Annotated in this window: 67 protein-coding genes and 1 tRNA gene (2 of these 68 running past the window's edge); 31 read left to right on the top strand and 37 right to left on the bottom strand. The window is 64.9% G+C overall.

The window, feature by feature from the left end; genetic code table 11:
• Both ASC89_RS17875 and ASC89_RS17870 read left to right on the top strand, forming a co-directional pair.
• On the top strand, nt 1-239 hold the 3' portion of the coding sequence (locus tag ASC89_RS17875; protein ID WP_055882138.1) for a DUF1476 domain-containing protein. It extends 85 nt beyond the left edge of the window; the window shows 239 of its 324 coding nt (coding positions 86-324); the start codon falls outside the window, past its left edge; the stop codon is at nt 237-239.
• A gap of 98 nt (nt 240-337) precedes the next feature.
• Nucleotides 338-1,099 carry an META domain-containing protein gene (locus ASC89_RS17870; RefSeq protein ID WP_055882136.1) on the top strand — a complete coding sequence of 254 codons (762 nt, stop codon included), beginning with the start codon at nt 338-340 and terminating at the stop codon, nt 1,097-1,099.
• 3 nt (nt 1,100-1,102) lie between these two features.
• Here ASC89_RS17870 and ASC89_RS17865 read toward each other — a convergent pair whose 3' ends face one another.
• The 6 genes from ASC89_RS17865 to ASC89_RS17840 all read right to left on the bottom strand — a co-directional run bounded on the left by ASC89_RS17865 (nt 1,103) and on the right by ASC89_RS17840 (nt 5,711).
• On the bottom strand, nt 1,103-1,510 hold the full coding sequence (locus tag ASC89_RS17865; protein ID WP_055882134.1) for a hypothetical protein: 408 nt from the start codon (nt 1,508-1,510) through the stop codon (nt 1,103-1,105).
• Between the two features lie 45 nt (nt 1,511-1,555).
• Nucleotides 1,556-2,104: an alpha/beta hydrolase gene (locus tag ASC89_RS17860; RefSeq protein WP_055882132.1), complete on the bottom strand. Its 549-nt coding sequence runs from the start codon at nt 2,102-2,104 to the stop codon at nt 1,556-1,558.
• Nucleotides 2,101-2,523: a GNAT family N-acetyltransferase gene (locus ASC89_RS17855; RefSeq protein ID WP_082533442.1), complete on the bottom strand. Its 423-nt coding sequence runs from the start codon at nt 2,521-2,523 to the stop codon at nt 2,101-2,103. Before ASC89_RS17855 ends, ASC89_RS17860 begins: the two co-directional genes overlap by 4 nt.
• Nucleotides 2,523-3,845, bottom strand: a complete 1,323-nt coding sequence (gene purB / locus ASC89_RS17850; RefSeq protein ID WP_055882131.1) for an adenylosuccinate lyase — start codon at nt 3,843-3,845, stop codon at nt 2,523-2,525. Before purB ends, ASC89_RS17855 begins: the two co-directional genes overlap by 1 nt.
• 34 nt (nt 3,846-3,879) lie before the next feature.
• Complete coding sequence (gene rpe, locus ASC89_RS17845) at nt 3,880-4,557, bottom strand: ribulose-phosphate 3-epimerase (protein ID WP_055882128.1); 678 nt, start codon at nt 4,555-4,557, stop codon at nt 3,880-3,882.
• 173 nt (nt 4,558-4,730) lie between these two features.
• Nucleotides 4,731-5,711 carry an ABC transporter substrate-binding protein gene (locus ASC89_RS17840; RefSeq protein ID WP_055882125.1) on the bottom strand — a complete coding sequence of 327 codons (981 nt, stop codon included), beginning with the start codon at nt 5,709-5,711 and terminating at the stop codon, nt 4,731-4,733.
• Nucleotides 5,712-5,869: 158 nt separating this feature from the next.
• Between ASC89_RS17840 and ASC89_RS17835 the strand changes: the two genes are divergently transcribed.
• Both ASC89_RS17835 and ASC89_RS17830 read left to right on the top strand, forming a co-directional pair.
• The gene (locus tag ASC89_RS17835) at nt 5,870-6,607 is read left to right on the top strand and encodes a cytochrome c biogenesis protein CcdA (protein ID WP_082528247.1); all 738 of its coding nucleotides are present in this window, start codon (nt 5,870-5,872) and stop codon (nt 6,605-6,607) included.
• Nucleotides 6,608-6,724: 117 nt separating this feature from the next.
• A complete protein-coding gene (locus ASC89_RS17830; protein WP_055882119.1) occupies nt 6,725-7,948 on the top strand; it encodes a GNAT family N-acetyltransferase in 1,224 nt (407 codons plus the stop codon).
• Here ASC89_RS17830 and ASC89_RS17825 read toward each other — a convergent pair.
• Nucleotides 7,945-8,853, bottom strand: coding sequence for a LysR family transcriptional regulator (locus ASC89_RS17825; RefSeq protein WP_056000251.1), 909 nt, complete (start codon nt 8,851-8,853; stop codon nt 7,945-7,947). The two genes, ASC89_RS17830 and ASC89_RS17825, sit on opposite strands and share 4 nt — an antisense overlap.
• A 108-nt stretch (nt 8,854-8,961) precedes the next feature.
• Here ASC89_RS17825 and ASC89_RS17820 point away from each other — a divergent pair, with 108 nt between their 5' ends.
• Nucleotides 8,962-10,359, top strand: a complete 1,398-nt coding sequence (locus ASC89_RS17820) for an MFS transporter (protein ID WP_056000248.1) — start codon at nt 8,962-8,964, stop codon at nt 10,357-10,359.
• On the opposite strand, the gene radC is transcribed toward ASC89_RS17820, so the two are convergent.
• Both radC and map read right to left on the bottom strand, forming a co-directional pair.
• Nucleotides 10,352-11,074 carry a DNA repair protein RadC gene (gene radC, locus ASC89_RS17815; RefSeq protein WP_056000246.1) on the bottom strand — a complete coding sequence of 241 codons (723 nt, stop codon included), beginning with the start codon at nt 11,072-11,074 and terminating at the stop codon, nt 10,352-10,354. The two genes, ASC89_RS17820 and radC, sit on opposite strands and share 8 nt — an antisense overlap.
• 3 nt (nt 11,075-11,077) lie before the next feature.
• A complete protein-coding gene (gene map / locus ASC89_RS17810) occupies nt 11,078-11,908 on the bottom strand; it encodes a type I methionyl aminopeptidase (RefSeq protein WP_156384676.1) in 831 nt (276 codons plus the stop codon).
• A 170-nt stretch (nt 11,909-12,078) separates the two neighbouring features.
• Here map and ASC89_RS17805 point away from each other — a divergent pair, with 170 nt between their 5' ends.
• Together ASC89_RS17805 and gpt are read left to right on the top strand one after the other, a co-directional pair.
• Nucleotides 12,079-12,852, top strand: a complete 774-nt coding sequence (locus ASC89_RS17805) for a molybdopterin-binding protein (RefSeq protein WP_056000241.1) — start codon at nt 12,079-12,081, stop codon at nt 12,850-12,852.
• A 62-nt stretch (nt 12,853-12,914) separates the two neighbouring features.
• Nucleotides 12,915-13,412: a xanthine phosphoribosyltransferase gene (gpt, locus tag ASC89_RS17800; RefSeq protein WP_055882106.1), complete on the top strand. Its 498-nt coding sequence runs from the start codon at nt 12,915-12,917 to the stop codon at nt 13,410-13,412.
• Between the two features lie 385 nt (nt 13,413-13,797).
• Here the strand turns inward: gpt and ASC89_RS17790 are convergent, their stop codons facing one another.
• Together ASC89_RS17790 and ASC89_RS17785 are read right to left on the bottom strand one after the other, a co-directional pair.
• Complete coding sequence (locus ASC89_RS17790) at nt 13,798-14,163, bottom strand: VOC family protein (protein WP_055882101.1); 366 nt, start codon at nt 14,161-14,163, stop codon at nt 13,798-13,800.
• Between the two features lie 101 nt (nt 14,164-14,264).
• Nucleotides 14,265-15,146: an alpha-1,2-fucosyltransferase gene (locus ASC89_RS17785; RefSeq protein ID WP_055882098.1), complete on the bottom strand. Its 882-nt coding sequence runs from the start codon at nt 15,144-15,146 to the stop codon at nt 14,265-14,267.
• An 87-nt stretch (nt 15,147-15,233) separates the two neighbouring features.
• On the opposite strand from ASC89_RS17785, the gene ASC89_RS17780 reads away from it, so the two are divergent.
• Nucleotides 15,234-15,319: transfer RNA gene (locus ASC89_RS17780), tRNA-Leu, on the top strand.
• Between the two features lie 94 nt (nt 15,320-15,413).
• Here ASC89_RS17780 and ASC89_RS17775 read toward each other — a convergent pair.
• From ASC89_RS17775 to ASC89_RS17765, 3 genes are all read right to left on the bottom strand, one after another.
• A complete protein-coding gene (locus ASC89_RS17775) occupies nt 15,414-16,109 on the bottom strand; it encodes a TfuA-like protein (protein ID WP_056000238.1) in 696 nt (231 codons plus the stop codon).
• Nucleotides 16,106-17,302, bottom strand: a complete 1,197-nt coding sequence (locus ASC89_RS17770) for a YcaO-like family protein (protein WP_056000235.1) — start codon at nt 17,300-17,302, stop codon at nt 16,106-16,108. Before ASC89_RS17770 ends, ASC89_RS17775 begins: the two co-directional genes overlap by 4 nt.
• Before the next feature lie 153 nt (nt 17,303-17,455).
• The gene (locus ASC89_RS17765; RefSeq protein ID WP_056000232.1) at nt 17,456-18,478 is read right to left on the bottom strand and encodes a hypothetical protein; all 1,023 of its coding nucleotides are present in this window, start codon (nt 18,476-18,478) and stop codon (nt 17,456-17,458) included.
• A 610-nt stretch (nt 18,479-19,088) separates the two neighbouring features.
• On the opposite strand from ASC89_RS17765, the gene ASC89_RS17760 reads away from it, so the two are divergent.
• Together ASC89_RS17760 and ASC89_RS17755 are read left to right on the top strand one after the other, a co-directional pair.
• The gene (locus tag ASC89_RS17760; RefSeq protein WP_056000229.1) at nt 19,089-19,376 is read left to right on the top strand and encodes a hypothetical protein; all 288 of its coding nucleotides are present in this window, start codon (nt 19,089-19,091) and stop codon (nt 19,374-19,376) included.
• Nucleotides 19,376-19,849 (top strand): hypothetical protein, encoded by a 474-nt coding sequence (locus ASC89_RS17755; RefSeq protein ID WP_156384675.1) that lies wholly within the window; start codon nt 19,376-19,378, stop codon nt 19,847-19,849. Before ASC89_RS17760 ends, ASC89_RS17755 begins: the two co-directional genes overlap by 1 nt.
• Here the strand turns inward: ASC89_RS17755 and ASC89_RS17750 are convergent.
• A complete protein-coding gene (locus ASC89_RS17750; protein WP_056000224.1) occupies nt 19,846-20,208 on the bottom strand; it encodes a hypothetical protein in 363 nt (120 codons plus the stop codon). The two genes, ASC89_RS17755 and ASC89_RS17750, sit on opposite strands and share 4 nt — an antisense overlap.
• Nucleotides 20,209-20,431: 223 nt before the next feature.
• Here ASC89_RS17750 and ASC89_RS17745 point away from each other — a divergent pair, with 223 nt between their 5' ends.
• The 4 genes from ASC89_RS17745 (at nt 20,432) to ASC89_RS17730 (ending at nt 22,496) form a co-directional block, all read left to right on the top strand.
• On the top strand, nt 20,432-21,202 hold the full coding sequence (locus ASC89_RS17745; protein ID WP_056000221.1) for a MerR family transcriptional regulator: 771 nt from the start codon (nt 20,432-20,434) through the stop codon (nt 21,200-21,202).
• Between the two features lie 96 nt (nt 21,203-21,298).
• Nucleotides 21,299-21,481 (top strand): CsbD family protein, encoded by a 183-nt coding sequence (locus ASC89_RS17740; RefSeq protein WP_056000219.1) that lies wholly within the window; start codon nt 21,299-21,301, stop codon nt 21,479-21,481.
• Between the two features lie 84 nt (nt 21,482-21,565).
• Entirely contained in the window at nt 21,566-21,916 is a 351-nt protein-coding gene (locus ASC89_RS17735) for a DUF1304 domain-containing protein (protein WP_056000216.1), read from the top strand.
• A 274-nt stretch (nt 21,917-22,190) separates the two neighbouring features.
• Complete coding sequence (locus tag ASC89_RS17730; protein ID WP_055882073.1) at nt 22,191-22,496, top strand: hypothetical protein; 306 nt, start codon at nt 22,191-22,193, stop codon at nt 22,494-22,496.
• 9 nt (nt 22,497-22,505) lie between these two features.
• On the opposite strand, the gene ASC89_RS17725 is transcribed toward ASC89_RS17730, so the two are convergent.
• Nucleotides 22,506-23,033: a dihydrofolate reductase family protein gene (locus ASC89_RS17725; RefSeq protein WP_056000213.1), complete on the bottom strand. Its 528-nt coding sequence runs from the start codon at nt 23,031-23,033 to the stop codon at nt 22,506-22,508.
• Nucleotides 23,034-23,099: 66 nt separating this feature from the next.
• On the opposite strand from ASC89_RS17725, the gene ASC89_RS17720 reads away from it, so the two are divergent.
• Nucleotides 23,100-23,663 (top strand): TetR/AcrR family transcriptional regulator, encoded by a 564-nt coding sequence (locus ASC89_RS17720; protein WP_056000210.1) that lies wholly within the window; start codon nt 23,100-23,102, stop codon nt 23,661-23,663.
• Between the two features lie 56 nt (nt 23,664-23,719).
• Complete coding sequence (locus ASC89_RS17715; RefSeq protein WP_200940459.1) at nt 23,720-24,232, top strand: methylated-DNA--[protein]-cysteine S-methyltransferase; 513 nt, start codon at nt 23,720-23,722, stop codon at nt 24,230-24,232.
• 7 nt (nt 24,233-24,239) lie between these two features.
• On the opposite strand, the gene ASC89_RS17710 is transcribed toward ASC89_RS17715, so the two are convergent.
• Nucleotides 24,240-24,800 carry a gluconokinase gene (locus ASC89_RS17710; protein WP_056000203.1) on the bottom strand — a complete coding sequence of 187 codons (561 nt, stop codon included), beginning with the start codon at nt 24,798-24,800 and terminating at the stop codon, nt 24,240-24,242.
• A complete protein-coding gene (locus ASC89_RS17705) occupies nt 24,769-25,548 on the bottom strand; it encodes a glucose 1-dehydrogenase (RefSeq protein ID WP_407065079.1) in 780 nt (259 codons plus the stop codon). The genes ASC89_RS17710 and ASC89_RS17705 overlap by 32 nt, the downstream gene beginning before the upstream one ends.
• 187 nt (nt 25,549-25,735) lie before the next feature.
• Here ASC89_RS17705 and gndA point away from each other — a divergent pair, with 187 nt between their 5' ends.
• The gene (gene gndA, locus ASC89_RS17700) at nt 25,736-27,154 is read left to right on the top strand and encodes an NADP-dependent phosphogluconate dehydrogenase (protein WP_056000200.1); all 1,419 of its coding nucleotides are present in this window, start codon (nt 25,736-25,738) and stop codon (nt 27,152-27,154) included.
• Between the two features lie 55 nt (nt 27,155-27,209).
• Here gndA and ASC89_RS17695 read toward each other — a convergent pair whose 3' ends face one another.
• The 3 genes from ASC89_RS17695 to ASC89_RS17685 all read right to left on the bottom strand — a co-directional run bounded on the left by ASC89_RS17695 (nt 27,210) and on the right by ASC89_RS17685 (nt 30,118).
• Nucleotides 27,210-28,553, bottom strand: coding sequence for a TCR/Tet family MFS transporter (locus ASC89_RS17695; RefSeq protein ID WP_056000197.1), 1,344 nt, complete (start codon nt 28,551-28,553; stop codon nt 27,210-27,212).
• A 70-nt stretch (nt 28,554-28,623) separates the two neighbouring features.
• Nucleotides 28,624-29,865 carry an FAD-dependent monooxygenase gene (locus ASC89_RS17690; protein WP_056000195.1) on the bottom strand — a complete coding sequence of 414 codons (1,242 nt, stop codon included), beginning with the start codon at nt 29,863-29,865 and terminating at the stop codon, nt 28,624-28,626.
• 7 nt (nt 29,866-29,872) lie between these two features.
• Nucleotides 29,873-30,118, bottom strand: a complete 246-nt coding sequence (locus ASC89_RS17685; RefSeq protein ID WP_056000191.1) for a zinc-finger domain-containing protein — start codon at nt 30,116-30,118, stop codon at nt 29,873-29,875.
• Between the two features lie 174 nt (nt 30,119-30,292).
• Here ASC89_RS17685 and ASC89_RS17680 point away from each other — a divergent pair, with 174 nt between their 5' ends.
• The 4 genes from ASC89_RS17680 (at nt 30,293) to ASC89_RS17665 (ending at nt 32,718) form a co-directional block, all read left to right on the top strand.
• A complete protein-coding gene (locus tag ASC89_RS17680; RefSeq protein ID WP_056000187.1) occupies nt 30,293-30,586 on the top strand; it encodes a hypothetical protein in 294 nt (97 codons plus the stop codon).
• Nucleotides 30,587-30,670: 84 nt separating this feature from the next.
• Entirely contained in the window at nt 30,671-31,429 is a 759-nt protein-coding gene (locus ASC89_RS17675; protein WP_056000184.1) for an alpha/beta fold hydrolase, read from the top strand.
• A 101-nt stretch (nt 31,430-31,530) separates the two neighbouring features.
• The gene (gene cysE / locus ASC89_RS17670) at nt 31,531-32,355 is read left to right on the top strand and encodes a serine O-acetyltransferase (protein ID WP_056000181.1); all 825 of its coding nucleotides are present in this window, start codon (nt 31,531-31,533) and stop codon (nt 32,353-32,355) included.
• 144 nt (nt 32,356-32,499) lie between these two features.
• On the top strand, nt 32,500-32,718 hold the full coding sequence (locus ASC89_RS17665) for a DUF3126 family protein (protein ID WP_055049303.1): 219 nt from the start codon (nt 32,500-32,502) through the stop codon (nt 32,716-32,718).
• A 23-nt stretch (nt 32,719-32,741) separates the two neighbouring features.
• On the opposite strand, the gene ASC89_RS17660 is transcribed toward ASC89_RS17665, so the two are convergent.
• On the bottom strand, nt 32,742-33,413 hold the full coding sequence (locus ASC89_RS17660) for a hypothetical protein (RefSeq protein ID WP_055882038.1): 672 nt from the start codon (nt 33,411-33,413) through the stop codon (nt 32,742-32,744).
• A 100-nt stretch (nt 33,414-33,513) separates the two neighbouring features.
• On the opposite strand from ASC89_RS17660, the gene ASC89_RS17655 reads away from it, so the two are divergent.
• Together ASC89_RS17655 and ASC89_RS17650 are read left to right on the top strand one after the other, a co-directional pair.
• Entirely contained in the window at nt 33,514-33,834 is a 321-nt protein-coding gene (locus ASC89_RS17655; protein ID WP_056000179.1) for a DUF6949 family protein, read from the top strand.
• 19 nt (nt 33,835-33,853) lie between these two features.
• The gene (locus tag ASC89_RS17650) at nt 33,854-34,381 is read left to right on the top strand and encodes a GrpB family protein (RefSeq protein WP_056000177.1); all 528 of its coding nucleotides are present in this window, start codon (nt 33,854-33,856) and stop codon (nt 34,379-34,381) included.
• A gap of 3 nt (nt 34,382-34,384) precedes the next feature.
• Here ASC89_RS17650 and ASC89_RS17645 read toward each other — a convergent pair whose 3' ends face one another.
• From ASC89_RS17645 to ASC89_RS17635, 3 genes are all read right to left on the bottom strand, one after another.
• Nucleotides 34,385-35,011, bottom strand: coding sequence for a transglutaminase-like cysteine peptidase (locus ASC89_RS17645; RefSeq protein ID WP_056000173.1), 627 nt, complete (start codon nt 35,009-35,011; stop codon nt 34,385-34,387).
• Nucleotides 35,012-35,185: 174 nt separating this feature from the next.
• Complete coding sequence (locus tag ASC89_RS17640) at nt 35,186-35,809, bottom strand: PilZ domain-containing protein (RefSeq protein ID WP_055882026.1); 624 nt, start codon at nt 35,807-35,809, stop codon at nt 35,186-35,188.
• Between the two features lie 228 nt (nt 35,810-36,037).
• Entirely contained in the window at nt 36,038-36,700 is a 663-nt protein-coding gene (locus tag ASC89_RS17635; RefSeq protein ID WP_055882023.1) for a PAS domain-containing protein, read from the bottom strand.
• A gap of 186 nt (nt 36,701-36,886) precedes the next feature.
• On the opposite strand from ASC89_RS17635, the gene ASC89_RS28200 reads away from it, so the two are divergent.
• Nucleotides 36,887-37,645: a rhomboid family intramembrane serine protease gene (locus ASC89_RS28200; RefSeq protein ID WP_082533439.1), complete on the top strand. Its 759-nt coding sequence runs from the start codon at nt 36,887-36,889 to the stop codon at nt 37,643-37,645.
• Nucleotides 37,642-37,863 carry a SlyX family protein gene (locus ASC89_RS17625; protein ID WP_056000167.1) on the top strand — a complete coding sequence of 74 codons (222 nt, stop codon included), beginning with the start codon at nt 37,642-37,644 and terminating at the stop codon, nt 37,861-37,863. Before ASC89_RS28200 ends, ASC89_RS17625 begins: the two co-directional genes overlap by 4 nt.
• Here ASC89_RS17625 and hisI read toward each other — a convergent pair.
• The 3 genes from hisI to folE all read right to left on the bottom strand — a co-directional run bounded on the left by hisI (nt 37,857) and on the right by folE (nt 39,865).
• On the bottom strand, nt 37,857-38,303 hold the full coding sequence (gene hisI, locus ASC89_RS17620; protein ID WP_056000164.1) for a phosphoribosyl-AMP cyclohydrolase: 447 nt from the start codon (nt 38,301-38,303) through the stop codon (nt 37,857-37,859). The two genes, ASC89_RS17625 and hisI, sit on opposite strands and share 7 nt — an antisense overlap.
• A 31-nt stretch (nt 38,304-38,334) precedes the next feature.
• Nucleotides 38,335-39,177: an AraC family transcriptional regulator gene (locus ASC89_RS17615; protein WP_055882010.1), complete on the bottom strand. Its 843-nt coding sequence runs from the start codon at nt 39,175-39,177 to the stop codon at nt 38,335-38,337.
• Nucleotides 39,178-39,247: 70 nt separating this feature from the next.
• Nucleotides 39,248-39,865 (bottom strand): GTP cyclohydrolase I FolE, encoded by a 618-nt coding sequence (gene folE, locus ASC89_RS17610; RefSeq protein WP_055882007.1) that lies wholly within the window; start codon nt 39,863-39,865, stop codon nt 39,248-39,250.
• Between the two features lie 156 nt (nt 39,866-40,021).
• Between folE and ASC89_RS17605 the strand changes: the two genes are divergently transcribed.
• The 4 genes from ASC89_RS17605 (at nt 40,022) to thrS (ending at nt 43,264) form a co-directional block, all read left to right on the top strand.
• Nucleotides 40,022-40,474, top strand: coding sequence for an iron-sulfur cluster assembly scaffold protein (locus tag ASC89_RS17605; RefSeq protein ID WP_055882004.1), 453 nt, complete (start codon nt 40,022-40,024; stop codon nt 40,472-40,474).
• Nucleotides 40,475-40,491: 17 nt separating this feature from the next.
• The gene (yidD, locus tag ASC89_RS17600; RefSeq protein ID WP_320410477.1) at nt 40,492-40,785 is read left to right on the top strand and encodes a membrane protein insertion efficiency factor YidD; all 294 of its coding nucleotides are present in this window, start codon (nt 40,492-40,494) and stop codon (nt 40,783-40,785) included.
• Between the two features lie 93 nt (nt 40,786-40,878).
• Complete coding sequence (locus tag ASC89_RS17595) at nt 40,879-41,139, top strand: GlsB/YeaQ/YmgE family stress response membrane protein (protein ID WP_055881997.1); 261 nt, start codon at nt 40,879-40,881, stop codon at nt 41,137-41,139.
• 154 nt (nt 41,140-41,293) lie between these two features.
• The gene (thrS, locus tag ASC89_RS17590; protein ID WP_056000158.1) at nt 41,294-43,264 is read left to right on the top strand and encodes a threonine--tRNA ligase; all 1,971 of its coding nucleotides are present in this window, start codon (nt 41,294-41,296) and stop codon (nt 43,262-43,264) included.
• 48 nt (nt 43,265-43,312) lie between these two features.
• On the opposite strand, the gene ASC89_RS17585 is transcribed toward thrS, so the two are convergent.
• The 9 genes from ASC89_RS17585 to ASC89_RS17545 form a co-directional block, all read right to left on the bottom strand.
• Nucleotides 43,313-43,597, bottom strand: a complete 285-nt coding sequence (locus ASC89_RS17585; protein ID WP_055881992.1) for a hypothetical protein — start codon at nt 43,595-43,597, stop codon at nt 43,313-43,315.
• Nucleotides 43,598-43,825: 228 nt separating this feature from the next.
• Complete coding sequence (locus ASC89_RS17580) at nt 43,826-44,182, bottom strand: cupin domain-containing protein (RefSeq protein WP_055881989.1); 357 nt, start codon at nt 44,180-44,182, stop codon at nt 43,826-43,828.
• Nucleotides 44,183-44,302: 120 nt separating this feature from the next.
• Entirely contained in the window at nt 44,303-44,602 is a 300-nt protein-coding gene (locus ASC89_RS17575; protein ID WP_056000155.1) for a hypothetical protein, read from the bottom strand.
• A 130-nt stretch (nt 44,603-44,732) separates the two neighbouring features.
• Nucleotides 44,733-44,999 (bottom strand): PilZ domain-containing protein, encoded by a 267-nt coding sequence (locus ASC89_RS17570; RefSeq protein WP_056000152.1) that lies wholly within the window; start codon nt 44,997-44,999, stop codon nt 44,733-44,735.
• 86 nt (nt 45,000-45,085) lie between these two features.
• A complete protein-coding gene (locus ASC89_RS17565) occupies nt 45,086-46,852 on the bottom strand; it encodes an adenylate/guanylate cyclase domain-containing protein (protein ID WP_082533438.1) in 1,767 nt (588 codons plus the stop codon).
• A gap of 119 nt (nt 46,853-46,971) precedes the next feature.
• Nucleotides 46,972-48,234: an RNA polymerase sigma factor gene (locus ASC89_RS17560; protein ID WP_056000146.1), complete on the bottom strand. Its 1,263-nt coding sequence runs from the start codon at nt 48,232-48,234 to the stop codon at nt 46,972-46,974.
• Between the two features lie 91 nt (nt 48,235-48,325).
• A complete protein-coding gene (locus ASC89_RS17555; RefSeq protein WP_055881979.1) occupies nt 48,326-48,751 on the bottom strand; it encodes a YciI family protein in 426 nt (141 codons plus the stop codon).
• A gap of 21 nt (nt 48,752-48,772) precedes the next feature.
• On the bottom strand, nt 48,773-49,198 hold the full coding sequence (locus tag ASC89_RS17550; RefSeq protein WP_056000143.1) for a YciI family protein: 426 nt from the start codon (nt 49,196-49,198) through the stop codon (nt 48,773-48,775).
• A 121-nt stretch (nt 49,199-49,319) separates the two neighbouring features.
• Nucleotides 49,320-50,324 carry a hypothetical protein gene (locus tag ASC89_RS17545; protein WP_056000141.1) on the bottom strand — a complete coding sequence of 335 codons (1,005 nt, stop codon included), beginning with the start codon at nt 50,322-50,324 and terminating at the stop codon, nt 49,320-49,322.
• Nucleotides 50,325-50,440: 116 nt separating this feature from the next.
• Between ASC89_RS17545 and ASC89_RS17540 the strand changes: the two genes are divergently transcribed.
• Nucleotides 50,441-51,019, top strand: a complete 579-nt coding sequence (locus tag ASC89_RS17540; protein ID WP_082528240.1) for a nitroreductase — start codon at nt 50,441-50,443, stop codon at nt 51,017-51,019.
• Between the two features lie 69 nt (nt 51,020-51,088).
• A protein-coding gene (locus ASC89_RS17535; protein ID WP_156384674.1) for a lytic transglycosylase domain-containing protein crosses the window boundary here: on the top strand, nt 51,089-51,274 show its 5' end (the start). The gene runs 666 nt beyond the window's last position; 186 of the gene's 852 nt are visible here — the first part of the coding sequence; its start codon is at nt 51,089-51,091; the stop codon falls past the right edge of the window.

Raw genomic sequence — 51,274 nt, 5'->3', positions numbered from 1 at the left:
GCAACAAGCTGCTGGGGCTGTGGGCCGCCGAGCATATGGGCCTGAGCGAAGAGCACGCCAAGCAGTACGCTGCCGAAGTTGTGGCTTCCGACTTCGAGGAAGCCGGCGACGAGGACGTGTTCCGCAAGATCTCGGGCGACCTGAAGGCCAAGGGCGCTTCGGTGTCCGACGACATGATTCGCCAGAAGATGGCGGAGCTCGTCCCCGTGGCGCGCGACCAGGTGCTCAACGAGGGTTGATACCCTCCCGGTAAGCCACCCGAAACCATCGTCCGGATTTGTGCCTTGCGCCCCATAGGCGCGAGGCGTTTTGTCTTGACCTCCGCAGGAGGATCGAGATGGAAAGCACACTGCTCATGGGCCGGCGCCCTGCCATGGCGCTGATTGCCGGCGTGATGCTGGCCTCGATCGCCGGCGTTGCACTGGCCGACGGCGCGACGATCACCGGCAACGTCGTCTATCGCGAGCGGATGCTGTTGCCCGAGGGCGCCGTGGCGACGGTGCGGCTCGAGGATGTGTCGCTTGCCGACGCGCCGGCCAGAGTGATTGCAGAAACCAGCGTGCCAGCGAGCACCAGCCCCACCGCCTTCAGCATCGACTATGATCCGGCGCAGATCGAGGCCGGGCGCACCTATGCCTGGCGGGCCAGCATCACCGCGGGCGACGAGTTGATGTTCACCACCACAGAGCGCCACACGTTCGATCCGCAGGCCGCCGGCGTCGAGCTGCTGGTGCAGCGCGTCGCGAGCAGCGAAGCTGCGACGCTGCCGCTGGCCGGCGCGTGGCTGGCCGAGGACATCAATGGCGGCGGGGTGATCGACAACCTGCAGACCACACTGGAGATCGCCGCGGACGGCAAGGTCTCCGGCAATGGCGGCTGCAACCGCTTCAGCGGCAGCGCTACGATCGACGGTGACAAGATCAGCTTCGGCGATCTGGCCTCGACCATGATGGCCTGCACCGAAGCCGCGATGGACCAGGAAATGAAGCTCCACGCCGCGCTTGCCGACACCCGCACCTACCGGATCGATGCCGAGCAGAAGAAGCTGTTCCTCAGCGACGCCGCAGGCAAGGTGGTAGCGCAGTTCTCGGCGATGTAGCGGTCAGGTCGGCCAGAACAGTGCGGCGCCCGCTGCGGCGCCGATTGCCAGCATCAGCACGCCGGCCGGTATGAAGCTTCTGGGAGCCCGCTCGGGGATGCCCATCGACGCCATGCCGAGGTTGGGCAGGGTCAACCCGATGGTCACCTTCAACAGCAGCAACCAGCCATATATGGTGACGACGATCGCCGGACCCGCCCATACTTGGTGCAGGCTGACGATCAGCAACGCCGACCACAGCTCGACCTGCATGATCTTGCTCACCAGCCCGGCGCGGCCACGGGCGCGGAGGTCGGCGAAGTACTCGCCCCAAAGTGCCGGCTGCAAGATGTGAGACAGGCCGACGATCAGGCTGCTGATCAGCACGACCAGTTGGACGAACGAGGGCGGATCAGTCAGGAACGGCCACATCCAGCGAAGTTATCGCAGATGCGAATCATTCGCAACTACGCGCAGCTAGATCCGCTGCATCAGGCGGGTGAACATCAACAAGCCCTCGGGCCAGGGGCCATGGCCGGAGGCGAGGTTGATGTGGCCGGCTTCGCCGGCAAAGTGCAGTTCGGAGCCCCAGGCGGTGGCCATATCGGCGGCGCGGTTGGGGGAGACGTAGCTGTCGTTGGTCGAGACCACCAACAGCGAGGGGAAGGGCAGCGGGTCGGTCGGCACGTTGTCGAAGCTGCGGCCTTCGCGCGGGAAGCCGGGCCCTTCGTGATCGGGCGGCGAGACGAGGAGGGCGCCCTTGACCTTGCCGGCTGGAAAGCGCGGCGCGGCATGCACCAGCGCCGAGACGGCCAGCGAATGGGCAATCAGCACCACGGGTCGCTCGGCGGCTTCTACCGCTTCGACGATCGCGGCGGTCCAGTCGCGCAGATCCGGGTCATCCCACTCGTCCTGCTCGACGATGCGGCCGGTGGAGAAGCGATCAGCCCAGCGGCGCTGCCAGTGGCCTGCGCCGGAATTGCCGAGCCCGGGCAGGATCAGGATGTCTGCGTCCGCAATTCTCATAAGCCGCGCTTTCGGTTCATGAAGTAGGCGTGGCCATAGGGGTGGAGATCCACCGACGGCCCGTGTTTGTCGTAAAAGCCGACCGCGCCGGGAACAGAGAGCAGCCCCATACCGACGCCGTCGCCCAAGTGCTCGCGGCAGGCCTCAAGCAGGCCCTTGCCGATGCCGCGGCCCTGGAAATCGTCGTGCACGGCGAGATCGCCGCAATAGGCGACCCAGGCGAAATCGGTGAGGCAACGGGCAAGGCCGACGCAGCGACCGTCGAGGCGGGCGCTGACGATCAGGTCGGCGCCCTCGATCATTGCGGCGATGCGGTCGCGATCATTGATCGGCCGGGTCGCTCCGAGCGCGCTGTGGCCGACCACGTCGATATAGTCGTCGACGGGCAGGGCAGCTTCGCGCGCGTAGACGACCGCCATCACACCTCCGGTCCGAAGACGCGCTCGAACAGCGCGTCGACATGCTTCAGGTGGTAGAAATCGTCGAACATGGCGTCGATGTCCGAGGCGCTCAGCTTGGCGGAAACCTCGGGATCGGATTTCAGCAGCTGCGCGAACAGCCCGGCGCGGTCGCCGCGGGCCTGCCAGACCTGCATGGCGTTGCGCTGCACTGCGGCATAGGAATCCTCACGGCTGAGGCCGGCCTGGGTCAGCGCCAGCAGCACGCGCTGCGAGTTATGCAGCCCGCCGAGCAGATCGAGGTTGCGCTTCATGTTCTCGGGATAGACCAGCAGGTTGTCGATCAGGCCGACGAGACGGTTCAGCGCGAAATCCAGCGTGACCGTGGCATCGGGCCCGATCATCCGCTCGACCGAGGAGTGCGAGATATCGCGCTCGTGCCAGAGCGCCACGTTCTCGAGCGCCGGGGTGACCATGCCGCGGACGAGCCGGGCGAGGCCGGTGAGGTTTTCGCTCAGCACCGGGTTGCGCTTGTGCGGCATGGCCGACGAGCCCTTCTGGCCGGGCGAGAAGAACTCCTCGGCTTCCAGCACTTCGGTGCGCTGCAGGTGACGAATCTCGGTGGCGATGCGCTCGATCGACGAGGCGATGACGCCGAGCGTGGCAAAGAACATGGCGTGGCGGTCCCTGGGGATCACCTGGGTGGAAATCGGCTCGGGCTTCAGCCCCAGCTTTTCGGCGACATAGGCTTCGACCTGTGGGTCGATATTGGCGAAGGTGCCGATGGCGCCGGAGATGGCGGCCGTGGCGATTTCGGCGCGCGCCGCGACGAGCCGGGCGCGGTTGCGGGCAAACTCGGCATAGGCCTCGGCCAGCTTGATGCCGAAGGTGGTCGGCTCGGCGTGGATGCCGTGGCTGCGGCCGATGGTGATCGAGTACTTGTGCTCCTTGGCGCGCTTCTTGATCGCCGCCAGCAGCCGGTCGATATCGCCGAGCAGGATGTCCGAGGCGCGGGCCAGCTGCACCGCGAGGCAGGTGTCGAGCACGTCGGACGAGGTCATGCCCTGGTGCAGGAACCGGGCCTCGGGGCCGACGATTTCCGACACGTGCGTCAGGAAGGCGATGACGTCGTGCTTGGTGGTGCGCTCGATCTCATCGATGCGCTCGACGTCGAAAGTGGCGTTGCCGCCCTTGGCCCAGATGGTTTCCGCAGCCTCCTTCGGCACCACACCGAGTTCGGCCAGCTTGGTGGTCGCGTGCGCTTCGATCTCGAACCAGATCTTGAAGCGGGTCTCGGGTGACCAGATGGCGACCATTTCGGGGCGGGAATAGCGCGGAATCATGGGCTTATGGCTCTTTGTTCGCGTAATCGATACGTTACGCGGTAACGGCGGTAGCGGCGTTGCGGATGGCCGCGATGCGGCCGGCATAGGTTTTTGGGTCGTTGCCGGCAAATACCGAGGTGCCGGCGACATAGAGGTCGGCGCCGGCATCGGCGAGGGCCTTGGCATTGTGCTCGGTTACGCCGCCATCGACCTGGAGGTCGATCGGGCGATTGCCGATCAGCGCACGCACCTGCCGGATCTTGTTCAGGCTCTCGGGGATGAACTTCTGTCCGCCGAAGCCGGGGTTGACGCTCATCACCAGCACCAGGTCGACATCGCCGATAACGTGCTCGATGGCGGAAACCGGGGTGGCCGGGTTGATGGCGACGCCGGCACGCTTGCCTTCGGCGCTGATCGCCTGCAGCGAGCGGTGCAAATGCGGGCCGGCCTCGGCATGCACGGTGATCGAGTCAGCGCCGGCCCTGGCGAAGGCGCCGAGATAGGGGTCCGCCGGGGCGATCATCAGGTGGACGTCGATGAGCTTTTTGGTGAGCGGTCGGATGGCCGAGACGATCAGCGGGCCGATGGTGATGTTGGGGACGAAGTGCCCATCCATCACATCGACATGGATGTAGTCGGCGCCGCCCGCATCGATGGCGCGAATCTCGTCGCCGAGCCGGGTGAAATCGGCGGACAGGATAGAAGGCGCGATGCGGATCGGGCGGGACATGGGGCCTCGTCGGGCAAAAGCGGGTTGCTTACGTGGCTGATACCCCGCCCCAACCTCGATGTCATCCCTGCGAAAGCAGGGACCCAACTTGCAGCCAGCACGGGCTGACGGATGGGTCCCTGCTTTCGCAGGGATGACACCGAATTCTAGGCATACTTGGTGGTTCGATCCAATTACGGAACAGCCGTAACCGGATCGCCGTCCAGCGCCGCCGCGAGCTTGGGCGGCAGCAGGTCGAGCAGGTAGCCGAGCGACAATGGCGTCTGCCAGCTCATCGCGGCGCTGGCGAGGCCAGCGCCGTCGTCGAGCCAGATCGAGCGGCCCTCGGTGGCGAGCTTCAGGCCTTGATAGAGGCTCATGGCTTCGACCTTGTGCTGGATCTCGGCATTGTCGGCGGGCCAGATCGCTACGTCCATGTCGAGCAGCTCGATGAATTCGGGGCTGACGGTGATGCGGTTGTCGGGCTGGGCCAGCTTGTCGAGTTCAGCCGGGAAGCTGAGGCCGAGTTCGATCAGGAACTTGCTGGCGAGGTCATTGCTGCTCCAGGCGTCGAAGCTGCCGTCTTCCCTCAGGTAAAGGTTGGTGCCGGTCTTACCGGCAAGTTGGGGGTACTCGGCGCGAACGGCGGCATAGCGGTCAGCGAACGACTTGACGATGGCATCCGACTTCGTGGTGTTGCCCGAGGTCGCCTGGTCGATGATGGTCAGTTCCGCCTGCCACGGAGCACCCCAGTGCTGGTAGCCGGCCGGCGTCACCACCACCGGCGCGATCTTCGACAGGTTCCGGTACATCGCCTCGTCCATGGTGACGTAGATGGCGATGATCAGGTCGGGGCGCTGCGCGGCGACCCACTCGATGTTGATGCCGTCGGCGGTCATCACCTCGGGGGTGGCGTTGAGGGCTTTGCGGGCTGCCTCGGCCCAGGGCCAGGTGGCATAGGGGTGTTCGCCCCACCACTCCTTCACCCCGACCGGCGCGATGCCGAGGGCATAGAGGAAATCCTGCTCGTGCATGCCGACCGAGACGACGCGCTGCGGCTTCGCCGGGACCGTGGTGGTGCCGTAGATATGCGCGACGGTCACCGGGAAATCCTGCGCCAGGGCGGGCGCGACCAGGGTGACGAGCAGGGACAGCGTTGCAAGCAGCAGTTTCATCTCAAATCCCTCAAAGCATTATCGGGCGGCAATAGATTAAAGATGATGTCGTCAGTCAAGTTTTGCAGGGGCTGCTTCACATCAGAGCGAGCGGCGGCCCGTCGCATTGCCTTCGGCCCCGAACCGGCTATGACTTCGCGCGATTTGTCGGAGGCATGATGGACGGGTTTTCGTTCTGGCTGGTGTTTGGGGCAGGGGTGCTGAGTTTCCTCAGCCCGTGCGTGCTGCCGCTGGTGCCGCCCTACCTCACCTATATGAGCGGCGCGAGCTTCGACCAGCTGCGTGACGATGGCGCCACAGCTGGAGTGATCTGGCGGAAGAGCGTCTTCACCTCGCTGTTCTTCATCGCCGGGTTCTCGATCGTCTTCATCCTGTTCGGCGCCACGGCGACGGCGTTCGGGCAGGCCTTCCGCCAGGCGCTGCCGATCATCACGCCGATCGCCGGGCTGTTCATCATCGCCATGGGGCTGCACTTCCTCGGCGTCTACCGGATCGCCTTCCTCGACCGGCAGTTGCGCCACAATGGTCCGGGTGTGGCCAGTGGCCCGGTCGGCGGGTTCCTGCTCGGGCTGGCTTTCGCCGTCGGCTGGACGCCGTGCATCGGGCCGGTGCTGGCGGCGATCCTGGCAGTGGCCTCGACCAAGGAAACGGCGCTCGATGGCGCCGCGTTGCTCGGGCTCTACTCGCTCGGGCTGGGCGTGCCGTTCCTGCTCGCCGGTATCGCCATCGGACCGTTCCTCACCTTCTTTTCCGGCTTCAAGAAGCACCTGGGGATGGTCGAGAAGGTGATGGGGGCGCTGTTGGTGGTTACTGGGCTCTTGTTCCTCACCGGGCAGTTCACCCGCATTTCCTACTGGTTCCTCGAGACCTTCCCGGTTCTGCAGCAATTCGGGTAAGCGCGGCTTAACCGTCGCTGCCGAAATCTGACGCCGAACCGATCGATCACGGTTCCGTCAACAGCCCATTCACTGCCGCTCGCGATAGTCGCCGCAACCTTGGACGAGGATGCGACGATGGCTCTCGAAGCCTATGCAGAAGATACGCCGCCGCGGCCGCAGCGCCAGCGCCTGACCGTGGTGCCGGTGGCGACGGTGCAGCTGGCGCATCGGATCGACGAGGTCGCGGCGACCTGGGCGGCACTGGAAGACGGCCAGATCGAGTCGCCCGGCCAGAGCGCCGCCTTCACCCGTGCCTGGGTCAATGCGTTCGGCATTGCCGAGGCCGACCAGTTCTACCTGACGGCCGCCTTCGACGGCGAGCCGGTGGCGCTGCTGCCGCTGTGGCGGCGGCGCGTCAAAGGGGTACGGCTGCTGTCGTGGTTTCCAGGGGCCCATGTCGGCTGCAACGCGCCACTGGTCGATGCGGCGCGGCTCGCGACGCTCGGCTCGGTCGAGCGGGCGGCGCTGTGGTCGGCGATGCTGGAGCGGCTCGATGGCGCCGACCTGATCTACCTGAAATCGGTGCCGCAGCTGTTCGTCGGGGGCGTCGACATCTTCGCCGAGCTCGGCCAGACGATCGAGGCGGAGACGCTCTATCGGGCGCAGTTCGCGAGCTGGGACGATGCCAACACCACGCAGCGCTCGAAATCGCGCCGCAAGCACGATCGCCAGCAGGGCGAGCGGCTCGAGGCGCTGGGGCAGGTGGAGTTCGAGGAGGTGCGTGGTGGCCCGGAGGCCCTGCCGATCCTCGAGGTGATGTTCCGCCAGCGCGCGGCGCGCTTCGTCGCCATGGGCGTGCCGGATCCGTTTGCCGAGCCAGGCGTACGGGCATTCTACGACGCGACGCTGTCGTCGGCGGCCGGCATCGATGTGCGCCTGCATGTGCTGCGGCTCAATGGCGAGATCGTCGCGGTGCGCTACAATATTGCGCATGGCGAGCGGCTGTTCTGCCTCATCTCGTCGATGAGCGACGACGCGACGATCCAGACCGGCTCGCCAGGCAAGCAGTGCCTGCTGCGGGTGATGCAGACGGTGTTCGATGCCGGCTACCGTGTCTTCGACATGGGCGCCGGCTTCACCGACGAGAAGCGCCACTGGTGCAACCTCAAGCTGCCGGTGCGCCAGCACTACGTGCCGCTGACGACGTTGGGCGCGGTTGCCGCCAAGGGGCACTTCGGCTGGCAGGTGCTGCGGCAGAAGCTCAAGGCCAACAAGGCGGTAATGGGCGTGGTGAAAGCGGTTCGCGGGCGGATGCTGGCCGCCAGGAGCGCGGCCCCGGTGCCTGAGGCGTCAGACTAGACCGACACGTTGCTTCGTCCGGCGCAGATGTCGCGGACACAGCTCCGCAACCAGCGATGCGCCGGATCTGCATCCAGTCGCGGATGCCAGAGCAATGACACTGTGATCCCCGGTACGGCGACCGGCAGTTGAAAGCTGGTCATTCCGGCACGCAGATTTCCGGTGTGGCGCTCAGGAACTGTGGCGATCAGCTCCGAGGCACGTGCCAGAGCCAGAGCGGCTGCGAAGCCGGCGACGATCGCAACGATCTCGCGCTGCAAGCCAAGCTGTTCCAACGCTTCGTCGACCAAGCCCTTGCCGAGGCCGCGCCGCGAGGCATGAACGTGTCGGCCGGTAGCGTAGCTGGCAGGCGTGATCTCCGCCTCGCTCAGTGGGTGACCCGTCCTGACGACCCCGATGAAGCGGTCTCGGAACAGGGCGACCGCCCGCACCTCCGGCCCGGCCGTCTGGTCCACCACACCGGTTTCAAGGTCGATGCTGCCATCGCGTAACGATCCGGTTGCTTTTTCGGCTTTCTGCACGAACCACAGCCGCACGCCCGGCGCCTCTCGGTTGACGCGAGCAATGAGCTCTGGTCCGAAGTTCTCCACGAAACCGTCGCTGCTTCGCAACGTGAAGGTTCGATCCAACCGCGTGAGGTCGAGCATCTCCTGCGGCCGCAGCACCGCCTGCGCATCCCCCACCAACTGACTGACCCGCTCGCGGAGTTCGAGCGCCCGCGGCGTCGGCACGAGGCCGCGACCGGCCCGCACCAGCAGCGGATCGCCGGTGGTCTCGCGCAATCGCGCCAGGGCCCGACTCATTGCCGATGGGCTGAGGCGCAACCGGCGGGCCGCGCGCGCCACGCTGCCTTCAGCGAGGAGCACATCGAGGGTGACGAGCAGGTTGAGATCGGGCGTCGACATGCGCCGACTCTATAGTGATGTGGCGTTGAGCGCACGAATGAAGTGCAAATGCTGCGTGTTCCGCCATGCCAGGGAAAGAACTAGTCAGGGCTGACCAAGGAGAGCCTGATGCGTTCTGATATTCGTGCCGCGGTACGAGGCCCCGGATTGGCCCTCGCCGCGCTGTCGCTGGCGATGCTGCTGTCCTCACTTGGTACCAGCATTGCCAATGTCGGGTTGCCGACAATGGCCGAGGCGCTCGATGCCTCGTTCCAGGATGTGCAGTGGATCGTCTTGGCCTACCTGCTCGCCATCACAACCCTGATCGTCAGCGTGGGACGGCTTGGTGACATCATCGGCCGTCGGCGCCTGCTGCTGGGCGGGATTGCGCTGTTCACCATTGCCTCAGTGGCCTGCGGTGCAGCCCCCAGCCTGTCCCTGCTGGTCGCCGCCCGGGCGTTACAGGGGCTCGGCGCTGCCATCATGATGGCGCTGGCGATGGCATTTGTCGGGGATACGGTGGCGAAGGCGCAGACGGGCAGGGCCATGGGGTTGCTCGGGACCATGTCGGCTGTCGGTACGGCGCTCGGCCCCTCGCTTGGTGGTCTGCTGATTGCCGGGTTCGACTGGCGGGCAATCTTCCTGGTCAACGTCCCGCTCGGTCTGGTGGCGTTCGTCCTCGCGTACTGCTGCCTCCCGGTCGATGGCCGCGCTGCGACAGTGCGGCGGGGCGGCTTCGACGGGGTGGGTACCCTGCTGCTCGCCATGACGCTGGCGGCATATGCCCTGGCCATGACCATCGGGCGGGGGAACTTCGGGTCGCTCAATATCGCCCTGCTGGCAGCTGCCGGGTTCGGAGTGGGGGTCTTCTTGCTGGCCGAGACGAAAGCCGCGTCGCCATTGATCCGGCCGGCGATGCTCCACCGGTCTGGACTCGGCGCCAGCCTCGCCATGAGTGCATTGGTGTCGACGGTAATGATGGCGACGCTGGTGGTCGGGCCGTTCTATCTGTCCCATGCGCTGGGGCTCGACGCCGCACTGGTTGGCATCGCGATGTCGGTTGGCCCAGTCGTTTCGGCGCTGAGTGGCGTGCTGGCGGGGCGGATGGTCGACCGCCTCGGCGCGCGACTGATGGTCATCGTCGGGCTCGTCGCGATGGTGGCCGGCGTGGTTGGGCTCGCTGCGATTCCGGTGGCGTTCGGTGTCGCCGGCTATATTGCTGCCATGGTCGTCCTGACGCCGGGCTATCAGCTGTTTCAGGCGGCCAATAACAGCGGGGTCATGATGGCTGCTGGCGCCGGCGAGCGGGGCGTCGTCTCGGGGATGCTCAACTTGTCACGCAATCTCGGTCTGATCACCGGAGCGTCCGTGATGGGGGCGGTGTTCGCGTTCGGGTCGGCGGCGGCGGATATCACGACGGCATCTGCGGACGCGGTCGCGGGCGGGATGCACATCACGTTCGCCGTCGCCGCGGTTCTGCTCGTTGCAGCGCTGGTGATCGGCACGCTGGGACGAACCGTCAGATGAGCTTCAGCCCCTTCATCGATGCGTGGCCCGACTTTCCGATGATGATGTGGTCGTGCACCGTAATCCCCAGCGGCCGGGCGACGTCGTTGATCCTCAGGGTCATCTCAACGTCCGCCTGCGAAGGCGTTGGATCGCCCGAGGGGTGGTTGTGCACCAGGATCAGCGCGCTGGCGCTCAGTTCCAGCGAGCGCTTGATCACTTCACGCGGATAGACCGGGGCGTGGTCGACCGTGCCGGTCTGCTGCACTTCGTCGGCGATCAGGCGGTTCTTTTTGTCGAGGAAGAGGATGCGGAACTGCTCGATATCGTTGAACGCCATCTGGGCGCGGCAATAATCGATCAGCGTGCTCCATGAGTTGAGGACCGGCATGTCCGGCACCATGCGATCGCGCGCGAAGCGCTGGGCGGCGGCCTGGATGATCTTGAGGTTGGTGGCCGAGACCAGCCCGAGGCCTTTGATCTCGTCGAGCTGCTGCGGGGTGGCTGAGAACACGCCGGAAAATGAGCCGAACGCTCTGATAAGCTCCTTGGCGAGCGGCTTGGTATCCTTGCGCGGGATGACGATCTGCAGGATCAGCTCCAGCAGCTCGTAATCCTCGATGTGTTGCTCGCCGAGTTGGAGAAACCGCTGCCGGGCACGTTCGCGATGGCCGAGATAGTGGGGCGGAGCCGCCTCGCCGAGTCCATCCGGCGATGGCTTCTCCCCCTCGCTCATCGGTCAGCGACGGGCATCGAGCGGGTTGAACAGCCCCCGCGGCGAGGAGGTGAAGATCTCGACGCCGGTCTCGGTGATGCCGATAGAGTGTTCGGCCTGGGCCGAGAGCGTGCGGTCGCGGGTTACCGCGGTCCAGCCATCGGCGAGGATTTTGACGTGCGGGCGGCCCAGATTGATCATCGGCTCGATGGTGAAGATCATGCCGGGCTTCAGCGGCACACCGGTGCCCGGCACGCCGAAATGCATGATGTTGGGCTCGTCGTGGAACAGTTGCCCCACGCCGTGGCCGACGAAATCGCGCACTACGCTCATCCGCTCGGCTTCCGCCAGCGCCTGGATGGCGGCGCCGATATCGCCGGTGGTGGCGCCTGCCTTGGCCGCAGCGATACCGGCGGCGAGGCCGGCATAGGTGACGTCGATCAGGCGCTCGGCCTTACGGCTGATCTCGCCGACCGGGTACATGCGCGAGCTGTCGCCGTACCAGCCGTCGACGATCAAGGTCAGGTCGATGTTGACGATGTCGCCTTCACGCAACGGCCGCTCCTCGGGGATGCCGTGGCAGACGACGTGGTTGATCGAAGTGCAGATCGAGTGGCGGTAGCCCTTGTAGAACAGCGTTGCCGGGATCGCGTTGTGATCCCGGGCGAACTCGTAGGCGAGCCGATCTAGCGCCGCGGTGGTGACGCCGGGCTTCACCGCATCGACCAGCAGGTCGAGCGCTTCGGCGGTCAGGCGACCGGCCTTGCGCATGCCGTTGAAGCCCGCTTCGCCGTGCAGCGGGATGACACCCGAGGTGCGGCGGCTTTTGGTTTCGGCTTCGACGTAGGTGATCATGGCAGCTCCGTTCGAAACGAAAGTAGGCGTTCGGGCCCAGGATTGGAAGTGTGTTGGCGTTGCCAGCCCACGGCAATACTGTGGGCACCGGCACCGATGACCCGCCGGATTGCTTGACCTTTCGGGCTTTGGTGAGGCAATGCATTGTGCCTCGCAAATCCGGGGCCACCATGCCATCGCCCGAAGCCGTTACCGCCGCCCTCGTTGTCATCGGCGATGAAATCCTGTCCGGCCGGACTAAGGATGTGAACATCGGCGCGACGGCGGATTTCTGCACCGAGCTCGGGATCGAACTCAGGGAAGTGCGCGTCGTTTCCGACGTCGAGGACGATATCATCGCCGCGGTGAACGCCGTACGGGCGCGCTACACCTACGTTTTCACTACCGGCGGCATCGGGCCGACGCATGACGACATCACCGCCGACGCCATCGCCAAAGCGTTCGGTGTCAAGCTGCCGATCAACGACGAGGCGCGCGCCATGCTGGAAGCGCGCTGGAAGCAGACCGGCACCGAGGTCAACGAGGCGCGGCTGCGCATGGCGCGAATTCCCGAAGGCGGAACGCTGATCGTCAACTCGGTGAGCGCCGCGCCGGGCTTCCGCATCGGCAATGTCCACGTCATGGCCGGCGTACCCAAGATCATGCTGGCCATGCTCGAGGCGATCGCGCCGACCTTGCAGGGCGGCAAGAAGGTGAAATCGATCACCATCCGGTGCGGCGTGGGCGAGGGCAGCATTGGTGGTCCGCTTGGCCGCATCCAGGACGAGTTCCCCGATGTAAAGATGGGCAGCTACCCGCAGATGGGGCAGACTTTCGTGATGACCGAGCTGGTGCTGCGCTCGTCCGACGAGGCGCGGCTCGCCGAGGCCGCCGGCCGGGTGCGCGAGATGGTCGCCGAGGCGCATCGCGCTGCCGGGCTTTCGACGGAAGTCGAGGCCTACTGAGTTTCCGGCCCGCAGGGGCCCCCGTTTGAGATCGAGGCGGCCGGGCCGTCCAGGAGAAGCAAGTGAACCAGACCCAGCAGAAATCTTTCCCAGTCACCTGGGACCAGTTCCACCGCGACAGCCGGGCGCTTGCCTGGCGGCTGCAGGCGCTTGGGCCGTTCGATGCGCTGGTGGCGATCACCCGCGGTGGCCTGGTGCCGGCTGCGATCGTGGCGCGCGAGCTGAACATTCGGGTGGTCGAGAGCGTCGCGGTGAAGAGCTACGACCATCAGAACCAGAGCGGCATCAAGGTGCTGAAGCCAATCGCCCCGGAGCTGCTGGAAAAGGCCCGCAATGGCGGCAAGATCCTGATCGTCGACGACCTGGTAGATACCGGAGCCACGGCGCGCGTGGTGCGCGACATGCTCCCCGGCGCGCATTTCGCCACTGTCTATGCCAAGCCGAAGGGCCGCGAGATGGTCGACACCTTCATCACCGAAGTAAGCCAGGACACCTGGATCTTCTTCCCGTGGGATCTCGACGTGGCCTATGTGCCGCCGATCTCCGGCGCCACGGACTGATCATGACTGGGGCGGAGGTTCTTGATCGCCGCACAAGTCCTGACGGCCTCCTCCACATCCGCATCGAGCGGTATGATGATGGTAGCCTGGCGTTTGGTTTCGAAGAGTCGGATTGGCACCAGCACCCCGATATGTTCGACGCCAAGGGGCGAACTCCCGAGCAAGTGGCTTGGGCGTTCGCTGATGACCTGGTCAACGACCGCTCGTCATCGTCCACAATCGCCAAGAGGATCGGTACTCGGTCCTCGATACGATCGAGTATGAACTGGAACTTTCGGGCACATATGCCCCGCTCGAGTTTCGATACTGGAGCGGTGGCAGGATAGACCGCGCCGAGTTGCTAGAGGGATCGATTGACTACAAGCCGCTCGGCTCTGTGTAGCAGCTAAAGCTGCTGCACCACGTTGATCCAGAGACCAGACGGGTCCTTCAGGCTGAAGCGGCGCTGGCCGAAGGGTTCGTCGGTCAACGGGTAGTCGGGTTCCTTGCCGGTGGCGCGAACCTCTTCCAACGCCGCCGCGGCGTCCTGCACCTCGAGCTCCATGCTGGTGCCGGCGGTGTAGCCCTCGGGGCCCGGCGGCCACGACGGGTGGCTGGGCGACATGAAGGCGATGCTGGCGCCATCGGCCTGCATCAGCACGAACCACTCGTTCTCGAAGATCACCGAAAAGCTCAGGTGCCTGGCCCAGAAATCACGGCAGGCGATGAACTGGTCCGTGACGGTGATGGGGTAGCGGTCGATGAACTGCATGTCGGCCTCCTGTGCCAGGTTGGAGCGACAGGGATAGTGCACCGACCCTGACGGCTGATGTCAGGGTTTACGGCACGCAATGAGTCTCGATGACTGACGGTTCAGACCAGAAGCCAGCCCGGCGGCGAGCGATCGGTCGGATCGACCGGATACGGATAGTCCGGCCCGAACCACTGCTGGGGCCCGATAACCAGCTTGTCCGGCGCGGCGCCAAGCCACGCGGCCCACCAGCTGAAGGTCGAGTTCGCGATGATGAAGTGCCGGCACGAGGACATGAGGAACATATCCTCGTAGGCCGAGAAGCCGGTCACCGGCCGCAACCCCGGCCAGCCTGCCAGTTCGGCTTTTGCGATGTCGACATCGTCGCTGAACAGGAAGTAGGTGGGCTCCTCCACTCTCGCTTCCAGGGCGGATTTCGCCCTGAAATAGTGGTCGGCATGGAGCAGACCGAAGAAGGCAATCGTCTCGGGCGAGTCAGTGTAATCGCCACGCCGGATATGGACGGCGACAGGGTTTTTCGCCGCCGCGATCTCGGCGGCGAGTTCGGCGGTTCGCGGCGTTGCGAGCCGTTGCACGTCGAATGCCCGGCGAACCGATGCCTCGTGCCCTTCGAAATAGTGCCAGGATTGGAAGAAGCCGGACAAGGCGGCGGGGGCCTTCAACTCGAAAAACCGTGGATCAAACCCCTCGATGCTGACGAGTCGTGAGCCGCCGCGGAAGGGGTTGGGCAACAGCCGCAGCGCGGCGCCGATTCGGCGGCCGATCTTGAATGGCGGCACCCGCGCCGATTGCAGCTCGATGCCAAAGTCGCGCAGGCCCAGCCGGCGGTCGCCGCGATCCCTGCGCTCGTAGTGGCGGATGTCGAAACACAGCTCCGTCCCGAGTCGCTCCGACAGGGTCAACCCGGCCGCGTACTGGAACATCTGGTTCCCAAGGCCGCCGTAGATGTTGACTCCGACCAGGTTCGGTCGCGCGTTGGGCACGGTGCACTCTCCTTCTGCCGCCAATGACTATGGCGGCAAATTGTGTGGTTGTCAGTGTCCGAGCCGATGTGGCAGTGCTCAGCGGCCGCGGGCGTGATGGAATGGTAGACATACCGGACTTAAAATCCGGAGGGGGTATCCCCGTGTGGGTTCGAGTCCCACCGCCCGCACCACTCAAAGATCGGAATCATCCGCATGGCCGTTGAGCCGGTGGGGCAGTGTGGCTGACCGTGGGCCTGATGTCTCGCTCGTTGAACGCAACTGGCGTCACCCGAGCATGCCAGGGAGGATGTGCCTGGAAAAGAACGAAGGATGCTGCGGCTCTACCGAGGGCGGGCTGCCGCGTACGGTGCTGCGCTTCAGCTCGGCGATCAGCAGCAGCGCGTCCTCGGCCTTGCGGTTGACCCGGTGCTCGCGATAGGCGGCAAGGATTTCCTGGCGCTCGTCTGGGGGGAGCAGCGCTTCCAGCGGGCGGTCCTTGAAATAGAGCCGACAGGCTCGGTCCCAGATGCGCAGCTGTTCCGCCTCGGAGATAAGTTGCCGGTGGCGCAATCGATCGAGCGTCGGCTTTACGTTGACCAGCGGCTCGGTCAACGGAGGGTAGCCGAGTTCTTCGGGGCCGTGGGAAATCGCGACCGCGGCATCATCGTCGAGAGCCCCGCTGTAGTACGCCTGGGCAATTTCGCCGATGGGAACCATGCCGAACGCCGCGCATTCGGCCGCACGAAGCGCCCCCATCGAGGATGATCCGAGCATGGTCACCCCGCGTGCGAGGGCGAAGAGGATTTCCTTGTGCCACGGCGCCGCCACGGCATCGAAAAAACCATCAACCAGGCCGATGGCCTCGGCGCCGTCGAGGACGGCTTGGGCGATGTCTCCCTGCTTTGCCGGCGGGCGGATCGAGATACCCGCCAGATCCGGCGTTTCGCCGTAAAGCGATGGCCCGACGAACAGCACCCTCATAGCGCCAGCACCTCGAGCGCCCGCCGACCAGGTGACCAGTTGACGTTGGTTTCCCTGTCCTCGAGCACCGCAGAAAGCGCCCGCACCACTGAGATGCCGTAGGGGGCACCGCCCAGTTCGCTCCAGACGATCTCGGCGGTCGGCCCAATGCGCTCCGCCAACTGCTCGAGCAATTGCGGCAATGGCGTATCAGGGGGCAGCCAAGCGGGGGGGCGCGCCTCGCCTGGGCCAGGATGCTCCAGGAACGCGATCGACTCGTCTGCCTGCTCGAAATACTCGGCGGGCAGGAAATCGTCCCGACCGCCCGCGATGTTGGTAATTCTGGTCTGCGCCGCTTCGGTGATGGCGCGGCCAATGGCGCGGGTGCCAGTCGGGTGGCAGCCATAGCCGGCGGCGATATCGAACAATCTGGCGGTGTCGGAGGCACGCTCGCTGATCACTGCCATGACGCACGGAACGCCGAGGTTCGTGGTCTGGTCGAACAGCCGAAGCTCGAGGTCGGCATCCCCTATCTGTTTGCCGAATGCCCTGATCACGGCATCATCCACGGCCTCGATCGGGAACTCCGTCGCGAGCCTCGCGGCGTCGGGGAGGAGTGACCACAGGGAGGTGGCGTCTCGCTCCACCAGCTCGCAGATGGCGTGAAACAGCGCTTCCTCAGTGGTGTTGCCCGAGGCGAGGCCGTTGGTGCTGCGGCCAACTTCCGGCAGGTCGGCGGCGTCCTCGCCGATCGTCAGGGCGTCGCGGGGGATCCAGAGGGGCTCATTGTGGGGCCAACTGCTTCCCTGCAGCCAGCGGATCGGCGCGCCGGTGGGCAGCGGGCGATCGGGTGGCAAGAGGCGGGCCGCATCGTAGTAGCTCTCGCCGGCCAGCCGAAGGGCATCGGCAGTGGCAAGCCGCGAAGGGACTTCCGATCGCTCGGCAATGGTGAACTCGGCGGCCTCCATCAGCGCCGATGCCATGGCGCTGGCATCGTCGCGCCCCTTTCCCTGGCTGACGCTAAGCGTCAGTCCAGCGGGCCGAATGGCTGAGAAGCAGGGGATGCCAATACGGTCGAGGCCAGTCTGGCGCGCCAGTCGGGTGATGCCGAGCGAGGCAAGATGCGGCCGCAATCGCTCAACGGTCAGCGCGGCCGGCGTATTGCGTTCGCCATACTCAAACCAGCTTGACGGCGTCGAAACGGCGCCGTCCACCGATTACTGCCGGAAGAACTTGCGGCTGGGAATGCGGGGCAGAGCCGGCAGGGCCTTGGCAACCTGGGCGATCTTCGGCGAAGCGGATGAAGTGTTCAATTGCAATCCTCCTGATGACACCGCAGGAGGCCCACAATCGAATTAAGATAGAGTTTAGGCGTGGCGAGAGAAGCCAGCCAAAAGCAAAGCGTTGAGATAGTGCGCCGTGTCGTCCGGATTGGGGGCCGGATAGAGGCTTTGCCACTTTTCAACCGTGAACCCGGGATCCCGGGCCAACGCTTGCTCCCGGTATGCTGCCGCAGCCTGCTTGTCGTTCAGCATCGCCGCGGAGGCTGCCATCAGGCGCAGCGCCAGCCCCGGGGACTTCATCGCTGACAATCTCGTCAGGGCCTGTCGGTATTCGCCCCGGAAGAAGCTGACGGCTCCGGCGATCCAGTAATAGTCGTCCGGTGCCAGCGGATTGAGGGAAAGAGCCCGCGAGATCTTGGCTTCGGCTTCGTCGTGCCGGGACAGGTGGGTGAGAACGTCTGCCTGGTCGACAAGCAGGTCAGCATGGTTCGGGGCGAACTCATGGGCCGCCTCGAAAAGCTCACGGGCGCCGGCGAGGTCATGCAGGTACAATGTGGCGTGGCCGATCTCGCGCAGGCTGGCGCTGTCGTTCGGTTCATAGCCGTAAGCGCGCTGCGCCAGATGTCGAGCTTCGTGTAGCAGCGTGCGATCCGCGCTGCCGCGCTCCAGCCACTCCAGTGTCTTGGTTCGCGCCAGCTGGGCCAGCGCCGGCGCAAAGTCCGGCGACAACTGGATCGAGCGCTCCAGCGATTTCTGGGCGCGAAGCAAGGAGTTGAGATCGTTGCGATCCCGCCGTTGCATGGCGATCAGGTAGTGGACATATGCCGATGCGGCGCCGGTCCGTCGGTATTGCTGCAACTCGTAGGCGCCGATTTCGCCGCAGATCTTATCGACGAGTACTGCGCAAAAACTGTCATGGATGCCTTGCAGCGCACCCGAGCGCAGCTCGACTTCACTGCGGTAGATTCGCCGGCCCAGACCCGTTGCGACCACGTCGATACTCATCAACGCAAATGGCAGCTCTCGTTGGCAAAGCACGACGTCAGTCAGAACGACGTAGTCGGCGGGGAGCATCTCTTCCCAGATTGGACCGCTCGTCAGCTTCATTGCCGAGTGTGGCGCGATTACCTCGTAGAGGTGGCTCCTGCAGAGGCTGAGCGTAACATCTGTGACAAGCGACAGCGCGATCTTGTGATCTTGTACGTCAACCAGTGGCGAGCTGTGGCGTGGTGGAACAATCAGAAGTCGAGGAATAGTGCCGGTCGTTCGTTCTGCAACTGTTCCCGGGGGCTGTGACAGGTCAGTTCTCACATCAGGAAATCCGATTGAATTGAATGGCCGTCTCCTGTCCTGACCGTAGCCGCTATTTCTTGCGCGCGGAAGTACCGAGACGACGATATCTGCAACTAATGAAGTTTGCTGGGGCATCGCTGAGGTCATTCAACTCCCAGTTCACAGATGCGAGCTTCGGGCAGCTGCTCGCGATGCCGCTTTCGGCCAGATGTGGTCAGCGCGTAGTCCTTCACCGCAACCGTCGCTCCGAAAGCTCAGGCGGTCCTCGAGCCGTCGAGCTGCGACCTTGACACCGGCCCGCCGGACATCGGAAGGCTTGAAAGGGCAGGGGCGGAACGTTCTGCAGGGCCCTCGGACGCAGGGTTCCGCAAGCGTCCTCGATCTCGAGCCCTAACGCCCGCGCCAGCTTTTGGAGGAAAGATCTATGCTGCTGAAGCTCGAGGTGCTGGAGGCGATCAAGCGCGGCGATGTCACGCTGCAGTTCCGACGCTGGACCAGGCCGACAGTGAAGCCGGGCGGGACGCTGAAGACCAAGGTGGGGTTGCTGCAGATCGGCCGGATCGACGACATGTCGCCATCCGCCGTGACCGAGGCGGATGCGAAGAAGGCGGGTTTCAAGGATGTTGCCGAATTCGACAAGTGGCTCGGCACCATGAAGGAAGGCCCGCTGTTCCAGCGAATCGAGGTCAGCTATCTCGGCGAAGCACCATGATGCGGCTGGCGCTTTTCGCGGCCGCCCTGCTGCTAGGGGTGGTGCCGGCGGTGGCCGAGGAGGCCTGTGAGACCTGGACGGCGGGCGCACAGGAGGACGAGGGCGGACTGGTGTTCACTGTCGCTGCCTGCGCCACGGATCGGCCGGATACCTACCTGTTCCTCACCTGCTCGGCCGGTGAGGTGTTCATCCGCTATGACCTCGCAGCGGGCGCCGAGCGGTCAACGGACCTGGGCGAGGTAACCGATGTCGACTTTACTGTGGGGGTCTCTACCCAGCGGCTGTCGATGAGCTACCAGGAAATGGATGGCTTGTTCGCCAGCGAGGTGCCGGCGAACGGACCGCTGATAGCGCTGCTGAAGTCGGGCGAGGGGCTGAGCGTCGTCGATGCCGACGGTCGCTATCCGATCCACAGCTTCGGTCTCACCGGTTCATCGGACGCGCTGTCTCGGTTAGTGCGGCAGTGTGGCTAAGCCCGCAGGCGCTCGCGTAGCCAGGGCTGGTCGTCGAGGCTGGGGCCGGTGACGGTGAAGCGACCGAGCGCGCCTTCGAGCGTGCGCTGCAGGACCACCAATGCCCGGACCCATTCGGTGTAGAGCCGGCGCGACCGGCGGACGCCGTCGAGCGAAACGCAGCGGGTATGGGCAGCGTGCCAATCGGGGCGGCGCGCCTCGCGGGCGAAACGGCGGATCACCGTGGCGTGCGGCACCGGCAGGGCAAGTACTGCCCAGTAGACCGTCAACGCGTCCGGATCGGCCCCGGCCGCCGTCTCCACCGACTGGTGGCGAAAGGCCCAGATGAGCAGGTCTTGAATGTCGATCCGTTGGGCCATTTCACCTCGCAGACGTCTGGAGCATTTCGCCGAAATGCTGAAAGCGCTCCCAGTCTGTCGGGGAGAAACGGCCGACGAAATACCGAGTTTCCACATTTACCGGGGATAGCGGGAGGGCTGGTTGATGCGGTGTGAAGCTCGGCGTCGCAGCTTCTGCGCAAATCGATATTGACCCTCACGTAGCGTCAGGGACTATCCCCTTATCCCGCGGAGAACGCGTGCGATGAAAACACTGACGGTCAAAGAGGTTGCGAAGCTTTCTGGGGTATCGGTCCGGACGCTGCACCACTACGACCAGATCGGCCTTCTGCGCCCCGCGTTCACCGGGCAGAACCGCTATCGCTACTACGGACAGGAGGAACTGCTGCGGTTGCAGCAGATCCTGCTGCATCGAGAGCTCGGCATCCCGCTGGGAGAGATCGGCGCCATCCTCGATGCGCCGGGCTTCGACCGACTGCAAGCGCTGCGCCTGCAGCGCGAGCGGCTGAACGAGGAAGCGAAGCGCTATGCCCAACTTGTCCGGACGATCGACCGCACGATCGCCAGTCTGGAAGGAGATCGCGCGATGAGAAACGCGGATTTGTACAAGGGCATCTCGCCCGACAAGCAGGCCGAGTACGAGGCCTGGCTGGTCGAACAGTACGGTGGCGACATGCCGGAGCGCATCGCGCTCAGCAAGCACAAGTATGAAAGCCTGTCGGAAGCCGAAAAGCTTGAGCTCAACCAGGAGCTGCACGACATGGAGCAGGGATTGGCCGAGGGTCTGCGCCGCGGCTTGCCGATGGGCTCACCCAGCCTCGATCCATTGCTCGAGCGGCATCGGGCGTGGGTGTCTCAGATGTGGGGCAGGCCGTGCCCGCCAGAGGCCTATGCCGGCCTCGCCGACCTCTATCTCTCGCACCCCGATTTCATCGCCCGCTATGAGGCGATCGAGCCGGGGTTCGCCGAGTACCTGTCCGGTTCGATGAAGGTCTACGCCAATCGGCGGGCGTAGGATCATGGCCGCCGGGTTAATTCGCCCGGCGGCCGGAACGTTTGGCAGCCGGCCTGCATTATTCGCCCCGAACGCCAACCCCAGGGAGACCGGGAAATGCACAAGGACGAGATCAAGGGCGCAGCCAAGCAGGCACGCGGCAATGTGAAGGAAGCCATCGGCAAGGCCACTGGCGACCGCAAGCTGCAGGCCGACGGCGCCGCCGACAAGGTGGAAGGCTCGGTCCAGAAGGCCGCCGGCAAGGTCAAGGAAGCAGCGCGCGACGCGCTCAAGCGCTGAGCTGGCGGATCGACTCGCGTGAAGGCCGCCCACCGGGCGGCCTTTTTGCATTACGCTGCGGGCATCCAGCATGGAGTCGCGGGCATGATCGGCAGCATTCTGACGGGCGTCGTCGCCCTCATCCATATCTACATCCTGATCCTCGAGATGGTCCTGTGGGACAAGCCGCAGGGGATGAAGGCGTTCGGCACGACGCCGGCCTTCGCTGCCGAGACGAAGACGCTCGCCGCCAACCAGGGACTCTACAACGGGTTCCTCGCGGCCGGGTTGATCTGGGGCATCTGGCTGGGTGAGGCCGGCGATCCGATCAAGATCTTCTTCCTGCTCTGCGTTGCTGTCGCTGGTGCCTTCGGGGCGGTCACGGTTGGCCGCAAGATCTTGTTCATACAGACAATTCCCGCTGTCGTGGCGCTGGTTGCGGTATGGCTCACCTGAGCTTTTGCACAAGCAGGCAGATACTCGTTTGGGCAAAAATTGCCCACGAGTGACGAACTGGCTAACCTTGCCCTGCGGACGGATCTGAGGGGCGATAGACAGTGAGCTATCTTGAGTCGAAGCGGAGGCCACGCCTCCGACCGGGGGCGGTGCCGCCCTATTTCCGGCACATGGCGGAGGTCCTATGACCTCGAGCAAGACAGGATCCGTCGCGTGGGCGGACGAGGCGCCGGCAGCGGCTTGGGAGCCTCGGCAAACTGGGGCGCGATCCACGGTGAAGCAGGTGGTGTTCCTGGTCGATTTCGGCATGGTCAGCCACGGGCTGGCCCCGCTGTTCGTCGACGGCCACGCCACCGAGATCGGCTTCTGGGGCTTTTCCAACGACATTATCCGCCGGCTGACGCGGCTCAACGAGCTCTACGACCGGCAGGTCAACTGGGACAACCCGAACGACCCGACCTGGCGGATCTCCGAGCGCGACCGCAACGAGTTCAACGCGCTGCTGCCGTTCCTCGTCTCGGAAATCCAGATCGCGCTCGGCGACAAGTGGGAAATCGTGCTGGAGAGTCAGCCGATCTAGGGCGACGCCTTACTCGAAGCTGTAATGCAGCCGCACGCAGCCGGCGCCGAGCGTGTTCGACGACAGCAGCTTGAGGCTCTTTTCGAACCCGGTGGCTGGGAACAGCGGGAAGCCGCCGCCGAGCAGTTGCGAGATGACATAGATCTCGATCTCGTCGAGTGCGCCGCGCTCCATGAACGCCATCTGCAGCTGGCCGCCACCGAGCATCCAGACGTCGCCGTCGTCAAGCGCACGCAGTTCGGCGACCAGCGCATCAATATCGGTGCGGGTCTCAAGCTGACCGATCGGCGCGGGCAGGGGGCGCGAGGTGACGACGATGACGCGCTGCTCGCCATAGGGCCACGGGATATTCTCGCGCACCAGCCAGTCATAGGTACCGCGGCCCATCACCACGGTGCGGATGCGCTTGATGAACAGGTTGTAGTCGAACTCACCCAGCTGCATATCGGTGCGCTGGGTGAGCCAGGTGAGGGACTCCTGAGGGTCGGCGATAAAGCCGTCGAGGCTCGAAGCGATGTAACCGACGATACGGGCCATGACGATTCTCCTTGTTGGCACTTCTGTAAGGCCTTTATAAACGAACATTCGTTTATATTGGAAGCCATGTCCAGACCCCGCAAGATTTCTGACGAGGATGTCGTAGAAGCAGTCGCTGCGCTGGTGTCGCGCGAAGGCCCGGCCGGCCTGACCTTCGCCTCGGCATCGGCAGTCACCGGCCTGTCGCCGGCGACACTGGTGCAGCGTTATGGCAATCGCGAGGCACTGCTGCGCGCGGCGCTGTTGTGGATGTGGGATCAGCTCGATCTCAACGTTGCCGGCGCCGATGCGAGCCATGCGGTCGATCCGGAAGGGGCGATCGCGCTGCTGGTTCGGCTGTCGGCGGGTTATGGTGCGGGCGACGAGGCGGCGCAGGGCCTGCTGTTGCTGCGCGAGGACTTTCGCGATCCGGCGCTGCGGGCCCGGGGCGTCGCGTGGAACAAGGCGATGACGCAGGCGCTGGGGCGGCGACTCAGCCAGGATCCGGCGCGGCAGGAGTTGCTCGGCCGGCTGATGGCCAGCCAGTGGCAGGGCGCCGTGCTGTGGTGGGGGTTCTCGCGCGAGGGGACGCTGCGCGGATTCCTGAGGCGCGAACTGCGCGAGTGGCTCGCGGCGACGGGAATTTCGTAGTTTTCGGGTTCATTCCGCCGCGAACGCTCACTACATTCAGCCTCATGCACTACCGCATGCTCGACACGGCTCTGGGACCCATGGCGATCGGCTGGACCGATGCCGGGATTTCGCGCGTGCTCCTGCCGGGCGATACGCCCGAGGAAATGCGGGCGCGGCTCGAGAAGTCCGGGGGCGTCGAGGATGCGAGCGGTCAGTCGGAGATCGCTGCGCGGATTCTCGCCTATGCCGAGGGGACGAACGACAATTTCGCCGATGTTGCGCTCGACCTGTCACGGGTGCCCGAGGTCAACCGCCGCATCTACGAACATATCCGCGAACTCGCCTGGGGCGAGACCACCACCTATGGCGCGATCGCCCGCTGGCTCGGCGACGTGGCGCTATCGCGGGCGGTGGGCGCTGCGATGGGCGCCAACCCGATCCCGCTGATCGTTCCCTGCCACCGGGTGCTGGCCGCCGACGGCCGCACCGGCGGCTTCTCCTCGCCGGGCGGGGTCCGGGCCAAGATGGAAATGCTGGCGCTGGAAAAGGCTGCTTCGCCGACCGGGCAGTTCTCGTTCGGTTTCTAGGCCAGGGTCATTGCCCGCGCTTGAATACCTTCAGGTGGCCGAGTTGCTTGACCACCCTGCTGGCCACGGTTTCGATCGGATCTGCGATGGAAACCGCCAGCACGTTCTCATCCGGGGCGGGGCGCTCTAGCGTCGCAAACTGGCTGTCGAGCAGCTTTGGGCTCATGAACTCGTGGTTGCGGGCCTCGATGCGCTTGCGGATGGTGTCGATGTCGCCATCGAGGAAGACGAAGAGGATCGGCTCGCCCGCCTTTTCGGTGAGGAAATCGCGATAGGCGCGCTTCAGCGACGAGCAGGCGCCGACCGCGACGCCCTTTTGCTCGGCCGCGTCATGCAGCGCGCCGGCCAGCGTCTCCAGCCAGGGCCAGCGGTCCGCGTCGGTGAGCGGGATGCCATTGCGCATCTTTTCCTTGTTGGCGGGCGGGTGATAGCCGTCGCCGTCGAGGAACGGGGCGTGCAGCCGCCGCGCTATGGCCGCGCCGGTCGCCGACTTGCCTGACGACGACACCCCCATGGCGATGATGATGCGGGCATTCTCAAACGGTGGCAGTGAAGGCGCCGTCGACATAGAGGATGTGTCCGTTGACGAAGGTGGAAGCCTCGGAGGCAAGGAAGACGGCGGCGCCGCCCAGTTCGGCGGGTTCGCCCCAGCGGCCCATGGGCGTGCGCTTTTCGACCCAGGCGTTGAACTCCTGGTTCTTCAGCAGCGCCTCGTTGAGCTCGGTGCGGATGTAGCCGGGCGCTATGCCGTTGACGTTGAGGCCGTGCCTGGACCAATCGACCGCCATGCCGCGGGTCAGGTTGGCGATGGCGGCCTTGCTGGCGGCATAAGGCACGACCGAGGTGCGGGCAAAGTTGCTCAGCACCGAGCAGATATTGATGATCTTGCCGTGCTTGCGGGCGATCATGCCGCGCGCCACGGCGCGGCCGACGATGAAGGCCGAGGTCAGGTTGGTGTCGATGACCTGCTTGAACTTTTCGAGCGGCCATTCCTCGAGCGGCGCGCGGTGCTGCATGCCGGCATTGTTGACGAGGATATCGATCGGGCCGATCTCCGTCTCGGCGTGGGCAATGGCGTCCTCGACGCTGTCCTCGCTGGTGACGTCGAAGGCCAGCGCCTTGACGTTCAGCGCGCCGTCATCGGCGAGACGAGCGGCGGCTTCTCCGAGGGCTGCAGGATCGCGGCCGTTGAGGATCACCTCGGCGCCGGCGCCGGCGAGCGCCGCGGCGATGCCGAAACCGATGCCGCGGCTCGAGCCGGTGACCAGAGCGCGCTTGCCGCTCAGATTGAATAGAGAAATCGAGTCCAAAGTCAGTGCCCCTCCCAGGCTCAGGCGGCGCGAGACTAGTAGATGACGCGCGGCTTGGTAAGACCAAGAGACCTTCGTGGTGAGGGACGTGCACAGCGTAGCTGCGTCCGGTCTCCGATGGGGTGGCATTCGGGCGTCGCCCGTGCCAAAAAGCCGCGCAAAGAAATCCTAATGACTCCCAATGGAGATAATGATGGCGTCTGCCGATATCGGCCTGATCGGGCTCGCAGTAATGGGCTCCAATCTGGCGCTCAACATCGCCGAGAACGGCTACACCATCGCGGTGCACAACCGCACTGCCTCGAAGATCGATGATTTCGTCGCGATGGCGAAAGAGCAGGGGCTTGATCAGAAGGTCGTCCCGGAAGCGGACCTCGTGCAGTTCATCCAGTCGGTGAAGCGGCCGCGCTCGATCATCATCATGGTCAAGGCCGGTAAGCCGGTCGACGAGATGATCGAGCAGCTGCTGCCGCATCTCGAAGCGGGCGACGCCATCCTCGAATGCGGCAACTCGCTCTACACCGATAGCCAGCGGCGCTACGAGTATCTGAAATCCAAGAGCATCGGCTTTCTCGGTATCGGCGTTTCCGGTGGTGAAGAAGGTGCGCGCCATGGCCCGTCGATCATGGTGGGTGGCCCCGAGCAGCAGTGGAAGAACGCCCAGCCGATCCTCGAGGCGATCTCGGCCAAGTTCAACGGCGAGCCGTGCTGCGCCTATCTCGGCGAAGGCGGCGCGGGCCACTTCGTCAAGATGATCCACAACGGCATCGAGTATGGCGACATGCAGATGATCGCCGAAACCTATGGCGTGATGCGTGACGGGCTGGGGATGAACCCGGCGGCCGCGGCAGAAGTGTTCAAGGACTGGAACCAGGGTCCGCTCAACTCCTACCTCATCGAGATCACCGGCTATGTGCTCGAGGCGATCGAGCCCAGGACCGGCAAGCCTTTGGTCGAGCTGATCCTCGACAAGGCCGGCCAGAAGGGCACCGGCACCTGGACCGCCATCGCGGCGCAGCAGCTCGCGGTGCCGGCCACCGCGATCGAGGGCGCCGTCGCGGCCCGCTCGATCTCGTCGCGGAAGGAAGAGCGAGTGGCGGCCGAGGCTGCCTATGGCAAGCCGTCCGCCGGCAAGGCTGACGTATCGCTCGCTGAGCTCGAGAAGGCGCTGCTGGCGGGCAAGATTGTTTCCTATGCGCAGGGCTTTGCGGTGCTGTCGAAGGCCTCGGAAGAGTTCGGCTGGAACCTGCCGCTCGCCACCATCGCCAAGATCTGGCGCGCTGGCTGCATCATCCGCTCGCGCTTCCTCGACCAGATGTCGGCGGCCTACGCCAAGGGCGAGGCCACCAACCTGCTGATGGTGCCGGACTTCGTCACCATCATGCAGGACGCGCACAAATCGCTGCGGAAGATCGTCGCGGCAGGGGCGATCGGCGAGTTCCCGCTGATCTGTCTCAGCGCCTCGCTGGCCTATTTCGATAGCTACCGCCAGGCGCAGGGCACGGCCAACCTGACGCAGGGCCAGCGCGACTTCTTCGGTGCGCACGGCTTCATCCTCACCGACCGTGAAGGCGAGCAGCACGGCAAGTGGCCGTCGACGCTGGGGAAGTAAGCAACACCCGCCGCACCAAGAAAGATCCCCGCGAAAGCGGGGATTTTCATTTGTGCTATTCGCCTGCCGAGCGCTCGACCGGATCGCCGTTCTCGTCATGCGGCGGGGTCTGCTGCTGGCCGGGCTGACCCATTTCGTGGATGTGATCCTTCTTCGCCACGCGCGGGCGATGCATCAGGTCGAAGCGGCGCACCGTGTAAATAAAGAGCAGCGCCGCGACGATCACCAGGATGCCGGCACCAAGGAACGGCGCGCCCGGGAAATAGCCCGGCGTGCCGGGTTGGGCCTGGGTGAAGTGGCTGAACAGCTGCGTTGCCAGCAGGGGCCCAAGAATCGAGGCCAGCGAATTGGTCGCGTTGATGGCGCCCTGCAGCTCGCCCTGCGCATCGTCTGGCACCTGGCGCGACATCAGCGAGTTGATGGCGGGGCCGGCGACACCGGCGAGCGAGCCGAAGATCAGGAAGAAGTAGAGCGGGATCTCGGAGTGGATCGCAGCCGTGCCGATAAAGGCGATCGAGGCAGCGAGCATGCCGAGCAACACCGTGGACCACTCGCCGATCCGCTTGGTCAAGAGGCCGACCAGCAGGGCCTGGCTGGCGGCGAACCCCAAGCCGAAACACCCAAGTGCGACGCCAATCTGAGCGGAAGAAAAGTTCAGCACTTCGATGGTGAAGAAGTTCCACACCGAGGGGAAAGACTGGCTGGCGAGCACGAACATGCCCAGCGAACCCATGAGCCAGAGCACTACAGGGTTCTTGCTCAAACTCCACAGCACGCCGAACGGGTTGGCGCGGCGGATATCGAACTTGCGCCGCTTGTCCTTTGCAAGGCTCTCGGGGAGGACGAAGAAGCCGAACAGCAGGTTGGCGCCGGCGAGAATAGCCGCTGCGTAGAACGGCCAGCGCGGTCCCAGCTCGCCGAGCAGGCCGCCGATGACCGGGCCAAAGATGAAGCCGAGGCCGAAGGCGGCGCCGATCAGCCCGAAGCGGTGGGCGCGTTTCTCACGTGGAGTGATGTCGGCGATGTAGGCGGTTGCTGTCGCCACCGAGGCGCCGGAGATGCCGGCAATGGTGTGGCCGATAAAGATCAGCACCATCGAGTTGGCAAAGCCCATGATGGTGTAGTCGATGGTGAGGCCGGCCAGTGCGATCAGGATGATCGGGCGGCGGCCGAAGCGGTCGGAGAGATTGCCGAGCGCCGGGCCGAACAGGAACTGCATCAGCGAATAGGCAAAAACCAGATAGCCGCCGATCACCGCGGCCTGCGCAACGCTGCCGCCCGAGAGCTGGCCGATCAGTTGCGGCAGCACCGGCAGGATGATGCCGTAGCCCAGCATATCCAGGAAGATGGTGATGAGCACGCAGGCGAGCGTGAGATTGGATTGCGGAGAAACAGGCATGCGGGGCGATTATTCCCAATTTTGAGCGGCAGTTGACACATCGCCTCGAACGAAGGCAAGCGGCAACGGTTTAGTGGACGTCCGACCGTGGCTGGCGCGGCGCAGGGGGCAGGCCCTCGGGGTCGGGCGCGGCGTCGTAGCCGTAGAGCCAGTCGAGGCGCTGCAAATGCCCGCGTGGCCCCTGCAGTTTGACCACGGCGTTGCGGGCGAGGGTAAATGGCCACTCCAGGTGGAAGGCAAAGCCGTTGGAGTCGGAGAGTTTTCGCACCCGCTCGACGCGCGGCTGGCGCAGCGCGGCATAGCGGCGGAGCGCCGAGTCGGCGTCGGCTTCGGTCATCAGCAGCGGCGCCAGAATGGCGGCGTCCTCGATGGCCATCGCAGCGCCCTGCGCCTGGAACGGCAGCATGGCATGCGCGGCATCGCCGATGAGGCCGACGCCGCCTTCGGACCAGGTCGGCGTGGCGATGGTGGAGACCGGCCAATAGCCCCACTGGTCGCCGGCGGCCTCGCGGATGGCGGCGAACTGCCGGCTCTTCAGCGCGGCCCAGGGCAGGTCCGGGGCGCGGGGCGGCTCGGCGCCAAAGGTGCGTGCGGCCTTGGATTTGGCGAACAGCGCGACGTTGACCTGGTGACGGTGCGGTAACGGGTAGGTTACGGCATGATAGCCCGGACCCCAGAGGAGGCTGGTGCGATCCGGCGCCAGCACGCCATCGAGCGCCGACTGGCCGAGCGTGATACGCCAGGCGACCATGCCGGAATAGATCGCCTCGGGCCCCATCAGAACGCCGGTGCGGGTGCGTGAGTTGACGCCGTCGGCGCCGATAAAGGCAAAGGCCCGGGCCGAACGCGATTTGCCATCGGCCTCATCGACGGTGACTGAAACGCCACGCGAATGGCTCACCACATCGTAGGCCCGCACGCCGAACAGCAGGTCGATATTGGCGAAGCGCTTGCAGGCCCGGTACAGCACCTCGGCCAAATCGGCGCGATGCATCACGGTATAGGGCACGCCGAAGCGCTGCTCCATCACCTGGCCGAGCTCCAGCGTCACCAGCGGCTGGTTGGCGCCATAGGGATAGACGTCGATGCCCTCGGGTTCGAACGCCTTTGCAGCCAGCGCCTTGTCGAGGCCCAGCCGATTGAGGATTTTCCGCGCGTTAGGGCTGACCTGCAGGCCGGCGCCGACTTCCTGCACCTGCGTGTTACGCTCGAGCACGACCACGGTGGCGCCGAACTTGGCCAGCGCCAGCGCCAGTGTCATGCCGGCAATGCCGGCGCCCGCGATGTAGACGGTGCGTCCGTTGCCGGACATCGGGGAATCAGGCGGCTTCGGAGTGATAGACGGCCGAGAGCGGCTCGGAGGTGCCGGGCGCCAGCTGCGGATTGTAGACGTAGAGCGTCGAGCAGTACGAGCAGACCGTCTCGTTGTCCTTGCCCATGTCGATATAGATGTGCGGGTGATCGAACGGGGGCAGGGCGCCGACGCACATGAACTCCTTGGAGCCGACCTCGATGCGCGGCAGACCCTGGGTATTGTGGAAGTGCGGGGTGCTCTCGTGCGCCATCGGGTGGTCCTCGGGTTCGAATTCGGCCGGAACATAGCCAACGCGCGGCTGATTTGGAAGCGCGGCAGCAGAACGATGAACCCGGGCTGACCAGGTTGGTGGCCGAGGGTTCAGTCCGGGTTGTTACCCCTTGCCGGTCGATGTTCGCAACACGTTGAACGCAATGAGGGAAAAATGAAACAGATGCTTCTCGGGGTGCTGGCCGCTGTCGCCATGTCGTCTGCCGTGGGCCTGTCACCGGCGGTAGCCGGGAGTAACTTCGTCGAACGCAACTACCTGGGCTGCGCCACCAAATCGGAGATGTTCGGCATTCTTCGCTCGGCTGGGTTGAAGCCGAAAAAGATCGCGAAGGTGGGCGAGTACTTCGTGCTCATTCGCGCCACGGAGCTCAAGACCGGTGACCTCTACGACTATGCCGTGCTGCCGTGCCAGATGATGATCGACGGGCGGTTTCCGGTCAAACGGTGACGATGTGCACCGCGAAGGTGTGGGTGGTTGCGGGGCGCACCCTCGTGGGTTTATGCACGACCTCCAACGCACGAGGCCGCTCCCTTGCCCCAGTTCAGCTCAGCCGGAATTTCCATCGCCTATGACGTGCATGGCGAGGGCAAGCCGATCCTCCTGATCCACGGCTTCGGCTCGTCGGGGAAGGTCAACTGGATCGATACGGGCTGGGTGGAGACACTGGTGGAGGCGGGGTACCAGCCGATCACCTTCGACAATCGCGGCCATGGCGCTTCGCGAAAACTCTATGACGCGCAGCTTTATTTCGCGCATGAGATGGCGAGGGACGCCAAGCGGCTGCTGGACCACCTCGGCATCGGCAGGGCGCCGATCATGGGCTACTCGATGGGCGCCCGCATCGCCGCCTACCTGATGCTGCAGGATCCGGACGCGGTCAGCTGCGCTGTGTGGGGCGGCATGGGGCTCAACCTGATCTCGGGGCTCGAGGACAGCGAGGAAATCATCTCGGCGCTGACCGCCGAGTCGCTGGACCAGGTGACCGGGCGCACCGGCCGGCAGTTCCGCATCTTTGCCGACCACAACAAGGCGGACCGCGCGGCGCTCGCCGCCTGCATGGTCAACTCGCGCGAGCCGATGCGCGAGGCCGATGTCCGGCGTATCAGCCAGCCGGTGCTGGTGGCGGTGGGCAGCGACGACGACATGGCGGGCTCGGCGGCAGGACTCGCGGCGCTGCTGCCGCAGGGCGAGGCCTTCACCATCGAGCGGCGCGATCACATGCGCGCCACGGGCGATAAGCAGTTCAAGGCGGCGGCTCTGGAATTCCTCGCGCGGCACGCCCAGGAGTAACCATTCAGCGCGAGTTCAGAGCCCGCGAACCAATCTGTGCGCTATGGGTTGGTATCGGAGCACGTTTTGGCTTATATCGGCATCCGCCGATGGAGAGCGTTATGAGCACGAATTTGAGAACGGCCAATGTCACGGCCATGGACCCGGTGTGGGACGCGGTGGTTTCGGGGGCCCGACGGGTGGTGGCCAGCGAACCGTCGCTGACCAATCTGCTCTATTCCAACGTGCTCAACCACGACGGCTTCGAAGATGCGCTCGCCCACCGGCTGGCTGAGCGGCTCGACCACCCCGACGTTTCCGCCGACCTGATCCGCCAGGCCTTCCGCGAGGCGCAGGAGGCGCACCCGGAGATCGGGCTCGAGTCGCGCGCCGATCTCGCTGCGACGCTGGAGCGCGATCCCGCCTTGCATAAGGCGGTCGATTGCTTCCTCTATTTCAAGGGTTTTCACGCCATCCAGACGCACCGCTTTGCGCATGCGCTGTGGCTGATGGGCCGCAAGGATTTCGCGCTTTATCTGCAGAGCCGCTCGAGCGCGGTGTTCCAGGTCGATATCAACCCGGCGGCGCGCATCGGCAAGGGCATCATGCTCGACCATGCCACCGGCTTCGTGGTCGGCGAGACCGCCAGCATCGGTGACAATGTCTCGATCCTGCAGGGCGTGACGCTGGGCGGCACCGGCAAGTCCGAGGAAGATCGCCACCCCAAGATCGGCAATGGCGTGCTGATCGGCGCGCACGCCGTGGTGCTGGGCAATATCCGCGTGGGCGACTGCGCGCGTATCGGCGCCGGCTCGGTGGTGGTCAAGGAAGTGCCGCCGCGGGTGACAGTGGCCGGCGTTCCGGCGCGGATCATCGGCGAGGCCGGCACGCCGCATCCGGCGTCCGTGATGGATCAACTGGCCGTGGTGCAGGACCTCACCGGCTGATTCTGCCGCTGATTGGCGGCGCTTCCGCCACTTTTTGCGCCCTTCATCGCGGAAAAATGCGCGGCACGGGATTGCCCGCCGGGGCGCAATGCCTATTGTGGCGATCCCAAATCGACCCCCGCGAATGCCCTTGAAGGAGCCGCCGTGAACCATCCTGAAATCATCAAGCTCCAGAAGTTTCTGCAGCAGAAGTTCGGCAACCGGAACATCGATGTCCGCCCGCGCAACAAGCAGAACGACAGCGTGGAAGTGTATCTGGGCGAGGAATTCCTCGGCCTGATCTATGTCGACGACGAGGACGGCGATCGTTCCTACAACTTCCAGATGGCTATTCTGGACGTCGACCTGGACGAGATCCACTAAGCAGAGCCTGCACGGCGCGCGCCTCAGAGCGCGCCGATCTGCCCCAGCCTGGCGGTGAGTTCCGCGTCGAAATCACGCCAGTGTTGCAGCGCGGGTTCGGGGAAGGCGTAGACCGCCGCGATGCCCGGCCCGAGATAGACTGTCCTCAGGCACTGGCCTGTCGCCGCCGAGGCAATCGGCTTCGAACATTTGGCGACGAACGGCTCGGCCGACAGCGGGTCGTACCAGACCACTTCATCGGTATAACCCCCGTCGGCCCGCAAAGGCTTGCCCACGAGACCCGGTGGGCCGGCCAGTTGCTCGGGCAGGAACTGGTGGAGATATACTCCGTCGAGCAGGGCTGCGCTCGGCCGCGCCCGGCTGCGCGGCAGCAGCGTCACATCCACCGGCTCGCTATGTCCGTCGACACCGAACGGCAGCTCGAAGCGCAGGTCGATCTGTTTGGCAAAGCCTTCGATCCGCTGCTCTTCGTAGCGAAACCAGGATAGCGGAATTTCGAGATCGCGCCCGCCGAGCGTGCGGGTCAGGGTGGTCTCAGTGTCAAGGCGGTGCGCCTGCGTTCGGGCGCTGCGGCCAGCGGCGTCGATCAGGTAGGCAAAGCCGATTCCGACGAGAGCCAGCAGCACGGCGATGGCGGCGAGATTGAAGCCGATCGCGTGGTGATGGGGTCTATGGACCTGAGCCTCGCGGGCCATCGCTCTCAAATTAACCAGTGTTGTGTGCGTCAGGTGACATCCCACTGGGCGCTGGATATGCTTAACAAAGAGTTAAGACGATCATTCAGAGGGTGCGTGAATGCTCAGGGAATTGCTGCTGGCAGGCTTGATCATGGCGGTTGGGCTCGCCATCGCCGGTGTCGGCACCTACCTCTATCAGTGGCTGGCGAAGGCACAGGCAGTGCTGCGCTATGACGGCAAGACCATTGCCCACGGCCTCGGCTACCTGGCACTGAGCTTCGTGTGTGGTCCGATCATCATGCTGCAGCTGGGCTGGCAGCAGGATCGCAACGGTACACTCTCGATCAGTTCGGCGTTGATCGCTGCATTCGTCGGCTTCGGCTGGGCCTTCATCACCGGCCTGATGTTCGTCGGCACCTATTTCGCGCTGACGGCGTAAGCCAGCTGCTGGCCAGCGCGTGGCGCCACCCGTTCCCGTCGAGCTGAAGCCGCATGACCGGCTTTGGGCAAGTGCCGTGGCGGCGGAAGCCGAGCGGCTTGCCGTGACGCTTGGCGAGGAACTGCTTGCCGTCCATCACGTCGGATCGACCGCCATCCCGGGCATCGTGGCGAAGCCTACCCTGGACATTGTCCCCGTGGTTCGCTCACTCGACGCGCTCGATGCCATGCGGCTGGAGGTGGAGGCACTGGGGTATCGATGGTGGGGGGAGTACGGCCTCGCCGGCCGGCGGTTTTGTACGCTCGACGATCCTGAGACCGGCAAGCGCCGCGTTCACCTGCATTGCTACCAGGTGGGTGCTGCCGCGATCGCGCGACATCTGGCGTTTCGCGATTATCTGGTGGCTCACGCCGAGCTCGCCGCCCAGTACGAGGCCGTGAAGCGACACTGCTTCGAGGAGCATCGCGCCAGCTCGCACGACTACAGCACCTGCAAGGGTGATTGGATAAGGCGCATCGAAGCCGAGGCGCTGGCTGCGCTCGGCTGACGCTTACTTCGACGCAATGAAGGTGGTGCGGGGATCGACCAGGTCGACCCACTGGCCGGCGTCGGCCTGCGACTGGCGCTTCAAGTAGGTGTAGGGCGTCTCGTTCCAGACGAGGATGCGGCCATCCTGGTTGTCGAGCACGAGGTCGCCACGGTCGGTACGGACCATCAGCACGGCATGGCCGGTGCCCTTGGCTTCGCGGACCACGGTGACCAGCAGCGTCGACGGGTTCCAGCCGGCAGCGATCAGCGCCTTGCGCTTGGCCAGCGCGAAATCTTCGCAGTCGCCATAGCCGTCATCGGGGTACGCCCAGTACTCGGCGACTTTGTAATAGTCCTCGTCGGTGATGGCGGTGATGGCCGAATTGACGACATTGTTGATCTGCACCAGCTCAGACCAGCGGGCCTCGTTCAGCGCCATGGCGCCAACGGCGTTCGGGTTGGCCTTGCATTCGCTGCGATGCGACTTGCAGAACTCGGAGGCGCCCACCGGGATGCTGGTGATGCCGCCGGCCGGAGCGAAGGCGGGGTTGGTGAAATCGACCTGGTCGGCATGTGCCGGCATGGCGAGAATGAATGCCGCCATCCCGATTGCGACTGCCGCTGCGATGAACCCTTTGAACTTCAACATCGTGGTTGCCCCCTGACGGAAGCCACGATGCCGGGGCCGAATTGCCCCGAACGAAAAACTGCAAGCTAGTTTTTATGCGAATTCGAACGGTCCTGGTGAGGACTCGTTAGGCATAGCGGGGCGGATGGAAATCAGAGGCGGGTTAGAGCGCTCGCAACGAAACGGCGAAGCGCTCTAGTTGACCCGCAGGTTCTGCTGCACGACGGTGAGCATTTCCTGGGCTGAGACGAACTCGACCGCGACGCCGTCGCCGAAATGACGGACCACGCGGGCGCGCATGCGGCCGAGCGTCACCGGCGTACCCATGGCGGGGCGGACGGCAAGCTCGATCGCGGCACCCGAGAGCGAGATGTCGATGATCTTGCAATTGTAGCGGCGGCCATCGTCGAGGACGACAGTGGAGTGCCGGTTGTCGGGCACCACGCGCTCGTGCCGGCGGTCTTCCGGCAGGTTGAGCAGGTCCTTGTTGGCGAGCCAGGTCAACTGGGCGGCCATCTTGTCGCGCTTACGCGAGGTCGCGACGATGTCCATCTTGAAGCCGCCGTCGATGACGTCGGTGACGTCACCTTCGATGCGGCCGAGATGATCGATGTAGGCGATCACGCGTTCGCCGGCGATCCCCGAGATCGGCGCGATCACCACAGCGTCGCCCGGCGACATTTCGAGCACCTGGCAGGGAAACTCACGGCGATCGGTAAGCATGTAGCGGCCGAGCAGTGAGACCCTGACGCGCTGGAAGCGCGGCAGCTGCGCATACGAGCGGGCAGGTCGCGCGGAGCGTGCGTTGTCGGTGAGCATCAGAGGGACCTGCCGGGGGCCAAGCGATTGATTGGCCTACACTAGTCCGCTCTTGGTTAATCGAAGGTAAGGCTTGCGGCGCGCAATGCGCCAAATCGGCGATTTTTGGAGCAGCATTGCGTTTCCTTGAACCGCACTGCTGCTCCAAGTCCTTGGTTGTCGCGAGATCGAGGCGGAAAAGTCTGCAATCCCCGCCTTCGCGGGGACAGGCTTTTTCCTGATCTCGCTTTACCGCCGGCCGCCGTCGATCACTGCGAGATGGGCGTAACGGCGGGCGGTGCGCCCGAACACGGTGGCGCTCATCGGGGCAGGGACGGCTGCTCCGGCGCTGGCAAAAACCAGGTCTTCGGCCGGCACGGCGGCCGCGACATCGCTCGCCATGTCGGCGAGCGACACGTCGTCGGGCCAGATCAGCCGCAGGCCCGTGATGCGCTGCTCCATGATCGGCTGGACGCCGAACCAATAGGGTTCGTCGATCGAGGTCATGGCGCCGAGCAGGCGCGTCTGGGTGCTGCCGTTGTGACGCAACGGCAGCAGGATGGTCTCGACCGACAGGCGCGTGTGCACCGCCGTCGTGCCCTGAAAGGTGACGAGGGCAACCGCATGATCCTCGGTGACGGCGCGGACCAGGGTGTCGATGGCGTCGCGGTCACGTTCGTGCCACAGACGCGTGAAGGAGCGGCCTTTCAGCTCACGGGCATAGGCCGAGCAGAGATGCGAGCCGGCGAGGCGGAAATCGAACTCGTTGGAATCGTTGAGCTCGAGGATAAAGGTGTTGGCGAGGGCGGAGCGGATTCGGGTCGGGTCGATATCGCGCCGATCCGGAGCACTGCGAGAACCGCGGAGCGCATTCCAATAGTCGAACAGCGCCTTGGTGCTGGCCTTTTGCATAGTCTTTTTGCCTTGTTCCCAAACCCCGAGCATCGCGTCCCGGAGAAGGGGCGACCGCCGCAACAGCAAGAGTGACAAAAGCCCGAGCGGAAATCGCCCTTAAACAATTGTTAGGGTTAACGCGGCGGGCCCCGTGTGGATAAGTCGGGGGAATGGGCTACAAAGCCCGGAAAACCGGGAGTTTTCATGTCTGACGAGCGAAATCACCAACAAAATCAGACGTCTGACGGTCGTCAGCCAGCCATTCTGCTGCCCGGCGTGGTGACTGCGCTGCTGGGCCTGATGTTGGCCGTACACCTCGCCAGAGCCTTCGTTCTTAACGAACAAGGGGACCTCCAGCTCATCTACTGGCTGGCCTTCATCCCGGCTCGCGGCATCCCCGGAGCAGGGTTCGAGGGAGGGTGGATACCGCTGCTCTGGACACCGTTCACGCACGCCTTTTTGCATGCGGGATGGGAGCACCTTTTAATCAATTGCGCCTGGTTGGCCATTTTCGGCACCCCGGTGGCCCGTCGCTATGGGCCGCGCGCCACGGTGATTCTCTTCCTCGCGAGCGCCGCGGTTGGCGCCGCGGCGTTCGCCGCAACGACGCTGCCGGAAGTGCAGCTGCTGATCGGCGCCTCAGGTGGCGTCGCAGGCCTTACGGGGGTAGCGTGCCGCTTCATCTTCCAGCCGGTGATCGTCGGGCGCGATCCCGAGACTGGCGCCGAGCACGTGCTTGGGCGCCGGATGGCGAGTCTCGGCGAGCTGATGCGCAACCAGCGCGCCGCCTTCTTCATTGTGGTGTGGCTGGTGCTCAACGCAGCGGTGCCGTTCCTGCCCATGCTGATCGGGCAGTCGATTGGCATCGCCTGGCAGGCGCACCTGGGCGGCTTCCTCGCCGGCCTGTTCCTCACGCCGCTGTTCGAACGCCGCCCCGCCGCCTCTGAGGAGGAGAGCAAATGAGCGATATCACTGACCTCACGGCCCGCATGGTCACGCTGGAGACGACGATCGCCTTCCAGGATCAGGCGATCGAGGAACTGAACGCGGCGCTGGCCGAGCATTTCAAGCAGATCGAGGCGCTGAAGCGCGAACTCAGCAACCTCGGCTCGCAGCTGCGCGACGTCGAGGCGCATCCGGCGCTGGCGCCGGCGGTCGAACCGCCGCCGCCGCATTACTGAGCTTTGTAGACCTCAGCCGGATCGAACAGCCGGGGCTCGCCGCTGTGGCGCAGCGTCCCGGCGCTTTCGACGATGCGGTAGAAGCAGCTTTTCCGGCCGGTGTGGCAGGCGGCGCCGCGGCCGGTCTGCTCGACCAGCATCAGGATGGCGTCCTGGTCGCAGTCGACCGAAAGTTCCACCACTCGCTGGATCTCACCGGACGTTTCTCCCTTCTTCCAAAGGGCTTTGCGCGATCGCGAGTAGTAGTGAACCTCTCCGCTCTCGATAGTACGGGCCAGCGCCTCTGCATTCATGAAGCCGACCATCAGGACACGGTTTGAACCTGCCTCCTGGGCCACGGCTGTGATCAAACCGTGCGCGTCGAACTTGGGGGCGAAGACAGTGCCCTCGTCGCGCTGCTCATGGTCCAGGGTGCTGGGGTCGGCAAAGGTGGTGCTCATGGCGGGGTTCTATCCCGCACCGGGCTCGCGCTCAATCCTCGAGCGCGATCCAGATTTCGACCGTGCCAAGGCCGGTATGCTCGTTGAAGTCGGGTCCGTAATACTCGATGAAGCTCCAGGGCGCGTGCTTCTTGCGATAACCGGAGGTCGGCAGCCATTGGGCAAAGATCGCTTCGATGGTCGAGCGGATGGTGGTGATATGGCCACGATGGGCGAGGCGGGCGTAGCGCTGAGCCGGCACGGTAACCAGCGTGAACTCGCGCGGCAGCTCGGCGGTCTCGCGCACCTCCATGGCGGCCATGTACTCGCACTCGCCGGTTTCGCTGAAATAGCGCCCGGAGAGGCCGTAATAGACGCCCGGGATTTCGCCCGGAACGTTGCCGACATAGGGGCCGAAGCGCTGCCACTGCGCCGGGATCCCGGCATCGGCGTTCGCGGCATAGCGTGCGACCAGCCCCGCGACGCGGATCGGGCCGCGGTCCTCGATGCGCGGCGCGCACAGGTCCACCGGCACCTCGGGATCCATGCGCAGCGGCTCGAGCAAAGGCAGGTCGTCGAGGCGACGCCGGCGCCGCACTTCCTCGGGCGTCAGGCCGGTCAAGGCGCGGAAAGCGCGGGTAAAGGCCTCGTGCGAGCCGTAACCGGCATCGAGCGCGACGCCAAGGATATCGGGGGCGCCGCCGGCCAGCGCCTTCGCCGCTTCGGTGAGCCGGCGTCCGCGGAGATAGGTGGAGATCGAGTAGCCGGTCACCTGGGGGAAGATGCGCGACAGGTGAAAACGCGAAACGCCGGCATGTACGGCCATTTCCTCGAGCGTCAGCGGCATGCCGAAGCGCGATTCGATGATCCAGAGGGTCTTGGCGACGGCGGACATGGGCTCACCCTATGCCCGCCCAGATATAGCAGACTTGATCGCGGTTGCGGTCAGCGCCCTGCGCGTGACGTCACCGCTTGCCGACCATGGCGAAGAAACGATCCTGCTCGTTACGGTCCTCGGCGAACACGCCGGTGAAGCGCTGCGTGATGGTGAGCGCACCGTGGGCGCGCACGCCGCGCATCGACATGCACATGTGCTCGGCTTCGATCATCACCGCGGCGCCGCGCGGGTTGAGGTGCTCGTTCACCGCGTCGATGATCTGCGCCGTCATGTTCTCCTGCACCTGCAGGCGGCGGGCATAGACCTCGACCAGGCGAGCGAGCTTGGACAGCCCGACAACGCCGTCATGCGGCAGGTAGGCGATGTGCACCTTGCCGAAGAACGGCACCATGTGGTGCTCGCAATGCGACGAGAACGGGATATCGCGCACCAGCACGACGTCATCATAGCCGCCGACTTCCTTGAAGGTCTTGTGCAGCACCTCGCGCGCATCGTTGCCATAGCCGGCGAAGAACTCGCGGTAGGCCTTGGCGACGCGGTGCGGGGTTTCCAGCAGGCCCTCGCGCGTCGGGTCGTCGCCGGCCCAGGCGATCAGCGTGCGAACCGCCGCTTCCGCTTCTTCGCGGCTGGGACGGGTGATTTCAGGGACGAGCTTGACGTGCTGCGGCTTGGCGCTGGCGTCCATCTTTGGTTCCTCGGTCAATAGCAGGCGACAGACGCAATACGTCGCCCCACGGTTCCCGGTATGGTGTCAGTGACGATGGACGCCGCTGACTTGTTGCATCTCCATCACTATATAGGTGGGCAACGACAGCGGCCAAGAAACAGTTTCGCGAAAAAGATGGAACTCAGCGATCTTTATTCGGACCGGATCCTCGAACTCGCCGGCAATCAGCCAAGGCCGGGGCGGCTCACCGATCCCGATGCCAGCGCTCGCAAGGTCAGCCGGGTGTGCGGCTCGACCATCGAGGTGGATATCAATGTCATCGACGGGGTGATCACCGGCTACGGCCATGACATCCAGGCCTGCGCGCTGGGGCAGACCTCGGCCGCCGTGGTCGCAACGCATGTGGTGGGCACGCCGGTCAGCGAGTTCCGCCGGGTACGCGACGAGATGACGGCGATGCTCAAGGCCGATGGTCCTCCGCCGTCAGGCGCCAAGTGGATCGATCTCAAGTATCTCGAGCCGGTGCGCGAATACCGCCCGCGCCACACCTCGACGCTGCTGGTGTTCGACGCGGTGTGCGAGGCACTGGACAAGATCGAGGCCCCGCAGGTGGCGGCCGCCGGCTGATGCAGCGCATCGCCCAGGTGTTCTGGAGCATTGTCGACTGGCCGTTCAAGCTCGTCTCCTACGGGCTGATACAGGGCTATCGCTACTCGCTGTCGATGTTCATGGGCCGCACCTGCCGGCACGCACCGAGCTGCTCGGAGTTCACCCGCGATGCCATCTGGCGGCACGGCTTCTGGCCCGGCGGCTGGATGGGCCTGGCGCGGATCGTCCGGTGCCGGCCGGGTGGCACGCACGGCTACGACCCGGTACCGGAGGCGCTGCCGGCGGACGCGCACTGGTATGCGCCATGGAGCTACGGGCGCTGGAAGTAGTGCGCCACGGATCGTTTTCCGTCCTCCGCCGTTATTGCTTGCCAGCCGGAATGTTCTGCCTGGCTAGCGACTTAACGAGAAGGAAAACGTGCGATGGCTTTCGACGGCGTGGGTTGGCTTGCGGCGATCATCATCGGCGGCATAGCGGGATGGCTTGCCGGACGGTTCATGAACAATAGCAGCGGCGTGGTGATGAACATCATCCTTGGCATCGTTGGCGCCATCGTCGCCAGTCTGGTGTTCGGGCTGTTGGGCATCTCATTCGGTGGCTGGTTTGGCTACCTGATTGCCGGCGTGATCGGTGCCTGCATCCTTATTGCCATCGGCAGAGCGGTATCGAGCCGGCGAACCTAGCGCTCCACCGCCTCTGCCCGGTCGGACTGATGACATCGCCCGGGGCCAGCACGCCCCGGGCGCATTTGCGCGTCCGCTTGGCGTAGCCCCGCGACACATGCTAGACACCCCGCCTTGCCGGCACTTCCGCCGGCAATTTCCATTGGAGATGAAAATGATCAAGGTGACGTTCCCCGACGGTGCAGTACGCGACTATGCGCGTGGCACCACCGGGACCACCGTGGTCGAGGGCATCTCCCCAAGCCTCGCCAAGAAGACGGTCGCCATGAAGTGGAACGGGGTCCTCAGCGACCTGTCCGATCCGCTCGAGGCAGACGGCAAGATCGAGTTCGTGATGCGCGACAGCGCCGATGGGCTCGGGCTGATCCGTCACGACGCGGCGCACGTGCTTGCCGAGGCGGTGCAGGAGCTGTGGCCTGAGACGCAGGTCACCATCGGTCCGGTGATCGAGAACGGCTTCTACTACGACTTCAAGCGCGATACGCCGTTCAGCGAGGACGATTTCGCCACCATCGAAAAGAAGATGGCCGAGATCATCGCGCGCGGCGCCGCCTTCACCAAGGAAGTGTGGTCGCGCGACGAGGCCAAGCGCGTGTTCGCCGCCAAGGGCGAGAACTTCAAGGTCGAGCTGGTCGATGCCATTCCGGCCGACCAGATGATCAAGATCTACAAGCAGGGCCAGTGGTTCGACCTCTGCCGCGGCCCGCACATGCGCTCGACCAAGGACATCGGGACGGCGTTCAAGCTGACCAAGGTGGCCGGCGCCTATTGGCGTGGCGACAGCAACAATCCGGTGCTGAGCCGCATCTATGGCACGGCGTTTGCCAGCCAGAAGGAACTCGACGAGTACCTGCACATGATCGAGGAAGCCGAGAAGCGGGACCACCGCCGCATCGGCAAGGATCTCGACCTGTTCCATCTGCAGGAGGAAGCCCAGGGGTCGGTGTTCTGGCACCCCAAGGGCTATGTCCTCTACAACCAGATGGAGGCCTATATCCGCCGCCGGGTGAACGCCAACGGCTACAACGAGGTGAAAACCCCGCAGCTGATGTCGTCCAAGTTCTGGGAGGCCTCGGGGCACTGGGGCAAGTACCGCGAAAACATGTTCGTGGTGCCTGACGAGGTGCCCGGCACCGAGGAGACCGGTCCGGTGCTGTCGGGCAAGGCGGAACTCATGGCGCTCAAGCCGATGAACTGCCCGGCCCACATCCAGATCTTCAACCAGGGGATCAAGAGCTACCGCGACCTGCCGATCCGCATGGCCGAGTTCGGCTGCTGCCACCGTAACGAAGCGCATGGGGCGCTGCATGGGCTGCTGCGCGTGCGGCAGATGACGCAGGACGACGCCCACATCTTCTGCACCGAGGAGCAGATCCAGGCCGAGACCGAGCGTTTCGTCCACCTGCTGTATTCGGTGTACGAGCACATGGGTTTCGAGAATGTCGTCATCAAGCTCGCAACGCGGCCGGAGAAGTTCGGCGGCACCATCGAGCGCTGGGACGCGGCGGAGAAGGCGCTGGGCGATGCGCTCAAGGCCACCGGCTACGACTTCGTCATCGCCGAGGGCGAGGGCGCCTTCTATGCCCCCAAGCTCGAGTTCCACCTGAAGGACGCCATTGGGCGCTCCTGGCAGGTCGGTACGCTGCAGCTCGACTATGTGCTGCCGGAGCGGCTGGGCGCCATGTACGTCGCCGAGGACGGGACCAAGAAGTACGCGGTGATGCTGCACCGCGCGATCCTCGGTTCGCTCGAGCGCTTCATCGGCATGATGATCGAGCACTATGCCGGCAAGATGCCGATGTGGCTGGCGCCCACTCAGGTGGTGGTCGCGACCATCGTCTCGGACGCCGACGACTATGCACAGAAGCTGGTCGACCGGCTGAAGGCCGGCGGCATCCGGGCCGAGCTCGACGCGCGCAACGAGAAGATCAACTACAAGGTGCGCGAGCATTCGGTGCAAAAGGTGCCGCTGATGTTCGTGGTCGGCAAGCGCGAGGCGGAGGAGGGGACCGTATCGGTTCGTCGCCTCGGCACCGAAGGCCAGAAGGTGATCGCCGCAACCGACGCGATCGTCGAGCTGATGGCGGAGGCCGTACCACCGGACCTCAAGCAGCAGGCTCTATAACAAGATACGAAAGGGGCCGCAGCGATGCGGCCCCCTTCATTTGAGCTGTCAGAGCTTGACCGGGACTTCGTAGTAGCAGTTCTCGGCGACGAGGATCGTCTGACCCGGCTTCAGCATCGTCAGCATGCTCTCGATCACGTAGTTGCAGTCCCCGTCGGACTGGACCAGCGAGCCCTGGTCGAGCTGCTCGCAATAGCCGCCCGGACGCTTGTAGCCTTCAGGCGCATCGGGGCCGCACAGCGCATTGGTGCTCGAGTCGGCGAGCACCGGGGTGGCAACGGGAAATGCTGCCGAAGTTGCGAGCAGCAGGGCAATGGCAAGGATCTTCTTCAAGTCGTCTCTCCTGAACGGATTTGCCAGCGGACTGGCAGGGGGAAGCGGGCATGTCGTCCGCCGATGTGGAGAGGCTTAATGAGGCCGGCGTGAATTGAAGCCGAACCCGGCATTCAATGTCGGTTCAGAATCATAATACGACTTATGATTGTTTGGTCGGAATCGAAGGCAAACGAAAAGGGCCCGTCCAGACGGACAGGCCCTTGGTTCGAAGAAGAGGTCGCCAGGCTAAGCGGCGGCGATCTGGATAGTGATCTTGCAGCCATCGCCGGCCGGCTGCGCCGGTGCGGTGCGGCAGAGCAGGCGGGCGGCCTCGTCGCCGACGCTGCGGTAAGCGAACCAGGCTTTGGCGGGGATGCGGACGAACGATCCGGCGGCGACATAGCCGGCCGCGCCGTTGACCATCAGCTCGAGCATGCCCTCCTGCACCACGAGCACGGTCTCAGCCGCGTCGTGTTGATGCGGGCCGACCTGGGCCTGCGGCGGCAGCGTGTGCGACTGCGCCTGATACTGGAAACCGGCACCACACGGATTTGCGACGTGAACGACGCGATCACCGGCGATGAAAAATGCATGCCTCGACATTGCGAGTCCCCCCAAGGGACGTGTGTCCGAAACGTGCTGCCACACCTAAGATAGGGCAGATGAACGGCATTTGAATAGGCTGAAAGAGGAAGCGGCCCAAAGACCGCTTCCCGAGAGTTCTCAGACCGCCGCGAGCGGGAGCATCCAGTCGTCGTTGCAGTACTCGGCGACGAGGACCGGCTTGGCCGAGGTGCCGAGCAAGAAGCTGCTCGGCAGGTACTGGGTGCAGCCTTCCTCGGTTTCGAGGAGCGACTTGTTCTCGGTGATGGTATCGCAGTAGCCGCCCGGGCGCTTGTAGCCTTCCGGGGCGTCGGGACCACACAGCGTGCTCTTGCTGGCGTCGAAAGCGAACGACGGGGTGGCGACCGGGAAGGCAACAATGGATGCAGCCAGCAGAGCCAGCGCAATAGTCTTCTGCATTCTATTCTCCTGTTAGACGGGCATTCCACCCGAAGGCGGAAGATGAGGCGGAGCGTGTCGTCCGCTTCGATGGCCGGTCTGATAGGAGGCGGGCTTTGAATGGATTCCGAACCTGCGGTTCAGGCGGGGTTCAGCGAATTGTCGGGTCGCGGAACTGCACGCCCAGCTCCTTGACGGAGCGCCAGATGACGATGCAGGCCTGCGGGCGAACCTTGTCGACCACGAGATCGAAGGTGCGGGGGATGCGGGTAACGGATGCTACTTCGAGCTTGGCGCCGGTCTCCGACAGGTTGCGGATGATGCAACGGATCCGCGTACGGCCACCGTCGAAGACGATCGTCGCCTCGATAATAGTGTTACGCCGCGGCGAAAGCCGCTTCTCGAGACGGATATCCAAGCTCAAACCCCCAAAGCCCAGGCGACAATGCCGATCCGGTGTTGGTGAACTGCTTACGGAATGGATAAAGTTGCGCCGCGAGTTGCCTATTGCAATCCGGCCAGTTGCAGGCCTTGCAGATAGCGCGCCAGCAATGACGGGTACATGAAGCGCAGTCCATCGCCGATCGAAGCGAGGGTGACATCCGGATGCGCACGCTGGAAACGCTCCAGCGCGTCGCGGGCCGCCGCCAGATCGCCCTGGTGTGCGAAGTAGACCGCGAGGTCACGATGCGGCCAGGTGAGGCCGGGGCGCTCCGACATGGCGCGCTGCGCCCAGTCGATGGCCTGCTGTGGCCGGCCGGCGGCGAAATTGGCCAACCCCATGCCCAGATGCACGTTGAAGGCGAACGGATCCATCGGCGAGAGCCGCGCCGAGCGCTCGAAGGCAGCAAGGCCGTCTTCGGGGTTGCCGAGATAGACGTGGCCCCAGCCGCGGCGCATCCAGGCCCAGGCGTGGTTCGGGTCCAGTTCCAGCGCCCGATCAGCGAAGGTCGCGGCCTGCCGCACGTCGCCGCCGAGCATCATCATGGCGGAGGCGAGGGCCGTCAACGCGGTTGGATCGTCAGCGACATGCTGCGAGGCGGTTTCGACCAGCGCACCAGCAGTGCGGCGCTCGGCGGCGAAATCCGCCGTCCAGTTATAGGCGACCTGCTGGCCGTGCGCCCAGGCGGCCAGCGCTGCAGCAAGGCCGTAGTGCGGTTCGAGCGCCAGGGCCCGGGCCAGCAGGTCGATGGCCTCGCGGTTGTCGTCGGGGCTATGCGACCACAGGTGGGGCAGGGAGCGCATCACCAGGTCATAGGCGGCAAGCGTCTCCGGACGCTTCTTGCGCGCCCGCTCGACTTCGGCGCGGCGAATGGAGGGCTGGATGGCGCTCGCCACTTCAGCGGCCATGCGATCCTGCAGGTCGAACAGGTCGGCGACGGCGCCGTCGACCTTGTTCGACCAGATGTGGCTGCCCGCGTCGGTCTCGACCAGCTGCGCCGTGATGCGGACGCGCTCGCCGACCCGGCGCACCGAACCTTCGACAACGTAGCGCACGCCGAGATCGCGGCCGATCTGGCGGATGTCGATGCCGGCGCGGCCCTTGTAGGTGAAGGCCGAATTGCGGGCGATGACGAAGAAGTCCTTCACCCGGCTGAGCGTCGCGGTGATTTCCTCGACCACGGCGTCGGCGAAGTAGCTTTGATCGGCTTCGCCCGAGAGATTGTCGAACGGCAAGACGACCACCGAGGGCCGGTTGCTCGGCGGCGGAGGCGGGGGTGACTCGGGCTGTTGCGGGCGCGTCAGGCCGGAGGGATGCCAGGCATAGATGCGGACGGTCTTGGAGATGTTCTTGAGCTCGGTCGGCCCCATGTCGACGAAGGGCAGCTCGATGGTGCCGTCGAGGTACTGGTACATCCACTTGGTGATGCACATGCCGCCGGCCGGCGAATGGCTTTGGACGCGCACTGCGAGATTGATCCCGGAGCCGTAGAGATCGTTGCCCGCCACCAGCACGTCGGCGAGCACGATGCCGGCGCGCACCTGGAACATCTCGCCGCCCGGGGCATGGATCTTGCGCTCATGGATCTGGCGCTGCAGGTCGGCGGTCCATTGCACGGCGGCGACGACGCTGTTGAACTCGGCCAGGAGGCCATCGCCCATGGTCTTGAAGACCTTGCCGCCGGCGGCGCCGATGGTGCGCGAGATCAGCCGATCGTAGACCCGCTGCACGAGGCGCAGGGTCTGACGTTCACTGCGCTCGACAAGGCGGGAATATCCCACGATGTCCAGCGATACGATCGGGACCAATCGGCGGTCGGGTTGAGCCATACTGTATGCTTCTGCTGCAAGCTCTCGCTCTATAGCACTGTGAAATGTAACGGAGATAGCGGAACAGCGTTCTGCTTCAGAACAATTCGCGCAGAGCAGATAGTCGCGACGGGAAGACCTCAAGCGGCCGGTTGGCAGGCGGCCGCGCGGTCCAGCAGCAGGATGCGCTCGCGCTCGTTGCGGGTGAGCCCGGCGGCACGCTCGAACTCGAGCCGGGCCTCGGCCAGCCGGCCGAGCTTCACCAGGAAGTCGCCGCGGACGCTGGGCAACAGGTGGTAGCCCCTGAGCGCCGGGTCGTCGGCAACCGCATCAAGGATGGCGAGACCGGAGGCTGGGCCGAAGGCCATGGAGTGGGCGACGGCGCGGTTGAGCTCGATCACCGGGCTCGGGGTCATCGCGGCCAGCATGTCGTAGAGCGCTGCGATGCGCCGCCAGTCGGTCTCGTTGGCCTTGCGGGCCCGGGCATGGCAGGCGGCGATTGCGGCTTGCAGCACGTAAGGGCCGGCGCCGACGAGGTTCTCGGCCCTGTCGAGGGCGGCGAGGCCGCGGCGGATCAGCATCTGGTCCCACAGGGCGCGATTCTGCTCGAGCAGCAGCACGGGCTCGCCATTGGCGCCGGTACGGGCACGGAGGCGGGACGCCTGAATCTCCATCAGCGCGACGAGCCCATGGACTTCTGCATCGTCGGGCGCCAGGCCGGCGAGGATGCGGCCCAGCCGCATCGCCTCTTCGCAGAGCTGCGGTCGGGTCCAGTCATCGCCGGCGGTGGCGGAGTAGCCTTCGTTGAAGATCAGGTAGAGCACCTCGAGCACCGACGCCATGCGACCGGCGCGCTCCTCGGCGCGGGGGACTTCGAACGGCATGCCGGCCTCGGCAAGGCTCTTCTTGGCGCGCACGATGCGCTGGGCAATGGTCGGCTCGGCGGAAAGGAAGGCGCGAGCGATCTCGTCGGTGGTGAGCCCGCCGAGCAGGCGGAGCGTCAGCGCCACCCGCGCCTCGGGTGAGAGCACGGGATGACAGGAGGTGAAGATCAGCTTCAGCAGGTCGTCGCCGACATCGTCGTCGAGCGGGGTATCGAGATCGGGCGCGGCGGATTCGATCTCCCGCAGGTCGTAGCCGAGCTCGTCGAGCTTGCGCGCCGCCATCTTGTTGCGCCGGAAATAGTCGATGGCGCGGCGCTTAGCCGTCTGCATCAGCCAGGCGCCCGGGTTGCGCGGGACGCCGCTCTCCGGCCAGTGATTGAGGGCGACGATCAGCGAATCCTGCGCCAGCTCCTCGGCAAGGCCGACGTCGCGCACGATTCGGGTCAAACCAGCGATCAGCTTGGCCTGCTCGATGCGGAACACCGCCTCGATGGCGCGATGGGTATCTCTTTCGGTCATGGCAGCGGATCAGACCAAATCCGATCCGCCGGAGCAAGATGGTGATCCCTGGGGTGAGCACCTTGCTCATCCCTGCGGTGAGCAAGGTGGCTTACTCAGGGTTGCGGACCGGGTTGCGGGCGGCGTCCCTGCTCGCCATGGCCTCGGTATAGGCCTCGCCGAAATCCTCTTCGCTGAACAGCTGGCGGATCTCGATCTCGACATTGCCGTGACCGTCGAGTCTGGGCCAGGTCTTCACCCACTCGATCGCCGCCTCGCGCGACGGCACTTCGATCAGGGTGTAGCCGGCGATCAGCTCCTTGGCCTCGGTGAAAGGGCCGTCGATGACGGTGGGCCTGCCATTGTTGAACTTCACCTTGGCGCCGCGGGAGGTCGGCATCAGGCCGGAGCCGGCGATGACGATGCCGGCCTTGGCCGCGTCTTCGTGGAACTGCGTCATTTCGGCGATCAGGTCGGCGCCAGGCATCACCCCGGCCTCGGTCTCGGCGTCCGCCCGGCGGATGACCATGAACTTCATGTCGATGTCCTCGTGTTGTCGTTAGTTGGTGATGGGCTTCTGGGTGGCGTCGCGCCAGGCCTGTTCCTGGGCGACGGCCTCTGCCGGGACGATCTCGGCGAAGTCGGCCGCCTCGAATACGCGCCTGAGCTCGATGGTCTCGCCATCGTCGAACGGGATGCGTTTGACCCACTCGAGCGCCTCGTCGCGCGACTTGGCGCTGATCACCCAGAAGCCGGCGATCAGTTCCTTGGTTTCGCCAAACGGGCCATCCCTGACGATCAGGCTACCGCCTTCCGAGGTGACGCGGGCGCCCTGGTTCGAGGGGTGCAGGCCCTCAGCTGCCAGCAGCACGCCGGCGTTGATGAGCGCCTCGTTGAAGCGGCCCATCGCCTCGAAGCTCTCGGGCGGCGGCATGATGCCGGCTTCGCTGTCGGCGGTGGCTTTGACGATGATCATGAAGCGCATCTTCGGTCTCCTTGTGCCCGGACGTCGCGGCCCGTATGGCGCGAGTTCATCCTGCTGCAGTGACACGACGAGCGACCGATCGAGAGATCGACACGGGCTGTGAAGATTCTTCGAGATGGCCTCAATAGACCGCGGTGAGGACCTCGATCTCCTTGGCCGCACCGGGCTGGACCTGGAACTCGCGGTTGTAGACCTGGTCGCCACGCTTGGCGAAGACCAGGTAATCGCCTTCACCCAATACGGTCGAGGGGAAGGCGCCGATATTGGAGAAGACGGTCTGTCCGTCGGCAGTCTTCACCGTCCAGTCGATATCGGCGATGGCCTCGCCACCGGCCTCACTGACCAGCTTGAAGGAGATCTGCGCGGCGCGATGGTAGAGCGTTGCATCGGTCAGTTGACCGGGCTCGACGCGGAGGTCGGCGCGCACCACAGCGTTCACGTCGCCGAAATACGACACGATGTGGTAGGTGCCGGCGTTGAGGGTGACGATGTCGTTAGGGCTGAGGTTCTGCGCCACCAGCGTCCGATCCGCCTCAGTGCTACCGCTGGTGTAGATATCGAAACGCAGCAGGTTGATCGGGATCGCCACGTCGCCGGTCACCGCTGCGTTGAGGCGCATGGCGCCGGCATCAAGGATCAGGGATTTCGAGTTCTCGCCCTCGGCCACGGTGAGCGTGTCGGTGGTCTGGGCCCGGCCATAGGCGACGTGCACGACATAGCTGCCGGGCGGCAGTTCGAGATGTGCGGTGGCGTCATCGGATTTTTGCGCCAGCACCAGGTCGCCGGAGGCATCGGTGCGGGTCTCGAAAACGCGCCAGGTGACACCGTCGGGCAGCGAATTGCCGTCCTCGGTGATCTTGGCCATCAGCGTCACCGGTTGCGGCGTGGTGTTGACCGCCACGGTTTCGGCGGCGGCTGCAGCCGGTCCGGGATCGACGACGGGGGTCTCCGTCGCCTCGGGGATCGCGACTTCGGCGGCAGGGGCGTTGGCCAGTTGCTCTACGGCTTGCTGCGGCATGCGATCGGCACGGCGGGGCAGGGGAACCGGCGGATCCTCGGCGATCGCCAGCATCGGCGCGAGCATCGCCGCGATCCCGAGAATGCCGATCCAGTACCTGAGCTTCACCCTAAGACTCCGCAACCGGCGCCCCGCAGCGCCTCGCTTCAAAATGCCTCGCGTGCCTACGCTTGGATTGGGGAAAAGCTGTGTCATAAGGACCGGACGCTCGCAAGGACCAGACCATGCCCATCAACGCCGCACTGCGCGACTACCTGAAAACCCGCCGTTCCGTCGGTATCGGCTTCCTCAAGGATCCGGGCCCGACGCCGGACGAGCTGCGCGAGATTCTGACCATCGGCACGCGCGTGCCAGATCACGGCAAGTTCGTGCCGTGGCGGCTGATTCTGATCGAGGGTGACGACCGGATCAAAGCCGGCGACAAGCTCGCCGAGATCGCCAAGCGCAAGCGGCCCGAACTCGATGAGGCCGGGCTCGATATCGAGCGGCGGCAGTTCCTGCCGGCTCCGGTGACCATCGGCGTGCTGCTGTCGCCCAAGCCCAACCCCAAGGCGCCGGAGATGGAGCAGCTGCTATCGGCCGGCAATGTCTGCTTCAACCTCTCGCACGCCGCCTTTGCCCTGGGCTTTGCCGCCAGCTGGACCAACCGCTGGTACGGTTTCGACACCGAGGCGCAGGCCATGCTCGGGGCGCGCGGCGGCGAACGCTTTGTCGGTTTCATCCACATCGGCACCCCGACCACGGTGATCGAAGACCGCGACCGGCCGAACCTCGATGAAGTGGTGACGAGGTGGCAGGGCTAACCATTCGTTAACCAGTCGCGAGCGATTGGTTAACCGAACGTTAGCAACGGACCCCTCGAGTCGATGGGCGTGAAGCCGATATCGGTGCCGCAGCCACTTGCCTATGCCATGGACACGGCAGGGGCGAAGAGCGATGTCGACTTCGACTACCTGCTGCGCACGGCGATCCGTGAAAGCAGCCTCAACCCCGAAGCCAAGGCCCGGACGTCGAGTGCGACCGGGCTGTTCCAGTTCCTCGACAGCACCTGGCTGCAG

The sequence above is a fragment of the Devosia sp. Root413D1 genome, assembly GCF_001425235.1.
Taxonomy (GTDB): domain Bacteria; phylum Pseudomonadota; class Alphaproteobacteria; order Rhizobiales; family Devosiaceae; genus Devosia_A.
This window is presented reverse-complemented; position numbering and strand designations above follow the sequence as displayed.

What these genes read in the sequence shown, in the direction of transcription:
- ASC89_RS17830 (WP_055882119.1), top strand. Translation starts at nt 6,725, where the DNA reads ATGGCTCTCGAAGCCTATGCAGAAGATACGCCGCCGCGGCCGCAGCGC.
- ASC89_RS17805 (WP_056000241.1), top strand. Translation starts at nt 12,079, where the DNA reads ATGCCATCGCCCGAAGCCGTTACCGCCGCCCTCGTTGTCATCGGCGAT.
- ASC89_RS17775 (WP_056000238.1), bottom strand. Translation starts at nt 16,109, where the DNA reads ATGAGGGTGCTGTTCGTCGGGCCATCGCTTTACGGCGAAACGCCGGAT.
- ASC89_RS17695 (WP_056000197.1), bottom strand. Translation starts at nt 28,553, where the DNA reads ATGCCTGTTTCTCCGCAATCCAATCTCACGCTCGCCTGCGTGCTCATC.
- ASC89_RS17840 (WP_055882125.1), bottom strand. Translation starts at nt 5,711, where the DNA reads ATGAAACTGCTGCTTGCAACGCTGTCCCTGCTCGTCACCCTGGTCGCG.
- ASC89_RS17865 (WP_055882134.1), bottom strand. Translation starts at nt 1,510, where the DNA reads ATGTGGCCGTTCCTGACTGATCCGCCCTCGTTCGTCCAACTGGTCGTG.
- ASC89_RS17725 (WP_056000213.1), bottom strand. Translation starts at nt 23,033, where the DNA reads ATGGCCCGTATCGTCGGTTACATCGCTTCGAGCCTCGACGGCTTTATC.
- ASC89_RS17825 (WP_056000251.1), bottom strand. Translation starts at nt 8,853, where the DNA reads ATGTCGACGCCCGATCTCAACCTGCTCGTCACCCTCGATGTGCTCCTC.
- ASC89_RS17745 (WP_056000221.1), top strand. Translation starts at nt 20,432, where the DNA reads ATGAAAACACTGACGGTCAAAGAGGTTGCGAAGCTTTCTGGGGTATCG.
- ASC89_RS17540 (WP_082528240.1), top strand. Translation starts at nt 50,441, where the DNA reads ATGCCCATCAACGCCGCACTGCGCGACTACCTGAAAACCCGCCGTTCC.
- ASC89_RS17735 (WP_056000216.1), top strand. Translation starts at nt 21,566, where the DNA reads ATGATCGGCAGCATTCTGACGGGCGTCGTCGCCCTCATCCATATCTAC.
- hisI (WP_056000164.1), bottom strand. Translation starts at nt 38,303, where the DNA reads ATGAGCACCACCTTTGCCGACCCCAGCACCCTGGACCATGAGCAGCGC.
- radC (WP_056000246.1), bottom strand. Translation starts at nt 11,074, where the DNA reads ATGAGCGAGGGGGAGAAGCCATCGCCGGATGGACTCGGCGAGGCGGCT.
- ASC89_RS17565 (WP_082533438.1), bottom strand. Translation starts at nt 46,852, where the DNA reads ATGGCTCAACCCGACCGCCGATTGGTCCCGATCGTATCGCTGGACATC.
- ASC89_RS17560 (WP_056000146.1), bottom strand. Translation starts at nt 48,234, where the DNA reads ATGACCGAAAGAGATACCCATCGCGCCATCGAGGCGGTGTTCCGCATC.
- ASC89_RS17555 (WP_055881979.1), bottom strand. Translation starts at nt 48,751, where the DNA reads ATGAAGTTCATGGTCATCCGCCGGGCGGACGCCGAGACCGAGGCCGGG.
- ASC89_RS17550 (WP_056000143.1), bottom strand. Translation starts at nt 49,198, where the DNA reads ATGCGCTTCATGATCATCGTCAAAGCCACCGCCGACAGCGAAGCCGGC.
- ASC89_RS17680 (WP_056000187.1), top strand. Translation starts at nt 30,293, where the DNA reads ATGAAACAGATGCTTCTCGGGGTGCTGGCCGCTGTCGCCATGTCGTCT.
- ASC89_RS17645 (WP_056000173.1), bottom strand. Translation starts at nt 35,011, where the DNA reads ATGTTGAAGTTCAAAGGGTTCATCGCAGCGGCAGTCGCAATCGGGATG.
- ASC89_RS17860 (WP_055882132.1), bottom strand. Translation starts at nt 2,104, where the DNA reads ATGAGAATTGCGGACGCAGACATCCTGATCCTGCCCGGGCTCGGCAAT.
- ASC89_RS17660 (WP_055882038.1), bottom strand. Translation starts at nt 33,413, where the DNA reads ATGGCCCGCGAGGCTCAGGTCCATAGACCCCATCACCACGCGATCGGC.
- cysE (WP_056000181.1), top strand. Translation starts at nt 31,531, where the DNA reads ATGAGCACGAATTTGAGAACGGCCAATGTCACGGCCATGGACCCGGTG.
- ASC89_RS17715 (WP_200940459.1), top strand. Translation starts at nt 23,720, where the DNA reads ATGCTCGACACGGCTCTGGGACCCATGGCGATCGGCTGGACCGATGCC.
- rpe (WP_055882128.1), bottom strand. Translation starts at nt 4,557, where the DNA reads ATGTCCCGCCCGATCCGCATCGCGCCTTCTATCCTGTCCGCCGATTTC.
- ASC89_RS17655 (WP_056000179.1), top strand. Translation starts at nt 33,514, where the DNA reads ATGCTCAGGGAATTGCTGCTGGCAGGCTTGATCATGGCGGTTGGGCTC.
- ASC89_RS17640 (WP_055882026.1), bottom strand. Translation starts at nt 35,809, where the DNA reads ATGCTCACCGACAACGCACGCTCCGCGCGACCTGCCCGCTCGTATGCG.
- ASC89_RS17720 (WP_056000210.1), top strand. Translation starts at nt 23,100, where the DNA reads ATGTCCAGACCCCGCAAGATTTCTGACGAGGATGTCGTAGAAGCAGTC.
- ASC89_RS17765 (WP_056000232.1), bottom strand. Translation starts at nt 18,478, where the DNA reads ATGAAGCTGACGAGCGGTCCAATCTGGGAAGAGATGCTCCCCGCCGAC.
- ASC89_RS17580 (WP_055881989.1), bottom strand. Translation starts at nt 44,182, where the DNA reads ATGTCGAGGCATGCATTTTTCATCGCCGGTGATCGCGTCGTTCACGTC.
- folE (WP_055882007.1), bottom strand. Translation starts at nt 39,865, where the DNA reads ATGGACGCCAGCGCCAAGCCGCAGCACGTCAAGCTCGTCCCTGAAATC.
- ASC89_RS17740 (WP_056000219.1), top strand. Translation starts at nt 21,299, where the DNA reads ATGCACAAGGACGAGATCAAGGGCGCAGCCAAGCAGGCACGCGGCAAT.
- ASC89_RS17595 (WP_055881997.1), top strand. Translation starts at nt 40,879, where the DNA reads ATGGCTTTCGACGGCGTGGGTTGGCTTGCGGCGATCATCATCGGCGGC.
- map (WP_156384676.1), bottom strand. Translation starts at nt 11,908, where the DNA reads ATGATCACCTACGTCGAAGCCGAAACCAAAAGCCGCCGCACCTCGGGT.
- purB (WP_055882131.1), bottom strand. Translation starts at nt 3,845, where the DNA reads ATGATTCCGCGCTATTCCCGCCCCGAAATGGTCGCCATCTGGTCACCC.
- ASC89_RS17710 (WP_056000203.1), bottom strand. Translation starts at nt 24,800, where the DNA reads ATGTCGACGGCGCCTTCACTGCCACCGTTTGAGAATGCCCGCATCATC.
- ASC89_RS17790 (WP_055882101.1), bottom strand. Translation starts at nt 14,163, where the DNA reads ATGCAGTTCATCGACCGCTACCCCATCACCGTCACGGACCAGTTCATC.
- ASC89_RS17750 (WP_056000224.1), bottom strand. Translation starts at nt 20,208, where the DNA reads ATGGCCCAACGGATCGACATTCAAGACCTGCTCATCTGGGCCTTTCGC.
- gndA (WP_056000200.1), top strand. Translation starts at nt 25,736, where the DNA reads ATGGCGTCTGCCGATATCGGCCTGATCGGGCTCGCAGTAATGGGCTCC.
- ASC89_RS17855 (WP_082533442.1), bottom strand. Translation starts at nt 2,523, where the DNA reads ATGGCGGTCGTCTACGCGCGCGAAGCTGCCCTGCCCGTCGACGACTAT.
- ASC89_RS17820 (WP_056000248.1), top strand. Translation starts at nt 8,962, where the DNA reads ATGCGTTCTGATATTCGTGCCGCGGTACGAGGCCCCGGATTGGCCCTC.
- thrS (WP_056000158.1), top strand. Translation starts at nt 41,294, where the DNA reads ATGATCAAGGTGACGTTCCCCGACGGTGCAGTACGCGACTATGCGCGT.
- ASC89_RS17690 (WP_056000195.1), bottom strand. Translation starts at nt 29,865, where the DNA reads ATGTCCGGCAACGGACGCACCGTCTACATCGCGGGCGCCGGCATTGCC.
- ASC89_RS17635 (WP_055882023.1), bottom strand. Translation starts at nt 36,700, where the DNA reads ATGCAAAAGGCCAGCACCAAGGCGCTGTTCGACTATTGGAATGCGCTC.
- ASC89_RS17755 (WP_156384675.1), top strand. Translation starts at nt 19,376, where the DNA reads ATGCGGCTGGCGCTTTTCGCGGCCGCCCTGCTGCTAGGGGTGGTGCCG.
- ASC89_RS17760 (WP_056000229.1), top strand. Translation starts at nt 19,089, where the DNA reads ATGCTGCTGAAGCTCGAGGTGCTGGAGGCGATCAAGCGCGGCGATGTC.
- ASC89_RS28200 (WP_082533439.1), top strand. Translation starts at nt 36,887, where the DNA reads ATGTCTGACGAGCGAAATCACCAACAAAATCAGACGTCTGACGGTCGT.
- ASC89_RS17575 (WP_056000155.1), bottom strand. Translation starts at nt 44,602, where the DNA reads ATGCAGAAGACTATTGCGCTGGCTCTGCTGGCTGCATCCATTGTTGCC.
- ASC89_RS17615 (WP_055882010.1), bottom strand. Translation starts at nt 39,177, where the DNA reads ATGTCCGCCGTCGCCAAGACCCTCTGGATCATCGAATCGCGCTTCGGC.
- ASC89_RS17625 (WP_056000167.1), top strand. Translation starts at nt 37,642, where the DNA reads ATGAGCGATATCACTGACCTCACGGCCCGCATGGTCACGCTGGAGACG.
- ASC89_RS17605 (WP_055882004.1), top strand. Translation starts at nt 40,022, where the DNA reads ATGGAACTCAGCGATCTTTATTCGGACCGGATCCTCGAACTCGCCGGC.
- ASC89_RS17870 (WP_055882136.1), top strand. Translation starts at nt 338, where the DNA reads ATGGAAAGCACACTGCTCATGGGCCGGCGCCCTGCCATGGCGCTGATT.
- ASC89_RS17685 (WP_056000191.1), bottom strand. Translation starts at nt 30,118, where the DNA reads ATGGCGCACGAGAGCACCCCGCACTTCCACAATACCCAGGGTCTGCCG.
- ASC89_RS17835 (WP_082528247.1), top strand. Translation starts at nt 5,870, where the DNA reads ATGGACGGGTTTTCGTTCTGGCTGGTGTTTGGGGCAGGGGTGCTGAGT.